Here is a 56,608-nt window from a genome sequence, read left to right on the forward strand (position 1 = left end):
ACCGCCGCCGCATGATTGAGGTCGACCACGGGCGATGGCGCCAGTTGCGCCAGAGCCTCGTAGAGGATGACTATCTTCTTCCAATCGGTGTCTTCGAAAGTTGCTGCTCGCGCATGACATTCGGCAATCGCCGCCTGCAGGCCGTACGGGCCTCGTCCACGCCCGACGGCGTCAGCTCGTTCCAGCGCGGCAAGCCCACGCGAGATCTGTAGGCGATCCCACCTCGTCCGATCCTGGTCAGCCAGCAGGATGGGTTCACCGGTCGAGGTTGTCCGAGCGCCGAATCTCGAGGCTGTCAGCTCCATCAAAGCGACAAGGCCGTGTACCTCGGACTCCCTGGGGACCAATTCGGCGAGTATTCGCGCGAGCCGCAGAGCCTCAGCACTGAGCTCCGCCCGCATCCACTCGTCCCCGGAACTGGCTGCATAGCCTTCGTTGAACACCAGGTACAGCACTCCGAGGACCGCGCTCAATCTGCTCGAAAACTCTTCTCGCCCTGGAACTTCGAAAACCGCTTTCGAGGCGGTCAGCGCCTTCTTCGCGCGGACTATCCGCTGCTGCACCGTCGCCGTCGGCGTGAGGAACGCTTTCGCAATCTCTTCCGTGGTCAAACCGCCCACCACCCGAAGCGTCAACGCCACCTGCGCTTTTCGATTCAACACGGGATGGCAGGCGATGAACATCAGGCGAAGGACATCGTCGTCGATGCGGTCCGGATCCCAGCTGACGTCGTCGAAATGTGAAGCGTCGTTCTCGAGTTCACGCGCAAAGTGGGCGTAGCGCTCGTCCAACCTCTCACGTCGTCGCCACCCGTCGATCGCTCGTCGTGTCGCCACAGATGTCAGCCAGGCAGCGGGGTTTCTCGGAACCCCCGACGCGGGCCACTGCTCGACGGCTTCGAGCAGAGCCTGCGCGGCCAGATCCTCGGCGAGATCAAGATCTCCGACGGTGCGAGTCAACGTGGCGACAATCTTCGCGGATTCGATACGCCAGACCGCGTCGACAGCCTTTCTCGTTTCTTCTCGCACCGCCTCGTCGGTCATGGTCAGCCTGCGACCGGACGATCGGTACCGAGCTCTTCACGCCAGCCTGCCTCTTTCTGGATGTACTCGTTGTCCTGATCGAAGTCCGACATCTCGCTCACGCGGCGTACCTCGAGCTTGCTTCCCGGCCCGAGCGGGCAGCGCTTCGCCCATTCCAAGGCTTCGTCTTTGGTCGACGTCTGAATGATCCAGAATCCCGAGAACAACTCCTTCGTCTCCCCGTACGGGCCGTCGGAGACCAGCGGAGGATCGGACTCGAAATCGACGATGAATCCCTCCTCCATCGCCAGTCCCTCACCGGCCAGCAAGACACCTGCCTTGATCAGGGACTCGTTGTACTGCCCCATCGCCGCGATGATCTCGTCGAAGTCCATGTCCTTGGATGCTTCGATAGCCTCATCGGTGGAACGCATGATCAGCATGTACTTCATGAGAATCTCCTTCGTTCGTGGACCGCTCTGTTCGGTCCCTCTGCTTACACGTCGAACGGCGCACTCACCGATCGACAAACTTCCGAAACAATTTTTCCGAGGACATAACCGCCGGTCGCGATACGCTGCCCACGGTATCGGCGGACGGGCCGTCGGGCCGGTCAGAAGTCGAGAAATCCCGGCACAACTTCGCGAACGAGCCCGGTCGCGTCAGAGCTCCCGTAGAAATACACCGACCCGTAACCGAATAGGTACTCCTCTACGAAATCGGGGTGGGACTCAGCAACCACCGGCCACCCCTCTTCGTTGATCTGGAACAGGAAGCTGTGTCCATCTGCCTCGACGGCATCGGCGTAGGACGGTTCGTTCTGAATGAGCACCGGTTGCGGAGCTATCAACACCAACGGCATCACCTCGTCGTCCGAGGGAATCCTGATCAACGCCGCGCTGCCAAGGCCCGCATGGCTGCCCGCCGATTCCGCACTTCGTGACGACGAGGGGTGCAGGACTGCCCTAACCCCGATGTCCGGGTATTCGAGGTCGTCGTCGCCGATGGAGAAACCTCGACGGATGAAGATCGAAAGCTCTCGCACGCCGAGCCACGGCGCCGTGTGTGCCTCGAGCGTCAGAAGGTACTCGTGCGACCGCAGAATCGCCTGACCAGCGAAAACCTGCGGAGGTCGTCCACCAATCCGTGCCCCACTATTCGAATCGCTCGAACCCACCCCGAGATGTACCCTGTCCACCGGCGTCATCCTAGGGAGATCCGACGGGTGTCGGAGGGAGACTCTCCGATTTCCTACAATCCGCTGGTGACGTAGGCCACAATCAGGCTCGATGATGGGTGCATGACAACATTCCCGACTCTCGACCCCGAACTCGCCGCGGCACTCACCATGCTCCCGAAGGTGGACTTCGCTGACCTCCCCAACGCACGGGCCACCTACGACGCTCTGGTCGGCACCATGTTGGCCGACCTGTCATTCGACGGAGTCACGCTTCGTGAACTGTCGGCACCCGGCCTGGACGGCGATCCGGAGGTCACGATTCGTTTCTTCACCCCGGACAACACTGCCGGCCCTGTCCCCGTTCTGCTCTGGATCCATGGCGGCGGATTCGCAATCGGCACCGCAGAATCCAGCGATCCATTTTGCGTCGAGGTGGCGCGGGAACTCGGATTCGCCGTTGCGAACGTGGAGTACCGCCTCGCCCCCGAAACCCCCTTCCCCGGCCCCGTCGACGACTGCTACGCCGCACTCCTCTACATCCACGCCCATGCCGAGGAGCTGGGGGTCGATCCACGCCGCATCGCAGTGGGAGGGCAGAGCGCAGGCGGTGGACTGGCCGCAGGCACTGTCCTCAAAGCCCGTGACGAGGGCGTTGTGCCCGTGGCCTTCCAATTCCTCGAAATCCCTGAACTCGACGACCGCCTGGCGACGGTCTCGATGACGAACTTCGTCGACACCCCCTTGTGGCACCGCCCTAACGCCATCCTGTCGTGGAAGTACTATCTCGGCGGGTCGTATTCCGGTCCCGAAGATCCTGACGTGTCCATTTACGCTGCGCCGTCCCGGGCTACCGACCTCACCGGTCTGCCGCCGACCTACCTGTCCACCATGGAACTCGACCCGCTCCGCGACGAAGGAATCGAATACGCCCTTCGGCTGCTGCAAGCAGGAGTCAGCGTCGAATTGCATTCCTTCCCCGGAACCTTTCACGGGTCGGCACTGGTCGCGACCGCCGCGGTCAGCGAAAGAGGTGCCGCCGAAGCCCTCACTGCGCTCAGGAGAGGGTTGCGTTCGCTCTCGCCGGTCTCGTAGCGTTGCGAGATGCAAGGACTGATGTACCGGCTTGCCGAGCTCGATGCAGACTCGGCAGGCCTGGTACGTGTCATCGATTACTTCGACGCCCTCGTGCGGCACGGCTCCGACACCGCGTCTTTGCTTCGTGCGAGCGCGCAGTTGGCGGACTGCGTCGTGGGTATCGAGATCGTCGAGCGCGGCAGAAGCAAGAAGAATTTGCGCCGTTGCGATCCGCGCGGCCGATGGTCACCCGATCCTCAGCTCCCACCGAGCATGACCAGAAACATTGCCGTAGACGACGAGGTTCTCGGAACGGTATGGATCGAACGACCCGGGGCCAGCTTGCCACTCGACGAAATGCTCGTCGACCGGATGGCCCTGACCGCAGCGATAATTCTGCAACCGCGACGCCTGCCTACCGAAGCCGAGCACACTCGAAATCTGTTGTTCCCGATGGATGAACTCGCGGTGCTCACCTCCTGCGCCGGTCTCGGTATCGCACCCCAAACCCCAGTTCGTGTAATGGCAACCAAGGCAGTCTCAGACACGGCCGACGGCACTGCACACCTTGTCATTTCGCCAGATTGCACACCTGGCAAAGCCACTGGGATAGACGCTGACGGCGAGCATCTGAATCTCGTGACGGGTTCGTTCGCACCCACACCCGAGCTGTCCGAGGCCGCGCTGTCGTCATACATTCGCGCCGGAATATCTTTGACTGCTCCCGCTTCCGAAGTGAGCACAATACTGAGCACTGCACGATTCGCTCGAGCACAGGCGTCGGCAACAACACCGATCGTGAACGCCGACGATCTCGGCGCCCTCAACCTCTTGGCGCCGGGACCACACATCGATCACTCGCGAATACCGGATCTGGTTCGTGCCGAAGAGATCGGCGATACCAAACAGGGGTTAGAACTACTCGAAACCTTGAGGTCATACCTGCAGTCCGGAACCTTGAGGGCCGCAGCAGATTCCATGCATCTTCACCACAGCAGCGTCGCGCACCGATTGGCGAAACTGTCCCAGCACGTCGGATTCCACGTCGATTCCATCGAGAACCGAGCACGCGCAACGGCCATGATGCTGGTCCTCGATGGCGGATAGGACCCACCGCGCATCACAGGTACTACGCAGTGGTTGACGATCTTTCGCGTTCAGCGAGCGCAACAAACGGCGCAAGCGCCGGATTCGGATTATCCGGCCGGTAGGTCACTGCCACGTCGAGAGTTGGTTGCTCACCGGCGATCTCACATAGATGGACACCCGGGATGCGGAGCATCCGCGCTCTGCCCTGGGGGATCGGCGCAATACCCACCCCGTCCGAGACGGCATGCAGCACCTGCTCGTCGTCGGCCTCGAATCGAACGATGCTGGGCGCCCCGTTTGGCCAAAGTTGTTCGAGCGTACGCAAATACATCCCCGGGGCGTTGGCCTCCGGCCAGAACACAACGGGGACGTCCACCAGATCTCCGAGTTCGAGCGTCGCTCGATCTCCGAACGGATGATCCACGGGCACAGCGACCAGGATAGGTTCGGTGTCGAGGACGATCAGGGGAAGTTCTCGATCGTCTTCATCGAGCGGCGGGCGAACAACCGCGATGTCGACGGCTCCGGTTCGGACGAGGTCGACAGTCTGTGCCGAAGTGCCACGATGAACGACAACTTCGACGCCCGGGTAGAGCCTTCGATAGGTGCTGACCAGATCCGCGACTGCGCCGCCCGCCCACGAACGGGTGTACGCGATGCGCAGTTCTCCGTCCACACCGCGCGCGGCCAACCGAATTCGTTCGACCGCCCGGTCCGCACACCCGATCAAAAAGCGCGCCTCTCGTACCGCCACCTTGCCGGCTTCCGTGAAGGTGAACTGCGGACCCCGACGATCCACCAGCGGAACTCCGAGTTCGCGCTCGAGAACCTTGATCTGCTGACTGAGGGCCGATTGCGCGACGTGGACGTTCGCAGCGGCTCGAGTGAAGCTCCCATGATCCGACAGAGCGATCAGATAACGGGCACGCTGCAGGTTCATACGGCGATTATAAGAAAAACAGATGGTGGTGTCACTACTTGGTCTTGGACACGGCATCACCTGAGGTCGGAGGATCGAGTTCACGTTGATCCACCGTCTGTCTCCCGAAAATTGTCACCCGAACGATCACAAGGTTGCACATGAACCCCCGAACACTCACTGAACCTACAACAGACGCGAGGCTTCTCGACGCCCTCGCGGAGATCGTCGGCCACACGCATGTCCTTACCGATTCCGAACTGATCGAGGGCTACACACGTGACTGGACGGGACGTTGGATCGGCGACGCGATCGCGGTCATCCGCCCCGGCAACACTTCCGAAGTGTCTGCGGTTCTTCGAGTATGCTTCGACGCGGGGGTTCCCGTCACACCGCAAGGCGGCAACACCGGACTGGTCGGTGGTGGGATCGCCTCGGCTGGGTCCGTGGTGCTGAGTACCAGACGTCTGGAGACGATCGAAGCCGTCGACCCCATCGGTCGGACAATCGCGGCCGGCGCCGGCGTGACCGTTGCTCGCGCCGACCTGGCCGCATCTGCACACGGTCTCCGCTTCGGAATCGATTTGGCATCAAAGGAATCCGCAACACTCGGCGGCATCGTCGCAACCAACGCCGGTGGGACGCGCATGGTCCGATACGGAAATACACGCGCACAGATACTCGGTATCGAAGCCGTGCTCGCGGACGGTTCGGTGCTGAGTAGATGGACTCCACTCGTCAAAGACAATGTCGGATACGATATTCCAGGACTTCTCGCCGGCAGCGAGGGAACGCTCGCAGTCATCACCAAGGTCCTGATGAAGCTGGTCACCCCGGCGACCGACACCCAGGTCGTGCTCGCGGGTGTACGCGAAGTCGATCAAGCGCTTCATTTGTGTAATCGCGTGCGTCAGAGCGGATTGACCGTCGAAGCCGCCGAGATCATGACCGACGACGGCATCTCCCTCGTCTGCGCACACACCGATGCCCGTCGCCCGTTCGGCACCCCTTCACCGATGTACACACTCATCGAGGTGTCATCACCGCGCGAAACGGAAGAGTCGCTCCTCGAAGTACTCTCCGACTCTGCCGACCTCATCGAGGACGCGACGGTCGAGCCTGGGCCGGCTCGAAAACTGTGGACTCTGCGGGAAAGCCATACCGAAAGCATCAGCGCGTCGTCGACGACGCCGGTAGTCAAGCTCGACATCTCCGTCCCCTTGTCCGTGATGGGAATGTTCATCGACAACCTCCGAGAAAGCCTGGCACAACGATTCCCCCTCGTGCGGCCAATCCTGTTCGGGCACTTCGCCGACGGAAACATTCATGTGAACCTTCTGGATGCCGAGCCGAGGGTCGCACACGAACTGACCGATACGGTGTTCCGACTCGTCGCCGTCCACCATGGAAGCATCAGCGCCGAGCACGGGATAGGCCGCGCGAAGTCGCCGTGGATATCGCTGGGGCGCACTGAAACCGACATCGCCGCAATGCAGTTGATCAAATCGTCCTGGGATCCCCGTGGAATCCTCAATCCTGGAATACTGTTGCCGGAAAAAGTCGGGTAAGCAAAAGGGGTCTCATGCAGGATCTTTACGTCGTCACTCATCCTCATGCCGAACACACAGCGCAGGACGTAGTCGGCGGTTGGCACAATTCGGTTCTCACCCCCGCTGGTCGGCGCGATGCAGGTTTGATCGCCGAAGCGCTGAAACGACGACGCACAGGAACTTCGCGCCCGGTCCGCATCACCTCGTCCGACCTCAATCGTTGCACCGAGACATCCACGATCATCGCCCGGACACTCGATGCTCCGGCGACAACGGATTCACGATTGCGCGAAATCAGCTTCGGCGAAGCCGAAGGACGCCCGAACTCGTGGCTGGCCCAGCGGCAGGTCCCGGCCCCTGACAACAACCGCCTCGATCACCGTGGCCCCGTTGCCGGTGCCGAGACCCGCCGCGACATCGCATCAAGGGTTCACGAATGCGTTCACGAACTGATGGACGATCTCGATCACGATCACATCGTCGTAACCCACGGCTTTGCACACACATTCGTCGTCTCCGCCTGGCTACAGATTCCCGTCGAAGCCGCAGGATTTGCGACCTTCGCGACCACCCCGGGTGCAATCACACATCTCCGACACGACGACTACTGGCGCAACCGAACCCTCGTGCAACTAGCTGATACGACGCACCTGGACTGTGGCACGATGGCCTGATGCGCCATGTCTCCGACGACGAACGCCGTGCTCGCATAGGAGTACGTCATGCGCTGGAGCCAATGTTTCACGTCGATTCGCCGGAAGCTGCCACGCGGGCGATGACGGTACTGCACGCCACCGAGTCAGCGACGGTCTATCTGTCTTGCTGGGCGAGGGTTCGGTCCGTGGACGCCGCCGACGTCGACCGCGCCCTGTACGACCAACGCAGTCTCGTGAAGCAATTGGCAATGCGCCGCACACTCTTCACCTTTCCCCGCGACTTGCTGCCGGCCGCGTGGTCGAGTGCGTCCGCCCGCGTCGCGAACACCGAGCGGGCACGAATGGCCAAGGATGTCGTCAAGGCCGGACTCGCCGTCGACGGCAACGACTGGCTCGATCGCGCACGGACGGAAGTGCTGAAGTTGCTCACCGATAGGCCTGAAGGGCTTTCAGCGGTAGAGATTCGTCAGGCCGTGCCGATGATCGACGTCAAGGTCGAGGGTTCGGCAGGTGAAATCTGGTCGGCACCCAGGGTTCTCACGCATCTCGGGGCGACCGCAGACATCATGCGCGGCACCAACACCGCCCGCTTCCCCGTCTCACGCCCACTGTGGACTCTCACTCGACACTGGCTCGACGACGCCCCCGTCGATCTCGAATCTGCAGACGGCTATCGAGAAATAGTCCGCCGTTGGCTCTACACCTTCGGACCGGGCACGGAAGACGACATCGTCTGGTGGCTGGGCTCGACGAAGACGGTCGTCCGGGCCGCCCTCGCCGAACTCGACGCCGTTGCAGTCTCACTCGACGGAGGCGACACCGGCTGGTTGCTACCCGATGACGTCGCCACGGTGCCTGATCCAGGTCCTTGGGTGGCACTCCTACCGGTGCTCGACCCGACGATCATGGGGTGGAAGAACCGTGACTTCTACCTCGGCCCGCACCGCAACCAACTCTTCGACACCCGCGGTAATGCCGGCACCACCGCATGGGTCGACGGTCGCGTCGTAGGGTGCTGGATCCAAGACGAAACCGGTGTGGTGCACGTTCGATTGCTCGAGACCGTGTCAGCGTCTGCGCGACGTTCTCTCGATGCCGAGGCGGCGCGCCTCACCGCGTGGCTGGGCGGCGTCAGAATCGGCACGGGGTACGTCTCACGGGCTATGAAGCAGGCGGCTGAAATTGCTGGAGCCACGCCTTGACTATGTGACCAGAACACTGTTCTAGCTGATCTTTCTGCTAACGCCATCCATACGCGGCAAGGCAACCATCGACAAGTGTACGAAACGTACAGTACACTTCGAACTTCACCGATTGACCGATCTAGGAGGATCCATGGAAGGTCAAGCAGTTCGTGAATACGGTGCGTACATCGATGGAGCGTTCCGAGCCATCGGCACATCCACCTTCGAGGCGCGTGACGCCGCTTCCGGCGCTCTACTCGCCACACTGTCCCGATGCGGGGCAGAAGAAATCAATGATGCGGTCGAAGCCGCCAGGCGGGCATTTCCTGCATGGGCGAACCTGACCACTGAAGAACGATCCGCAAAAATCTTGCAGTTTGCCGCGCTCGTGGAGGATCGAACCGAAGAGCTTGCCCAACTCGAGTGCAGGGATACCGGGCGGCATATCAGGGAGATGCGAGAGGACTATCGAGCCGCCGTCTCACACCTGCGATACTTTGCGTCAATCTCGTTGGCCCACCATGGCTTCGGCCGCGAGTTGGCATCGGGATACCTGGTCGCGAAGCGAGTGCCATTGGGCGTATGTGGACAGATCATTCCCTGGAATGATCCCGTGGTGATGACGGCATTCAAGATCGCGCCGGCTCTCGCAGCCGGAAACACCGTCGTACTCAAACCTGATGAAAATGCCTGTGTTTCAGTCATGGAGCTGGCCAGGATCGCCGCCGACGTGTTTCCCGCAGGCGTTTTCAATGTTGTCCCTGGTCTTGGCGAGGAAGCCGGCGCCGCCTTGATAGACCATCCGAAGGTCAGCAAACTCGCTTTCACCGGAAGCACCGAAGTCGGCCGACTCGTGGCACACGCCGCAGCATCCCGGCTGATCTCGACCACTCTCGAACTCGGCGGCAAGAGTCCCAGCATCGTGTTTCCTGATATCGAGGACATCGATGCAGTGGTCGCCGATGCCACCGCGGGTGTCCTCATGTGCAACGGCCAATCCTGCCTGGCCGGAACACGTCTCTTCATCCACGAGGATATCTATGACGCCTTCGTGGAAAAACTCGTCGCAGGATTCCGATCATTGCGAGTCGGGCCGCCACTCGAGGAGGACACCGAACTGAGTGGATTAATCCACAAGGAACATGCCGATCGTGTGATCTCGATAATCAATTCCGGAATCGAAGAAGGCGCACAAGTACTTACCGGCGGCAACCGAACAGTAGTGCCGGGATTCGAAGCCGGAAACTTCGTCGAACCGACAATTCTGGAGGTCACGAACTCGATGCGAATTGCGCAGGACGAAATCTTCGGGCCTGTTTTGTGCGTCCTCAAGTGGAACAATTACGAGCAAGTGATCACAGAAGCCAACGACACTCCATACGGACTCGCTGCTGGGATCTATACCTCGAACCTGAAGAACGCCATGGAAACCGCGGACCGTCTCGATGCGGGCTGCGTCTGGATCAATCAGTACTTCAATCTGGGAGGCGGCGTCCCCTTCGGCGGATTCAAGGAAAGCGGTCTCGGGCGAGAGTTCTGCCTCGAGACGCTCAACGAATACACCCAACTCAAATCCATCACTGTCGCCACGTCGACGCCCACGACAAACCAAGGAAACACACATTGAATATCTCGGGAAATACCATCTTCATTGCCGGCGGAACCTCCGGTATCGGGCTCGCACTTGCAGTGGCATTGCAGAACGAGGGGAACAAGGTAATCATCGGTGGACGGCGATCCACTCTGCTGCAAGAGATCTCGAGCAAGCATCCGAAGATCAGTACCGTCGTCATCGACGTAGACGACCCGAAATCCATTCGAACGGCGTATGAATCCGTAACGGAGGACTTTCCCGATCTGAACGTCCTTGTGACGATGTCGGGAATCATGTACCCGGAGGACCTGAAGAACCCGGACTTCCTCGACGTCGCCGAACGAACGATCACGACGAACCTACTCGGGACTATTCGACTGGTCGGCCAGTTCATTCCGCATCTGTTGACGAAGCCGACCGCCACCATCGTCACTGTGTCATCCGCCGTCGGCTTCGTCCCACTTCCCATCACGCCCACGTACAACGCCACGAAAGCTGCCGTTCATCTCTTCACCGAGAGCATGCGCGTTCAACTCGCCGATACTTCGATCCAGTGCATCGAACTCATCCCACCGGGCGTCCGCACCACACTGATGAACCAGGAGAACTCGGAATCGGCTCTACCCCTTGATGATTACATCGAAGAAACCATTGCTCTACTGAAAGCTGACGACAACGCCACAGAGATTGTGGTCGAAGCGGCCAAGCCACTTCGTCATGCCGAGATCAACGGTGAGTACCAGAACGTGCTGAAAATGCTCAGCTGACAGTGCCGAGTTGACACACATCGCGCAACGCTGGAGAGGGCAGTACCCTCTCCAGCACAAAGGATTTCAGCGAATATCCCCTTTAGACACCGTTCCGGAGTCCACGAACTGCATGATCGATGATCGAGCGCACCGTGTTGTCGTCGATACTCGCGTGCCCCACCAACATCCGGTAGATCAAGGGACCGAAGAAGAGATCGATCGCTTCCTCGATCTCGATGTCGTCGCGGAAGTATCCGGACTCAACGCATCGTCGAATCAGTTCGGCGAAGCCGCGACGACGTTCGTCGAGGAAGAAGGTACGGAAGTATGCAGCCGTCGTCGGGTCGTTGGCACACGCGCCGACAAGTTCGGCAAAGATCGACCCGAGTGGACCTCGGTAGAACCTTCCGATGTCCTCGAGGTAATCGTTCAAATCGTCTTGCGCACTGTCGGTCTCCGGAAACGTCAAGTGCCGGGCCATGAGCACACCGAACGCTTCAGCGGCGATCGCCTGCCGCGACGGCCAGTGCCGATACAGCGTGACTTTGCTGACGCCCGATTGCTCGGAGATCGCATCGATGGTCGCCGCCTTCATTCCCCCGGATTTCAGAAGCGCTTCCGCTGACCGAAGGGCCTTCTCGTGGGCCGCCTCGCTACGTGCACCGCTCGGAGGAGTGAGCAGTCCAGCCTGGGCGCCGGCCGAGTCTCGAAACACGCCGTCATCGGGAGCGCGCTTACCCATGTCCACTCCTTCGTCCTTCAATACCGTGCAGCACAGAACATTTCCCGGAATCGGACAACCCGGAACAGCCCAAGGCAGCAGCTCGTCGCGACAGCTACTAGTCGTATCGTACACATGGCATCCTGAGCAGAATTAGCAAGGCCACTTCAAAGATCTCAATCACATTGCGTCCATGCATGATTCAAACAACCGGCGCAAGCCTCTCGTTTATTACTCAAAAGTAAGATAACGTGTGGTCGTCATCACACCAGCCCGTCAAGTACCGAGAGACATACGAAACCGAAGGGTCGATCGTGGCATCAAAGATTCTCTTTCAGGGAGCGGTGGCGCTGACAGCCATTGCACTCACAGGCATCACAGCACCTACTGTCGCCGCGCAACCGTCGGCGGATTCCTTCTATCAGTACGACGGTTCGGCACCGCTGTCGTCGTATCAGCCTGGGGCCGTGCTCAAAACGAGAACCTTGCCCTATCACGTCGTCAACATTCCTACCCCGTTGCAAGCCGTACAGGTGTTGTACCGGTCGACCGACGCTCTCGGCCGGCCGTCTGCGAATGTCACATCGATTCTTCGACCACCCAATGCCCAGCCGGACAAAGTTGTCTCGTTCCAGTCTGCCTACGATTCGCTGAACCCGGAAGACGGACCGTCACGAGCAATCGCGGGGGACACCCCGATCGGCAGCCTTACCGTCAGCGGGCGCAATGTCGCCTTCGGCGGGACTCTCGCTTCCGGCGAAGCCGTCATGTTCGGTCCTCTACTGGCGCTGGGCTACACCGTCGTCATTCCCGACACCGAGGGCCCGAACGCGGACTTCGCGGCAGGACCCGAATACGGAATGATGACTCTCGACTCCCTCCGTGCCGCTCGCAACACATCCGAGACAGGTATTTCCGACTCAGCCGAGATCGGTCTGATGGGATACTCGGGCGGAGCAATCGCCACCAACTGGGCGTCCATCCTCGCGCCGGACTACGCCCCGGACATCAACGAGGACCTGATCGGCGCCGCCCAGGGTGGTCTGTTGGTCAACCCGGCAAACAACCTCCGGTACGCAAACGGAAGCATCGGTTGGGCAGGCGTTGTCGGGATGGCGGTCGTCGGACTTGCCCGTGCCTACGACATAGATTTCGACCCGTATCTCGGCGATCGCGGACGCGAACTCCTACCTCGGATCGAGGATGCCTCGATCGGGAACGTCATCCTGCAGTACCCGGGGGTGACCTGGCAGGACCTTGCCAAACCAGAGTATGCGAACCCCAACTCGGTGCCCGAGTACGTCGACGTGGCCAACAAGATCAACATGGGCAACGCGCCGATACCCACCATCCCGATGTTCATCGCTCAAGCCGCAAACGGAGCCCTCGAGGGCACCCAGCCAGGTGGACCGGGCGTCGGCCCTGGCGACGGAGTCATGGTTGCCGGGGACGTCCGCTCACTCGCCACTCGCTATTGCGACGCAGGTTTGTCCATCCAGTACGACCAGTACGACACCATCAGTCACGTTCCGGGTGGCGCGCTGTGGCACCCCAGCGCCATCACCTGGCTCAACGACCGTTTCAACGGAAATCAGTTGCCGAACAACTGCTCGAACATCGCACCGGGCAATTCCCTGGCGCCGGAAGAACACGCGGTGGGCTGACGAATCCAACAGTCGCATCAGATACCGATTGCCAGATCGTCGATGTCTGCGAGCGTGCCGCCGTTTTCGAGGATGCTCGTGTAGTTCCGAAGTCGGTTCTGATCTATCTCGGTAGTGCTGACCCCTCGCTTCCAGTACCCGAAGACAACTACATCGTCCTTCGCCAGGCCGACTGTCTTGCGGAAATGCGCTCGAATGGCTCGCATCTCGTCCCGTTCCCCGGCACCCCACACCGCGTAGTCTCCTGGGTTATCGAGTTCGACGGCGTACCCGGCGAGGCCGTCTTCGACATGGTGCAGCTCGAGGCCGGGGATCACGGGTAGTTCCGCGAAAGCCTCGGCGTCACCGGTGGCGACCCAGCCGACGCCGGTCAGTCCCTCGGGCCACTGAAGCAGAATCGAATAGAGGGCAGGTATCGCGGTGTCGTCGGCGAACAGTGCGACGCGGCGCCCGGCGATCTCGGGAACGAGGAAGTGCGGGCGAGGACCGGTGAGTGAGAACGTGTCACCCACACGCAGGTCGGCGGCCCACCTCATCATCGGGCTGGTGTGGCCGTGCAGCACTACGTCGAAGGTCATCGAACTGCTCGGCGCGTTGCAGGTGCGCACCGTGTAGACGCGAGAGACGTCGCCGTACTGCGGACCGAGCTGGATGCGAAATGCGACGTTGGGCCGCAACCAATTCGGGTCGTCCGCCGACGAAGTCAACTGGACGGCGATGCGCAAGATGCTCTCGGTCGGCCGTTCGACGCGTTCGACGACGGCAACCACGTCGTTGAGACCGCGGTCGTGGTCTTCTCCGCGTGGCGCCTTTGCCGACGCAGACGTTTCAGTTTCTTCAGGTCGAGATGCGGTAGTCATTGATATCTCCTGATCGGTGGTTCAGTTGTGGACGGGTAGCTGACTGACAGGTCTTCGATCACGCGGAACAACAAGTGGCCGTCCGGTTTCCGGGTCTTCGAGAACCAGCGCCTCGAGGTCGAAGACTTCGCGCAGTAACTCAGGGGTGAAGACGTCCGAGGCACTGCCCTGCATGACAATTTTTCCGGACCGCATGGCAACTACGTGCGTGGCATATCTGGCCGCGAGGTTCAGGTCGTGCAGGACCGCGACCAATGTTCGACCGGACTGGTGGAGTTGGGAACAGAGGTCGAGAACCTCGATCTGGTGTGCGATGTCGAGAAAGGTGGTCGGTTCGTCGAGCAACAACACCGGGGTGCGCTGCGCAAGCGTCATGGCGATCCATACCCGCTGACGTTGTCCCCCACTCAGCTCGTCCACCAATTGGTCTGCTGCATATCGCATTCCGACTTCATTCAGGGCCTCGGAGACAACATGCTCGTCTTCGGGTGACCACTGGCGCAGCATGCTCTGATACGGATATCGGCCGCGGGATACGAGGTCTGCGACACTGATCGCTCCAGGAGAGAGCGGGGACTGTGGCAACAGGGCGATTCGCCGGGCGACTTCTTTGGTTCGATAGGACCGAATATCGTTACCGTCGAGCACAACACGACCCGATCGAGGTGCGAGCATTCTGCCGAGCGCACGCAACAAAGTCGACTTGCCACACCCGTTCGGTCCGACGACGACGGTGAACCCTCCATCGGGGATCTCGAGACTCAACTCGTCCACGATGGTTCGATCGGCGTACCGTAGTTCGATCTTCTCGGCACGCAGCCGCGATGTTGGGGTGGCAGTAGTCATGAATCTCTTTCGTAGCGAGTTTTTTCAGGCCTGACGAGCGAGCAGCCAGATCAGATAGGCACCACCGAGCAGACTGGTGACGAGACCGACCGGAGTGCGGAGACCGACCTCGACCGCTTGCGCGATCAAGTCGGCGCCCGCCAGCAGAACTGCGCCGAGCAGGAAGGAAGTCGCGACAAGAACACCGCTGCGCCGTGCCAACCGTCGTGCGATCTGGGGAGCGGCGAGCGCCACAAATGCGATGGGGCCGGTGGCCGCGGTCGCCGCGCCGGTGAGCGCGACCGCAAGCAGAATGCCGGCAAATCGGTATCGCTCCACGGAGATCCCGAGCGAGGACGCAGCGTCGTCGCCCATCTCCATCATGGTGACGCGCCGGGACACCACGACGAGAGCAGGAACGAGAACACCGACGGCGATCGCAACACTGACCGCGTGTGGCCAACCGCGCCCGGTCAGCGAGCCGGCCGTCCACTGCTGCACAACGGTGGCGTCGTCGATATCCGCACGCACCACCAGGAACGACATCACGGCGCTCAGCATCGCGCCCACGCCGATACCGACCAAGACAAGTCGAAGACCACCGCTGACGCCGTCTTTGCGTGCCAGCGCGTACACCAGAAGCGCCGTCAGCATGCCGCCGAGAACAGCGGCGCCCGCGGTCTGCAGTACCCCGCCTCCGAAGAAGACGATCTGAACCACGGCTGCAGTCGCAGCGCCGGTGGTGAAACCGATGATGTCCGGCGAGCCGAGAACATTGCGCGAAAGCGTCTGGAAAACCGCGCCGGCCACACCGAGGCTTCCGCCCACGCCGATCGCCGTGATCAGCCGCGGCAGCCTGCGATTCTGGACGGACCGAACCGCCGCTGGGGCGCCTTCGCCGTGCAGGGCACGCAATACTTCACCCAAGGACAGATCCAGGGTTCCATACATCAGCGTGGCAAACGAGAGCGCCGCCAATGCCGCACTGATTGCCACGGCTACGAACAGCACTCGCGGAACTATCCGCCACGAGTACGACCCGATTCGAACCACCCAACCGCGGAACAGCGGTGGAACCGGCTGCGCTGCAATCGCATTCACAGCGACGCCACCCGCCGCGAGCGAACAAGCGCAACAAACAAGGGGCCACCGAGCACCGCCACGGCGATCCCCGTCTGCAGATCTCCCGGCGCTGTGGCAACGCGACCGAGAACGTCGGCCAAGAGCAGAAATGCCGGGGCGACAACGAGCACGCACGGCAGAAGAAATCGCAGATCCGGCCCGACGACGCCGCGCACGATGTGCGGCGCAGCCAGGCCCACGAATCCGAGCGGTCCAGCCGCCGCAGTTGCGGCCCCTGCCAGCAGGATGACTGCGACAGCGGATCCGACCCGTGCGGGTCCGGTGCTGGCACCGAGCCCTTTGGCGACATCCTCGCCGAGCGCGATTGCGTTGAGTGGACGAATCAGCAACAACGACAACACGATACCGACGATGACGAAGGGCAGAACAGTGACGATCACGTCTCCGCCGCGGCCTTGCAACGAACCCACTGCCCAAAATCGGAACTGATTGAATGCGGCCTCGTTGCTTATGAGAACCATGCTGGTGAGAGCCGTGATCGCCGTCGCAACAGCGGCACCGGCAAGCGCCATGCGCGCTGGGGTCGCGGCGCTGCGATGCGCCGACCCCAACATGTACACACCTACCGAGGCAACGGCCGCGCCGGCAAGCGCGAACCACAGATAGCCGCCGACCGAAGTCACCCCCAGATAGGCAATCGCAATGACGACTGCTGCTGATGCTCCGGCGTTCACACCGAGTAGTCCCGGATCGGCTAGAGGGTTGCGGGTGATCGACTGCATCAGCGCGCCGGCCAGTCCGAGCGCGGCCCCGACCACAAGCCCGAGAATTGTTCGAGGCAAACGTGATTCGATCACAATCAGGTGCTCGTTGTTACCGGCGTCGTAGGAAAGAACTGCATCGAGGACAGTGGAGACGGGGATGTTGCGTGAGCCGATGACGAGTCCGCCGACGGATGCCAGCACGATTACAACGATGGAGACGAGGACCAACAACCCCGCACGCGCTGCCGTCCCGGACCGCAGTGGCGCTTCGGTCCGGGACTGCACAGAAACACCCACGCGGTCATCCACCGAACGTGGACACCAGCGACTCGACCGTCTGCTTTGCACTGAAGTAGTCGAGACGGAAGGCTGCCGTTCCCATCGCGTATACCCGATCACCCTTGACCGCAGGTTGATTCGCAAGGAGCGGGTCGGCCGCGAGTTGCTTCTCCACGTCCTTGGGCCCCATCGAGACGGCAAACAGCGTCTGCGCCCCGTCTAGTGCGGCAGAGATGTTTTCGGAGCTGACGATCGCGACGCCGGAGGCACCCCGCTTGTCCGGAGCGACAAACTGCTCGGCGGGCTCGGCATAGGTGAAGCCGAGCGAGGCCAGCAGATTGCCCTGCGGGCTGTCGGCTCGGAACGTCCAGACACCGTCGGCACCCATGTAGACCAGTGCCGTCACCGGCTGCTCGGGAAGTTTGATCTTCGCGGCTTGGGTGGTGACCCAGCTGTCGTATTCGTCGACGGTTTTGGCGGCCTCGCTCTCGAGTCCGGTGACAGTCCCGAGCTGATCAGCGAGCTCCTCCCAGGAGCTGGCGCCGTAGTCGAGAAGAACAGTGGGTGCGATGTCGCTCAGCTGTGAGTAGGCATCGAGTGTCGAGTCGCCGCCGTTGGCGGAGCCGATGATCAGATCGGGCTCGAAGGTCTCGATCGCGTCGAGGTCCAGCTCGAGATTTCGGTAGAGCACCGCGACGCCACGATCAGCCGCCACGCCCGACCACTGGGAGAAAAACCCCTGGTCATCGGTCATTCCCGACGGCGTTGTCGCCGCACTCGCGACCACCGGCGCTCCGATCGCAAGCAGCGTGCCGGTCAACGACGGCGAGGTGGACACGATCCGAGTCGGCTTTGCAGTGATCTCGGTACTGCGGCCGCCGTGATCGACGGTGCGCGGCCAGCCCTCGGTGGCCCCGGAGGTTTCCTGGGTGCCCTCGGTTCCGGTGTCACTACCTGACGAATTCGAGCAGCCGGCAAGAGCGAGGGCGACGACCGCGGCGAGTACTGCCGCCGTCGGGCGTAGAGATCTGCGCATGAGTATGTGGCTTTCTGAAGATACGAGAGTGCGCCGCTGCGAACACAGTCGGCAGAGGTAAAGTTAGCCATACTTAAGTCGCAAGGGTTGTCCAGGAGCGCCAACGTGTTACCACTGTCGGGAAGGTCGGACGCAATCGACTTGGGGCCGATCCGCGCCTGCCGCACCGAGCCAAGCATCGGCCGCTCACCGCTGTTGTTCTGGGTTCTCGCAGGTAGTGGACGCGTCAGGACCGGATCGACCGTCTACGAGGTGCCGGCGGGCGAGTTGTTGTGGATCCCGGCGAGCGTGCGATGTTCGATGGAGACGGACTCGGATTCCGTCGCGTTTCCCATCCTGCTTCCGCCCTCGAACGGCGTCAGCGCCGGGCCGGCTACCGTGACGCGTCTGCGCGTTCCGCCCGGATGGGAAGACAGACTGATCCACGAGTTCGTTCACAACCTGGGCTATCTGCGCGGCGACGCTGCACACCCGTCGTCCTTGTTCGAAATGATTACCCGGGCCGACGACGGGGCCACCTCGCTGCCGCAATTGCCGCAATCACGGGAAGCGTTCGAGATCGCGCACGCCCTGTTGCGAACACCTGGCACCGACGACACCGAGGCACAATTCGCGAAGCGTGCCGGGATCAGCATTCGAACGCTCCAGCGATACTTCGTGGAAGAAACCGGCCTCACCTTCACGCGCTGGCGGCTTCGAGCTCGGATCGCCGCGTCGTTGGAGTACCTGAAGCAGGACCGCGAGATCGGTTGGATTGCAAACGAAGTCGGCTTCGAAACGGGCAGCGGATTCACGCGTGCGTTCCGGTCCCAGATGGGAGAGAGCCCGAGCGACTATCGCCGCCGGGCCCTCTCCGGTCCAACCGATCGCAGCGTGGACACCGACAACGATCAAGCATTGGTCCGTATGCTCGCAGAGCCCAGGCAGCCCGGGGAAACAGCGCCGCCGATACCGGCCAATGCGACGTGGCCGCGCGTCAACGGCGCCCACGTCGCCGTGTGGGTCTACCGAGGCCAAGCCCGGGTGGACGTCGCGGACCGCAGCTGGGAACTGCGCACCGGAGAGGCCATGATTCTTCCTGCAGGCGTCCTCAATACCGTCACGGTTCCGACTGGTTCACTGCTTCTGCCGCTCGGCTTCCGTTCCTCGAACGGGTCGACCGTATCTGCCGACGCCCTCGAGACCGTGCAGTTCTCCCCCGCTGACGAGTTGGCATTGCTGCACACTTTCGTCGCCGCCTACACGCCCTTGCGCCCGCGCGGCCACGACAGCGCCACGGCATTCGACATCATTGCCACCGGCCCTCTTGCACAACCGGTTTCGAACACCTCGCCCGCCGATTCGATTGCCACACGACTGGCAGCGACGATCGCCGCCCGCCCGGCCGACCCTCGCACTCTGGACGAGTGGGCGCAAGAGTTCGGTACTGACGCGGCCAGGCTGCGCCGGGAGTTCCGTATCGAAACCGGCACCACGTATCCGCAGTGGCGATCGCTTTCACGGATGACCCAGGCACGCACCCAACTCCAACTCGGGGTTGCACCCGGCACGGTGTCGAGGAACCTGGGTTACGCGCACCTGCCCGCATTCAGCCGAGCGTTTCGCACTGCGCACGGGATCTCACCGCAGCGCTTCCAAGCCCAGTCCGTCGAACGCGCCCTCTGGTTACGTTCTGTGCCGCGCGCCGCGGAGCCGAGCGCTCGGGTTCTTCACACCCACTGAACGAGTTGCCACACGATTCCGTTGGGGTCGACGAACTGGCAGTAACGCTCACCCCACGGTTCCGTCTCCGGTTCGGTGACGACGGAGGCACCTTCAGCAGCGATGCGGGCGAACTCGGCGTCGACATCGTCGACCACGAATGCAATGAGCAAGCCTTGACCGGCCGGACCTGCGACGAAGTCGGGCTTGAACGTCCCGAGCCCGGTGCGCAGGAAGACCACGTTGACCCCGGCATCCGGATGATTCAGGGAAACGAAGCCGTCATCGGCCATGGCCTCGGTGAAACCGAAATGGGTTTTCGCGAAGTCTGCCGATGCGTCGGTGTCGGCGACGTTCAAGGACAGAGCAGTGCTGGTGATTTTCATCGTGGGCCTCCCATGATCGATAAACCTTATGCAGTGCATACAGTATGCACCGTATAAGGTATACCACCGTTGAGGTATTCCCGATTTCTGGAGACGACTGATGGCACGCGAACTGATCGACCTGCTCTGGCGCGATCACCCCCTCGCGCCGAAGGGTGGCACCCGCGGCCCGCGAGCGAAGGTCACCACCTCACAGGCGGTCGACGTCGCGATCTCCGTCGCGAATACCGACGGCCTCGACGCCGTGACGGTCCGCCGATTGGCCGCCGAACTCGGAATCTCGGGCATGGCGGTGTACACCCACGTCGGATCCCGCGACGATCTGCTGGTGCTCATGGTCGACGCCGTACACGGACGCAGCCCACTCCTGCCGTACGGGAACATGACCTGGCGCCAACGTGTGCGTCGGGTCGCCGAGGAAGAACTTGCCCTCTATACGGAGCATTGGTGGCTCCTGGACATCTCCGATCAGCGCTCCGCGTTGGGTCCGGGAACTATCGCGAAGTACGACCACGAACTTCACGCCTTCGACGGCACGGGACTGAGCGACATCGACCGGGACTCCGCCCTGACATTTGTCGCCGACTTCGCCCGATCCTCGGCGCAAGCGCGGCGCCCTGACCCCCGAGCAACCGACATGGCCGAGGTGTGGTCGACCTGGAACCAGCGTCTGGCTGCTTATCTCGGCGACGACTTCCCGCTGGCGCAGCGAGTCGGAGGGGCGGCCGGCGAGGCCAAGAACTCCCCGTACAGCCCCGAGGCGGCCTGGGAGTTCGGGCTGGACCGGGTACTGGACGCCCTGGACGGCCTCATTCACATCGAATGACATTCCTGCAATTCGTGGGAGACAATGTGTCCGTGCAGCGTTTCGGTTGGTCTCGACGGTCCGACGGCGACCCTTCGGTGTTCGAACCGCGAGAGCTGTTGCACGCCTACGAGAATCGATCGACCCGAGAGGTACGAGATTCCGGCGAGCTTCTCATCGAGATTCCGCTGAGCGACGCGAGCATCGTCGAGATCACCGTTCTTGATGCCTCTGCGGGCTGGATCGACTCCCGCGTGCGAGGACTCTGCAGTTCACTGGACAAGATCGACCGCCGGGCTCAACGCGTACTTCGAGGGGGATTCAGCATCGGCTGGATCGAACTCGAATCGGAGCGCCACGGCGTCATCGACTACTGGGAAAACGGGGTCAACAACGAATACCCCATCTCCATCGTGTGGAACGGAAACTGCTGGGAAGAAGCGGCAAGCACCTAGCCTCGAAATCAGCGGCATATATCCACGAAGACGGGGTAGACGAGTAGATACCAGCGGCACATCGACTCAACTCCAGGCGTGGTGGACAATGTTTCTCAGCGACCAGTCAATTCGTCACCACACCCGTCGTTTCGGAGCAGCTCTGTCGCCTTCACACAAGTGGCCTCCGCCCACCGAAACACAGCGCATCGCACGCTGGAGTGAGCGGTCGGAGATGCTCGGCGCGCTGTCGGTACTCCTGTTCTGGGCTTTCGGCTTCGGCATCCTGCTGGGCGTCGGCGCGATCACAACAGGAATCTTCGCGCTCCGACGTCACCCGAAGAAGTCTGGCGGGCATCTGCTCTCGAATGCCCGCCAGCTGCCATGGGATGCAATAGTCGGCCTCTTCACCGGATTCATCGGTCTGGCACTGAGCGGCTGGTTCTTCGTCGTGGTCCTACCCAACATGTAGCCCTCTGCTAGCCGAGTCCGTTCGCGGAGGTGGCCAGCGCTCGGAGTTCACGTCGGAGGATCTTGCCGGTAGTGGTGAGCGGCAAGCTGTCGATGAACGTGATCTCCCTCGGGTACTGGTAGAAAGCAAGGCGACTTTTCACGTGGGTCTGCAACTCCTGACGGAGCTCCTCCGAGGAGTTCGACCCCTCGGACAGTACGACAAAAGCGTGAACCGCTTCGCCGCGCAACGGATCCGGAACACCGATGACACCTGCCATGGCTACCTCGTCGTGCGAGAGCAGGCACTCTTCGATCTCTCCGGGGCCGATTCGGTACCCCGCGGACGAAATGACGTCATCGGCACGTCCCTGGTACCAGAAGTTCCCGGCGTCATCAGTCCGACCCAGATCACCGGTGTGAATCCAACCGTCGTACACCTTTTCATCGGTCTTCGACGGCTGGTTCCAATATCCGAGGAACTGTCCGGGGTTGCCTGCCTTCACACAGATCTCGCCTACCTCACCAATCTCGACCGGCTCGCCGAGTGGATCGAGGAGGGTGACTTCGAAGCCGGGGAAGGCGCGGCCCATCGAACCGCTGGCGGGACTCCACTTCGACCGCGACGTGCCGATGGTCAGATTCATTTCCGTCTGCCCGTAGAACTCGTTGACAGCTACGCCGAGAGTGCTCGCAACCCAGGCTTGCAGCGCGTCACCGAGTGCCTCACCACCGGTTCCCAATGCCCGCAGCTGAATACCACGCGCAGCATTCTTGTCGACGCCGATGCTTCGCATCTGCTTGAGGGCAGTGGGAGGAATGAAGGCGCCCGTCACCTTGTGACGGCTCAGAATCTCGACCGCACGCGAAGGCGTGAATTTGTCGGGCGTCGCAACTACGGGGCACCCCAACGCAAGTGCGGGGAACAGTACGTCGAACAAACCACCGATCCAGGCCCAGTCTGCCGGCGTCCAGAAGACGTCTCCCAGCTGCGGAGCATTGTCGAACGCCGTCCGCATACCGGGCATGTGCGCCAGGAGAATTCGGTGCCCGTGGAGCGCGCCTTTCGGATTCCCGGTCGTCCCTGAGGTGTAGATGATGATGGCATGTGAATCGGGGCCCGTGGCTACCAGTTCACTACTTTCTGCGGCATCGTCGACGAGGCTGTGGAAATCGAGGATTTGCACGGGCGTCGAATCGGAGAGCCGATCGAGCCTTCCGACCACGATTACGGCTTCGAGACCCGGTATCTCACCGATTCCGTCGGCAACTCTTTCATAGCAGTCCTTCTCGACCACAAGAACTTTCGCGCCGGAGTCACGCATCCGATGTACTAACGCATCCGATCCGAACTTGACCGAAAGTGGAACGGTGACCATTCCGGATCGGAAGGCGCCCAGATGTGTCGCCAGAACCTCGATTCCCTGTGGGACCATCACACCGACGCGATCGCCTGAGACCAGGCCGAGATCCGCGAGCACGGTCGCGAACTTTCGGCTCATCGTGGCGACTTCACCGAATGTGTACCGCGCCCAGTGCCCACCGGTGTCTACGACGAGGGCCAGATCATCGGGATTCTGTACATCGACACATGCGTGCGCAATGTTGAAATGCTCTGGCACAGCCCATTCGAAGTGTTCTGCTTCGAGGTCCTGCCACCATGACATATGCCGCCGAGAACTCACCGAGCACCCACTTCGAGGTCGAGGGAATGGGTCTCGCCTACCAGGAATGAGAATTCGCCGGAGAAGACAAGGTCTCCGTCTTGGTTGACGAGTGAGCCTTTCGACGTCACGATCGCGGTCTCACCGTCCGAGCGAGGGCGCACCGACAGCACTTCCGACACCGCATGCACCGAGTCGCCGAGGTAGGTCGGCCGGTGGAATCTGACCTGATCGAGCCCGTAGAAGCACTGCAGGTAACGGGGGTCCAACTCCACCAGACCGAGCAAGGTGGACAACATGAGGGCACCGTGGGCGATCTGGCGACCGAAGCGCGTCTGCTGCGCGTAGTCGGGGTCGAGGTGAAGGGGATGGCGGTCCCAGGTGAGGTCGGCGAAACTTCGCACATAGTCTTCGGTGACGACCCGCGGGTCCGTCACCGCAATGTCTCCGACAGAGATCTCTTCGAAACTCTTTGTGATCATTGAAGTTTCCTCTATTAGTTGACAACCGTGGAGCGTTGATCGACCGGCGGCAGATACGCCCCGTTGTCATCGATGTACATGTCGCGACTTCCTTCGTCGAGGTCGGTGTCACGGACGAAGTAGACGCTGATCAGCGAAATAACAGACAGGGCAGCGATATACACAGCGACCGCAAGCGATCCACCGGTTGCGCGAACCAACATGGCGGCAACCATCGGCGCGATTGCACCACCCAAGAGCACCCCGATCTGAAAAGCGATGGACGCTGCGCTGTACCGCACCCGTGCGTCGAACAGTTCCGCGATGAACGTCGCCTGCGGCCCGTACGAGATGCTGAGCATGAATGCGCCGACTGCCAATGCGCCGGTGGTGATCCAGAAGTTGCCGGTATCTATCGCGGCGAATGCAACGAAGACCCACACTCCCATGCCGGTGATGCCGACCATCAGGATCCGGCGTCGGCCGAATCTTTCGGACAGTTGACCGAAGATCGGAATGAAGATGACTGCAACGAGCGCGGACACCATGACCGCTCCGAGCATGAGGTTTCCGGACAGCAGATCGAACTGATCGGCGTAGGTCAGGCTGTAGGTGTTGAGGATGTAGAAGTAAGCGCCCGTGCTGATCATCGAACCTGCGGCAAGAATGATTTGACGAGGGTAGTTCTTGAACGCGTCGACCATCGGAATCTTGACCGCAGTGTTCTGCTGCTTCACGCGAGCGAATGCGGGAGTCTCTTCCAATGCGGTGCGAATGTAAAGCCCGACGGCGACCAACGCGATACTCAGCAGGAAGGGAATTCTCCACCCCCACACCAGGAATTGGTCCCCGGTGAGCGCCTTGGTGCCGAACATGACGGCCGTCGCCAGCAGAAGGCCAGCAGGCACACCGACCTGCGGCATACTGCCGTAGAAGCCGCGGCGGTTCTTGGGTGCGTATTCCACAGCAGTCAGAACTGCACCGCCCCACTCACCCCCGACGCCGAAGCCCTGAATCAGTCTCAGCAATACGAGAAGAATCGGGGCCCACACACCGATCTGGGCGGAGGTCGGAAGGACGCCGACCAGGAACGTCGCTGCTCCCATCAAGAGAAGTGCGAGCACCAAGACCTTCTTGCGTCCGATGCGGTCGCCGAAGTGGCCCATCACAACACCGCCGAGTGGCCGCGCCAGGAAGCCGACCGCGAAGGTGGCGAAGGAAAGAATTGTCGCCAGCGCGGGGTCTGCGTCCGAAAAGAACAGCGGCGCAAAGACCAACGCGGCGGAGGCGCCGTAGATCTGAAAGTCGTACCACTCGATCGTGGTGCCGACCAGAACCGATCCGGCCACACGCCGCAGGGCAGGCCTGTCGACAGTTGCGGGAGATGGGGGATTCGCGTCGTTCATGTCATTGCTCCTTGTATGGAGTGCCCTGTTAGCTCTCGCACCGAGAGGGAGGCTCGACAAGGAGACTATGCAGTGATCCAGGGCACAGTCAAGCTTTTTTCAATCGATCGATTGATTAGTTGAGATGCAATTTACCAGTACACAAACAGCTATCAATCGACTGATTGACAGCCGGTCGATTTCGGCGGCGATGCTAGCATGATTGGGCAACCAACCGAAATGAGGATCATGGACCTGGGGCGCGTTCAACGGGCGGCAGTCACGCTGTTCGCGACGAAAGGATTCGCCGCCACCGGCATTCGTGAGCTCGGAGCCGAAGCCGGCATCAACTCGGCAACGCTCTACCACTACGTCGGCAGCAAAGAGTCACTGTTGGCCTCGATCATTCGGTCCTGCCTCGACGAGCTGACGCAGTCGGGAGAGCGGGCAATGCGCCGAAGCGCCGATCCCGTAGTCCAGCTCGCCGGCCTGGTGTCGTCACACGTCGGCATTACCGCCGTCAACCAACTGACTGCCCGCGTCGCCGAGTACGAGATGCGCGGGTTGACCGGAGACAACCGCATCGAGTTGCAGACCCTGCGCGACGAGTACGAGCAACTTTTCGGACAGATCCTCGAACGCGGACAACGCGTGGGCGCCTTCGACATCGAAGATCTGGCATTGAGCCGACTCGCGATACTCGAGATGTGTACCGGGGTCGCGCATTGGTACCGGCCCGGTGGGCGTCTCGAGTTGGAAGATGTCCAGCGATTCTTCGTCAGCACCACGTGCAAGCTTCTGTCGGTTCCGTCCGACGAACTGCACGGTGTGGAGTTCATTCACGACGTCCGAAAGCTGGACAGCGAGCCCGAGACTCAGTCCTCCGAGATCTGGGGAACCACTGCACAGAGCGAATTCGCGCGACAGTCCGAGCTTTAACCGCCCCCCGAAACTCCCGGCTCTGGTACGAACTGAACGTGCAACTACCCGCGGACAGTCCTGTTCACAGCGAGTGGTCGTGGGACACCGGCGGACCGCTGTCGCACGCATCCGGACGAATGCAACAGACTTGCGCGCGTGCCGATCCTCGACGTCGACGGCTATCTCGACAGCATCGAACGATGCCGACACCGTTTTCCTGAATTGCGGATACTCACCGGCGTCGAGTTCGGACAACCGCACCTGCACGAAGCGCAGGCGTCGCACCTCCTTGATCTCGGTGTCATCGACCGGGTATTGGGTTCCTTGCACACGCTCGAGGTCGGCGACGATCGGAGTGAACCGAACACTCTGTTTCGAAAGTGGAGTGCCGACGAAGTCATGTGGGCATACCTCGATGAGATCCCGCGTATGGTGGCTGGCTCTCGGACCTTCGAGGTGTTCACCCATATCGACTACGCGGTGCGTGCATGGCCGATCGAAAGTGCCGGACCTTTCGATCCCCGTCGATTCGAAGAGGGATTCCGAAATGCGATGCGCGCCATCGCCGACAGCGACCGGATCCTCGAGATGAACACCCGTCGGCTGTTGCCCTGGATACCCCAATGGTGGAGCGAAGAGGGAGGTAAAGCGGTGACATTCGGCAGCGATGCACATGTGCCCGAAGCTCTGGCAGCCAATTTTCCGGAAGCGACCGCGATGCTCGCGCACTACGGATTCCGTCCGGGTCAACGTCCCGAAGAGTATTGGACCCGCTGATCCGCCTGATTCCCAGACCGATATTTCCGTGAACTCGGGTTGTCGGAGACGGATCAACCCGCAATAGTCGATGTATGGATCGGTACAAAATCACGATGCCCGACGGCTCTTCGACCGAGGAACCTTTCAATTCCGACAAGGAAGCAATCACTTGCGCAGTGGATGCGAACCGAGGAGTCAGCAAGAACCTCGTAGTCGAAAAATACACGGCCGACGGTCATCTGGTTCCAACCGCGCAGGCGCCTGCGAAACACACAGGTCGTCACAAGAAGAACCGTTCGAAGAGTTGAAAACTCGACTAGTTCACAACTCTCGAACTCGGTGTGAGGCGACCGGATGCGTGACGCAGAAGTAGTTGGATCGCGTGCTCGACAGTTGCACCGAGGACAGCTTCGGGGTCGCCCGAGAAAACCTGCTTCTCCGTTTCGGCGGTCCCATGGTCGACGACTCCGAACCACACAGTTCCGGGTCGAACGTTCTCCTGGGTATCAGGACCGGCTTCACCGGTGACGGCCAGCGCCAGCGACGCACCCATCAGTGTGGCGGTGCTGTGCGCCATGACCCTGGCTGCCTCTTCGCAGACCACTGGCCCGTCCGGAACATGAAGTACGGAATGTTTCACCTCGCGGGTGTACGCGACGATCCCACCACAAAACCACGATCCGGCGTCCGGTGCCTTTCCCAGATGTGCGGCGATGTTCCCGGCAGTCAACGATTCCGCCGTCGCCACCGACAGACCGTGTTCCTCTACTGCCGCAGCCAATTGCCTGCACATATCGTCGAGATCCTTGTCCGACGGAAGCTCGGGTCGTGGATCGCCCTTCATATGTTCCTCCTCCTGCAGTCCGATCGGTGACTTCGACAAGACATTGAAAGTTCTTGAATGCCCATTCCAACCGTGCCTTACAGTTCACTGCCCCCTTGCGAACTGCACCCTTCGAAAGTGCGTCGAGCGCACTCGTCGATCACATCAGCCACACGTGACCGACGCGCGAGTTGACGGCGCTGCACGATCGCCCCGTTTCCGCTACTGAAGACCTTGTCCAAGGACGCCGTGACCTGCTCGAACTCGCCGAATGCAGTCAACGCAGGTTCGACGTGATCCACCAATTGCCGAACCGCTTGGTGTGCAGTCAGCAAGCGCACGGACTCCACGTCCAACGACCTCCCGTCGAGTCCGTCACGCGCCGCCCGCCAGCAAGCCGCGCGGAGTAGCTCGTGATCGACAGCAGGCGCTGCTTCACCTTTCGTGATCGCGGCGGATGCGGTACCGACGAGTGCCTGCACCAGTGTGGCCAGAGTCATCGTCTCCTCCACGGTGGCGGGCACGTCGCTGATCCGAATCTCCACGGTGGGAAGGTGATCCGACATGCGCACATCCCAATAGACCATGTGTGGATCGAGAATGACCCCTGTCTCCAGCATTGCTGCAACAGCATCTTCGTAGTGCGCCACGGACTCGAAGTAGGGCGGCGGACCCGAACTGGGCCATCGGCCGAACAGAACGTAACGCCAACTCGCATAACCGGTATCGCGACCGGCGCTGATCGGAGAGTTCGCCGTCAGTGCCAACAAGGTCGGTAACCATGGGCGCAGATGGTTGATGATCTGGACCGATCGTTCTCGATCTTCCACACCGACATGAATGTGGCAACCACACATCACACCTTCGGTGATCGCTCCGAATTGACCGGCCATTCGCTGGTATCGCGACGTTTGAGTGATCTCGTCTACCGGCGGATCGTAGAACGGCGTCCCGACTGCGATGAGTTGACAACCCACACGGGCAGCGGCGTCGGCGGTGACGGCACGCGACTCACAGAGTTGATCACGAAGATCACGAATATGGTTTCCGATCGACGTAGACGTCTCCACCTGACAGCGCGTGAGTTCGAGTTGCAGCGAGATACCGAGTTCCCGCCCGGCGGCAGCAACCTCGGAGTTGCGCAGAGTGGGATGTCCAGTCTGCGGATCGCAGAGCAAGAACTCCTCTTCGACACCGAGAGTCGGTGTACCTACCGAGAATATGTCGGGAGTCGGCTTCGCGTTCATAGGGCTTCCTCGCACCGGTTTTCATCCACATCCGATACTTCGAGCGTACGACCTTCTACCCCTTTCGGCACTACTCCGACCGTTTCATCCAGTCACCGATCGGGTAGTTGCCCTGTGGACCGACGACGAGCGAAGAATCGCAAGTCTTCATGAGCTCAGGATGGAGTGTGCCGTGACAAACGCGAGCGAAAGTTCACCGGTAGATGACGAACACACAAATCGATCGCACGTAGGGGAGGCAATCAGCGACGGTCGCAACTATCCCGGATACCTGCTGATCGGGCTGGGTCTGGCAACACTCGGATTGACCTTGGTGGCAGCAGGTTACGGATTTCGTGGTTGGGCAGTCATTGCCGGCGTCGTGTGTGTGGTGTCCTTCATCGTCGGAACACTGGCCATCTTGGTGGAACACCGACGGGTCAAACGACTGGAAGGTCAGGAACTCTTCGATCAAGAAGGGCACTGAACCGACCGCTCGAGTCGTATTCTGCTCAAGCAGAATACGACTCGAGCAGAACACAGCTCAGTGAGTGCGGAGCTGCTCGATCAGCTCACTCTTGTTCAGCTTCGAATAGCCGTGCAGATCGAGTTCCTTGGCACGTTTCTTCAGCTCGTCGACTGTCCACTCCTCGTACGGCGAGGATTGTCCGCCGGACTTGGCGACATTCGACCGCCCTCGATTGGCGGCCGCATTGGAGATTCGGGCCGCCTTCTCCTTGGAATCGCCCTTCTCGCGTAGCTCTTCGTAGAGTTCTTGATCCTTGAGTTGAGGTTGTGAGTCCTTGCGAGCCACTGTTTCGTCCCTTCACTCGTCTTCACTCCGACGGTGTGGCCGAACTGGCAATTCGGCCACACCGCAGGTTCGAACGTACGTCGGCACTCAGGATGTAGGCGGCACCTCGAAACGCCCCCACACGCGGTGCGTCTTCAGAAGCTGAGCCAGCGAGGCGAGCGCTCCTTCCGCGTCTGCATCGACGACGACTCCCAATGCAGACTCGTCGATACCGGCCGCAGCCAGCGTACTCATGCTCTCTCCCCAACCACCAATTGCCTTGCTGTGACGATACATTTCGTTCAGCAGAGTCTCCACCCGTGGATCCAACTTGCCCTCGCCGATCCGAGAAACGTCGCCGCTCAGCAGGATTGCATCGAATTCGATCGAACGAGCTGTGAGGTACGTTCGCTGCACCGTCACCGCGTCGTCACCGTCCCCGATGGTTCCGCCGTGCGGGCCGAGGATCAGCGGCACCATGCCGGCGTCGAAGATCTTGTCTCGAACGGCGACAACCGTTTCGAGATCGGAGTTCTCATCGACCAGTAGTGCGATGATCCTTCCGTCTACCGGCCATTCCGCACCAACCTGGGACAGTGCAGGGCTGAGCTCCGGATCACTCAACGGCTCGGTCGGTTCGGGAACCGGAAGGCCAAGCCCCCCTGCGACGATCGACACGAGACCCGCGTCGATATTTGCCAAGATGCCCAGATTCCGGGTCTTGATGTTCTCCTCGTAGCACTTACCCAATTCGAAGGTATACGCCTGCGCGACGTGCTCCTGTTCGACAGGGGAGAGACTGCGATAGAAGAGTCGAGCTTGCGAGAAGTGATCGTCGAACGATGCCGGCGCCTGCCTCACCTTTCGCCCTGAAACTTCTTCGGGCACCTCGATATAGGCCGCGCTCTCCGCCGAGGCCAAGAACGGGCACCCACCGTCCAACGAATTGGGATGGTACGGCGCAACTCCGGTATGTACACCGTCCTGATGAAAGCCGTCGCGAAGCATGTCGTTGACAGGCGCGTGAGGCCGGTTGATCGGGATCTGATCGAAATTGGGGCCACCGAGTCGCGTGATCTGGGTGTCGAGGTACGAGAACAAACGTGCCTGCAGGAGACGATCGTTGGTGATGTCGACACCCGGAACCAAGTGACCCGGATGGAATGCAACCTGCTCGGTCTCGGCGAAGAAGTTCGTCGGATTGGCGTCGAGTGTCATCGTTCCGATGACCTGAACCGGCGCGAGTTCTTCGGGCACGATCTTGGTGGGATCCAATAGATCTATGCCTTCGAACATTTCGTCTTCGGTATCAGGGAACACCTGCACGCCCAGATCCCAGGACGGATATGCGCCCGCCTCGATGGCGTCGGCAAGATCGCGTCGATGGAAATCCGGATCCACACCGCCGGCGATCTGCGCTTCCTCCCACACGAGTGAATGCACTCCGGCGGCCGGCTTCCAGTGGAATTTCACCAGATTCGTCTCGCCGTCGGCATTCACGAGCCTGAACGTGTGAATACCGAAGCCCTCCATCATGCGATAGGAGCGCGGGATGCCGCGATCGGACATGTTCCACAATGTGTGCGCCGTGGCCTCGGTGTGCAGCGACACGAAATCCCAGAATGTGTCGTGCGCGCTCTGCGCCTGCGGGATCTCGCGGTCCGGGTGGGGCTTCGCGGCATGGATGATGTCCGGGAATTTGATGCCGTCCTGGATGAAGAACACCGGGATGTTGTTGCCCACCAGGTCGAAGACACCTTCGTCGGTGTAGAACTTGGTGGCGAAACCGCGTGTGTCGCGTACGGTGTCCGCCGAACCTCGTGAACCCAGCACCGTCGAGAACCGCACGAACACCGGGGTTCGAGCACCGGAAGCGAACACCGATGCTTTACAGATGTTTTCGGCCGCGCCATTCGCCAGGAACGTTCCGTGTGCAGCCGCCCCGCGGGCGTGGACGACGCGCTCCGGAATTCGCTCGTGATCGAAGTGTGTGATCTTCTCACGCAGGTGGTGGTCTTGAAGAAGAGTCGGGCCGCGCTCGCCGGCAGTGAGTGAGTGGTCGGTCTCGTAGAGACGTGTACCGGTTGCGGTGGTGAGGTACTCCCCCCGCTGGCCGCGACCATTTCCCTTCACCTTCTCCTCGGCACCCGCGACGGTACGCACCTCCGGCTGCCGCTGGTCATCCTTGGGCGGCAACGGCTGTCGAGGCTTGACCGGCTCTTTCAGGTCCGGCGCTTTCGGGGCCGGTGCACCTGGGACGGACTGAGATGAAGGCATCGAACAGCTCCTCTTGATCGTCATGCTGGGCGCAAGAATCTTGTTACGCCTTATGTAAGTAGAGATTTCAAACTGAACGCGGAGCCACGACTCACCCCCGGCTGGGATCACTCCCAGGCCGAGGGTGACGAGTGCGTCAGGGCTATTGCTCGGACTTCTGTCGCGCTTCGTCCGCGGCCGCTTCTGCGCGAGCCTTCTCGGCTTCTGCCTCTTTCTTCGCGACTTCTCGCTGGCTTTCGGCCTTGTCCTGCTGGGCGCGGCCCTCTCGGGTCAAACTGTCGTTTCCGGAAACCGCACCCACGGCTTCCTTGGCCTTACCCTTGACGTCCTCTACGACGCCTTTGATTCCCTCGCTGGGACCGCTCTTGTCATCTGGCACGTTGACCCTCCAATACGTTTCGGATTGTTGCTCAGGGATCCCACACAGGTAGGAATCCCCCACAGAAGGCCCTACCCCGTCGAAATTCGCATAAACATCCGTGCACCGACACGCCGCAACGCGTACAAGAAGCGGCCACCGAGAGGAGAGCCGTTCACTCTCGTGTGTTATTCAGTGCTCATGAGCCAGCTACAGACCGATCCCCCCGTGGGCGGAAACGCTGTCCACGATTCGCGCGCTTGCGCCCAACCTGGCTCCGATCGAGCGATGCGTCTCGAACATCTCAAATAGCAAACAGCATTCTCAGAAACTGTTTACCGGGCACAGGAATTGGCGGGACTCGTTCCAGAAGGGGAAGAGGTCGGTGGTGGTGGCCGTGGGGTGGTCGATCTCGGCGAGAGTGTAGAAATCGAGAATCGTCCGTCCGGCGGTTGCGCTGACCTCGCATGCCTGCAAGCTCAGTTTCGCCTCCGCCACGAAGCCGATACTGCGGGCGAAAGGTCCGAGGGTCCCGGCATTGACAAAACCCTCGAGGTTTTGTCCCCACTGGTTGTAGTCCGACTGCAAAGCAAAGCTGCATGTTTCACCGAACAACTCGGTGCAGGTTGTCGGCTTCCCACCGATCGTGTGAACCGTATCGGCGAGCTCGTGCGAAGTACCTTCGCGCGGTGATCCGGAAAGGAGAAGCAAGACGGCGACGGCCAAGGCAACCACCAGAAGGATGCTCGCGGCCGTTGCCAGTATCGCCTTCACAATCCCTCGATCCACGTAAGTTCATGAGGGGAACCGATTTTGGAACGCCGGACACTGGATTTGTACCCGTGACACTCGGGGTCCAAACATCGACCAGGCTGGGAGCCGTGCATCAGGCTGGGGGGTCGCGAGAGGATCTGTGGGAAAAGCCGGGGGAGGATCGACACTCCCTTCCACTACCAATGTATATCGCACCGGGGGCCTTGCGGCAAGGCCCGGGTAGTGCCGCAAAATGGCTCTTCCGATCCCGCACGACCCACTACGGGATCGGAACAGCCAGCGGAAGTGAGGGCACGTGCCAACCCAGGGATACGAAGAAGAACTGCGGTCCGAGCGGAACTATGTGGAGGGGCTCTACGCTCGCCTCGATGCGGAGCGCGCCCGAGTCAAGGGCAGGTACAACACCGCTCTGCGCGGAAACGGCGAAGCACTCATGGAACGCGACGCCGAGGTGCGCGCGCTCGCCAAAGAGGTGAAGAGGCTGGACGTAGCCGACAACGGCCTGTGCTTCGGCCGGTTGGACTCGCTGTCGGGTGAGACTTCGTACATCGGCCGAATCGGCCTTCTCGATGCGGACAACGACTACGAACCGGTGCTGCTCGATTGGCGGGCGCCGGCATCTCGCCCGTTCTACGTTGCCACCGCTGCAAACCCGGAGAACATGCGTCGACGCCGTCAGTTCCACACACGCAGTCGCCACGTGGTCGAATTCACCGACGAGGTACTCGGGCGCCCTGACGGCGCAGAACACGACACCCACAGCGATTCCGCCTTGCTCGCTGCGGTTAACGCACCGCGAGGTGAGGGCATGCGCGACATCGTGGCCACGATCCAGGCCGAGCAGGACGACATCGTCCGACTCGAACACCCCGGGGTGCTGGTGATCGAAGGTGGCCCCGGTACCGGGAAAACCGTCGTCGCCTTGCACCGCGTCGCCTACCTGCTCTACACGCAGCGAGAGCGAATGGAACGTCACGGCGTTCTCGTGGTCGGGCCGAACCCGGCGTTCCTGAACCACATCGGCCGCGTACTGCCCTCGCTGGGAGAGTCCGACGTGGTGTTCATGACCACCGGTGATCTCGTTCCCGGTCTACGCGTCACCTCCGAGGACACTCCGGAGGCCGCTGGGCTCAAAGGCTCGCTGAAGATCCTGGACGTTCTCGGCGCAGCGATTGCCGATCACCAAAGATTGCCCGAGAACCCACTGTTGATCGAATTGGCGGACGTCACAGTGCGAATCGACGCCGAAACTGCGGAATGGGCCCGAGAAGAAGCTCGTTCGAGCGGACTCCCCCACAACGACGCTCGCACTGTGTTCACCGAAATCGTCACCTGGGCACTGACCGAGCGGGCGATAGCGCGGATCGGCAAGGGATGGTTGACACGCAGTGACCGTGAAGCCTGGGAACAAGTGCGCGCAGATCTGACCGCAGAGTTGGCGGCGAATGACGCATTTGCCGCCGCACTCGACGCACTCTGGCCGATCCTGACACCGAAAGAGCTACTGACACAGCTGTTTACTTCGCCGGAACGCCTACGCAAGGCAGGCGCAGACGAGACACTGTTGCGCCGAGAGGGCGATGCCTGGACGGTGTCCGATGTTCCGCTTCTCGACGAATTGGTGGACATGCTCGGCCGGGACAAGCCCGTCGACCAGAGTGCCGAACGTGAACGCCGCGACGAGGCTGCGTATGCAGCGGGCGTGCTGGACATGATGATCAGTCGTGAAGACTTGATGGACGACGAGGATCATCTCCTCGCCCAAGACATGCTGTACGCCGAGGACCTGGCGGATCGTTTCGTCGAACGCGATACCCGGGAGCTCGCCGAACGCGCTGCTGCTGACCGAGACTGGACGTACAGGCATATCGTGGTCGACGAGGCACAAGAGCTGTCCGAGATGGACTGGCGAGTCCTGATGCGCCGCTGCCCGGACCGGTCTTTCACGGTGGTAGGTGATCTCGCGCAACGACGTTCACCCGCAGGTGCTCGCTCGTGGGCGACGATGATGGAGCCGTACGTCCCCGGCCGCTGGATCTACCGATCCCTGTCGGTGAACTATCGCACCCCCGCCGAGATCATGAGCGTCGCCGCCGCCTTGCTCGCCGAGTTCGCGCCAGACGTCCAGCCACCCGAGTCCGTCCGCGCCTGCGGGGTCCAACCGTGGTCCAGACAAATATCCGCCGACGAACTAGCCTCCGCCATCGACGAATTCAATCAGGACGAGGCCGGACGCGAGGGTACGAGCGTCGTCATCGGACCTGCGGGTGTGCCCGGCGCTGTGCCGGTTTCGGAAACGAAGGGCCTGGAGTTCGATGCCGTGCTCGTCGTGGAACCGGAGCGAATCATCGCCGACGGCCCACGCGGTGCGTCTGAACTCTATGTCGCCCTCACCCGCGCGACCCAACGTCTCGGCGTCCTACACGAGGGGCCATTGCCGCACGCATTGACCGGGCTCGTCCGGGTCGGGACGGCCAGATCACCGCAATCGTTCGCGGCGAGCGATCGTGCTGTGTAGGCCTTCGGCAGCAGCGCGCACGTAGGACACCTGGCTCTCGGGGACGAAGCGACTGGTGGGACCGGTGACACTGATGGCCGCGACGGGTTTGTCATTGGTTCCGAATACCGGCGCCGCAACGCATGCGAGACCCGGCGCTGATTCCTCGCGCTCGAACGCAATACCGGTCTCGACCACTCGGTTCAGTTGGGTGTTGAGAATGCCGGGCGCAACAATTGTGTGCGGGGTTCGGCGCGTCATCGGCTCCGACAGCACCTCGCGGCGAAATTCGTTGTCGGAGAATGCAAGGAGCGCCTTTCCGATTGCGGTGCAATACAGCGGTATCCGGCCGCCGGTCCGGGACGGGGAGTTGGCTTGTCGATGGCCGCCGATCTTCGCGACATAGACGACGTCGTGGCCGTCACGGACCCCCAGGTGGACTGTCTCGTGGGTCCGCTCGTACAGGTCCTGGAGGAACGGCATCGCCATCTCCAGAAGGCTCCGTTCGAGAGAGGCGAGCATGCCGAGTTCGAAGAGGCCGCCGCTGAGCCGGTAGCCACCGTCGATACGGTCGAGTAGCCGGTTCGCGACCAGTTCGTTGGCCAGGCGGTGCACCGTCGCCTTGTGCAGTCCAGTCCGTTGGACCAAGACGGCGAGAGGCAACACGTGGTCGTCGGCTCGGAAGGCGCGCAGGATCGTCACCGCCTTGCCGAGCACGGTGTCGAGGTTTGCGCTGCCAGTCACCTCTCCAGCGTATCGCTGAGTGAGACAGTTCCCTGGCGCAATCTCGGTGCCGCGGCGAAAGTAGTGGCCATGAGCCAGCCCACGAATACCAGTACAGCTAGCGAGACCGACATCGCAGCTGCTGCGGACCGCCTTGCAGCCGCCATCGCGAGCGGCACTCCCTGCGCGCCAGTACGCGATCTGATCGGCGCCGACGACCTCGTCGCCGCCTACGCCGTCCAGCGCCGCGTCGACGAAATCCGTCGGCAGGCGGGGGCCGTGGTCGTAGGCCGCAAGATCGGCCTGACCTCGGTGGCAGTCCAGCAGCAGCTCGGTGTCGACCAGCCCGACCTCGGCGTGCTGTACGCCGACATGGAGTTCCCCGCGGGCGGCGCCATCCCCATGAGCCGTTTGATCCAGCCCAAGGTCGAAGCGGAAGTTGCCTTCGTGCTCGGTGCCGACCTCGTGGACGGACCGCTGGACAGTGCGCAGGTGCGCGGTGCGATCGACTACGCCGTCGCCGCGATCGAGATCTGCGACAGCCGCATCGAGTCGTGGGACATCAAGTTCGGTGACACCGTCGCCGACAATGCGTCCTCGGGCGTGTACGTCCTGGGAACCGAACGACGCACCCTCGACGAGGTGGAACCCGCCGGCGTCGTCATGTCGATGTCCGTCGACGGCACCGAGGTGTCCACCGGCGTCGGAACCGCCTGCCTGGGCGATCCGATCGAAGCCGTCGTCTGGCTCGCCCGCACTGCACGTGAGTTGGGGCAGCCGCTGACCGCAGGGCAGGTGATCCTGTCCGGCGCTCTCGGCCCCATGGCACCGGTCACCGCAGGCAACGTAGTCACCGTGACCGTCTCCGGGCTCGGTTCCGTCACCACCAGTTTTTCCAGCGAAGAGGACAACGCATGAGCAAGGTCAAGGTCGCGATCATCGGATCGGGCAACATCGGCACCGATCTGATGATCAAGGTGCTGCGCAACTCCGACTACCTGGAGATGGGCGCGATGGTCGGTATCGACCCCGCGTCCGACGGCCTCGCTCGCGCCGCGCGTCTGAACGTGCCGATCACGGCAGAAGGCGTCGAAGGCCTTGTCGGTCTGCCGAACTTCGACGAGATCGAGATCGTCTTCGACGCCACCTCGGCAAAGGCTCACGTGGCCAACAACGCGCGGCTGGCTCCCCTCGGCAAGCGCATGATCGACCTGACGCCTGCCGCGATCGGACCGTACGTCGTACCGGCCGTCAACGCGGACGAGCACTTGGACGCACCCAACGTCAACATGGTGACGTGTGGCGGCCAGGCCACCATCCCGATGGTTGCCGCTGTTTCTCGGGTCGTCCCGGTGGCGTATGCGGAGATCGTCGCGTCCATCGCCTCCAAGTCGGCCGGCCCCGGAACGCGCGCCAACATCGACGAGTTCACCGAGACCACGTCCGAGGCGATCGTGGCAGTCGGCGGCGCTCGTCGTGGCAAGGCCATCATCATCCTCAACCCCGCTGAGCCGCCGCTCATCATGCGCGACACGGTCTTCTGCCTCGTCGACGCACCGGACCCGGCTGTTCACGACGAGATCCGTCAGTCGATCGAGAAGATGGTCGGCGACGTCTCCGCGTATGTCCCCGGCTATCGACTCAAGCAGGAAGTCCAGATCACCGAGATCCCGGCCGACCAGCCCGTCGAGACGTTGCTCGTCGACGGCAATCGCCCCACCCACCAGGTGTCGGTGTTCCTCGAGGTCGAGGGCGCGGCACACTACCTGCCTGCGTACGCCGGCAATCTCGACATCATGACGTCCGCCGGAATGCAGATCGCGGAGCGCATCGCCCAGCAGAAGGAAGCAACCAAGTGAGCAACCGCAAGATCTTCGTCCAGGACGTCACCCTTCGTGACGGCATGCACGCTGTCCGCCACCGCATTTCGCCCACCGACGTCAAGCGGATCGTCACAGCTCTCGACGCTGCCGGCGTCGACGCGATCGAAGTAGCACACGGTGACGGCCTCGCCGGCGGCTCGCTCAACTACGGCCCCGGCTCGAACACCGACTGGGAATGGATCGAAGCAGCGGCCGAGGTACTCGAGCACGCTCGTCTCACCACGCTGCTACTTCCGGGTGTCGGCACGATCAGTGAACTCAAGCATGCTTACGACCTCGGTGTGCGCTCGGTTCGCGTTGCCACGCACTGCACCGAGGCCGACGTCTCCGCGCAGCACATCGAAACCGCCCGCGAGATCGGCATGGACGTCTCGGGCTTCCTGATGATGAGCCACATGGCGCCTGCCGAGGAACTGGCCAAGCAGGCCAAGTTGATGGAATCGTATGGCGCGCACTGCGTCTACGTCACCGACTCGGGTGGACGTCTGGTGATGAACGACGTCGCGGATCGTGTTCGTGCATACCGCGACATCCTCGACGAGGGCACCGAAATCGGTATCCACGCCCATGAGAATCTCTCGCTCTCGGTTGCCAATTCCGTTGTTGCAGTGCAGAACGGCGTCACCCGCGTCGATGCTTCGCTTGCCGGTCACGGCGCCGGTGCCGGCAACTGCCCCCTCGAGGCCTTCATCGCCGTCGCCAACATCGAAGAGTGGGAGCACGGCTGCGACCTGTTCGCCCTGCAGGATGCCGCCGACGACATCGTCCGACCGCTGCAGGACCGGCCGGTCCGCGTCGATCGCGAAACCCTCACTCTCGGCTACGCCGGCGTGTACTCGAGCTTCCTGCGCCACGCCGAAGCTGCGTCGGAGCGCTACGGAATCGACGTTCGCACACTGCTGCTCGAAGCTGGACGCCGCCGTCTGGTGGGTGGCCAGGAGGACATGATCGTCGACATCGCGCTCACCCTCGCAGCGCAGGCGACAAAGGAAGCAGTCTGACGCGCTGCCGAGTTCGCTGACACCCGAGTCCCGCTCCCGTCTCCGGACGGGGGCGGGACTTCTCAGTTCCGCTGAGAACATTTCGCCTCGCTGTCATACGCGCGATCAGCCTGAACCCGCCGGCAGAGTACTCGAACAGTTGATCGGGCCCTTCCCACCGCGCCTCCGACTGCCGGAACTGAACCTTTTCCGCTGCAGTCGAATTCAGAGAGACTCGTCATCCGAGTAAGATCCGTCTACCGCGAGGAATTCGGTACGGATTCAGTTTCCGAGCACGGGGAGGTCCGCTCAACGTTCATCGCGCCCCACTGCTCGTTGGGACGCGGACGGTAGGCTTCGTCGGCATTCCGGTCCACATACCCAAGTGCGCGGTGTGTGGTGGACAAGTACTTCCAGGGTTGAGGATGGACGCTACCGGCAAGTGCTCCGCCTTCTGTGAGTTAGTTCAGACAGGGGCGTACCCGGCGATTCGGATGATCGCGTCGACTGTCGCGGTTCTCGTGCCACCGGGCCAGAAGGCTTTGAATTCCTCCGATTTGGTCAACATGCAGCGACGTTGGGTACATGCGGTGAATGCGGCGCGGCTCGCAGTGGGCCGTTATGTCACCAAATACGACGCCCGATTGCGGCACTCGACTTGCAGCTGCCGCAATCTGTCGACCAGACAGAGCTTGCTCAGGCGATCAACCGCCTAATCGATTACTCCGCGCCCAACGCCCAGGTCACGTTCCAACCTGCGCAGAGGAGAGCATTGCAGCGATCCACACGCCGGCCTCCGCTGACAGATCGGTAACCGATCCTTCTTCAGGTTCGTCCAGTGCATCGGACGCGAGCTGTCGGATTGCGTATACCGCGCCCACATATGCACTGAGGGGTGCGCGCGGGTTACCGGGAGAGCGCTCGCGCTCTGACTTCAATGCCTGCGCCATGCCCACCAGCGCCGCTCGGCGTTGTACACGTGCGCGTCGCCCAACAGTGTCCATCTCCACCTGGAATGCCCTCGCCACCACAGGATCTGCATTCAAAGCACTCAAGTAACCGTCGACCACCACTGCGATGGTTCGATGATCCCAGGCGAAGGATGCGGTCGGCAGGACATCACGAATGCGGTTGAGCAATACTTCGATGAACCGACCGTAGGCAGCGAACACGCACGCATCTTTGTCGGGGAAACATTCGTAGAAGGCCGCGGGTGAGACCTTCGCGCGCTTGGCTATCCGACGGACTGCCACGCCCTGATATCCGGACTCCGCCATCAACTCAGTTGTCGCGATCATGAGCCGCTCACGCTGAGCGGAAAGGACCTTGTCCCTACTCAACTCGTGCCTGCCTCGAGGCAGGTCCGCCGGAGCACTGAAGAAGACACCCTCCGTGATTCTCGAAGTCAAGACCACACCTTCCCCTGCCGCAGACACGAACCGATCCAGTGAGAGTAGCCAATGAAGGATGAGGGAAAACGATGAGGGATGACCGGATGCCAGGCACACCATGCGTACTGACGTGCTCGTTCACGTCAGCGCAACGATTGGTGAAACAGCCAGTTCAGATCTTTGAGGGGAAGGTTCCTAGGTTGACGACATCACCCTGATCGAGTTGATGATGTCAGGCTTAGTGCCGGAATTTTGTCACGCGCATCTGTGAACTCATGCTGAGTGTGGCGATGGAGTCCGGCCACACAGTTACGTCGATCACGCTGGGTTACCTAGCCGCCAGGAGTTCGGAACACATTATGGCGCAACAAATTCAGGATAGAATTGACGCATCCTGAGTGCTGCCTACGTTTGTGTTGCACCGCCACGTGCGTGACGTATGCGCCATTAGCTGGTGGCCTCGGATATTCTCGACGATCCCGAAGGGGGCATTCTGCGTTGGGTCCGATGCAGCACCCTTGATCGAGGTTTACTCCTCGTGAAGTCGAACGAACTTTGATATCGGATTCCCACCTCGCCGCCTGTTCGGCGTCGACTCCACTGCCATCCGATAGTGACACAGGCCACCCCGACACTGTATAAAAGAATCGCACGTAACTTTTATAGCTCGAAAGCCGGAGACCCCATGATCCTTGACCGTGCGATACCGACTCTCGCGACCGCCGCCACACTCGCCGACACGTGCCTCGCCACGTCAGGCGCAGTGCTGTCGTCCAGTTCGTCGGGTTCGTTCGCCCGTGTCGTGGCCTACCCCGAGTCCGCGTCTACGTACAGGACACGGGGTCATCGTGACAGCTCGAGCTCGCAGGACTCCCAGCGCTGGAGATGCAGGGGACCAGCCTTGACCGTCACGCGGACTCAGTAGCGATCGTCAACCCGAGATAGTAAGGACCCCAAGATGAACGACGAAACACATAGCAAAGCACTCAGTCGCCGCCGCATGATGCAGATGGCTGGGGCGGCAGCCGCCGGTATCGGACTACCATTGGCCACGCATAATTCGGCTGCGGCCGATCTGATTCCCAAAGCATCAACTCCAGGCACCTCGCCCGGCGACGTGTTCTCTGAGAACGCCCTGATGAGTGACGTAGAGACGATGACGTCCTTTGGCTGGCGTCGTCCGGGATCTCCCGCAGTTCGCGACGCGGCGCGATGGGTGCGCGAGTCATTCGAGCAATCCGGGCTCCAGACCCACACCGAGGAATGGGATTTCGATGTGTACTACCCGAGCGTGTGGCACGCGAAGGTAACCAATGCGGCGTCCCCTGCCCCGGCGTTGCCGTGGGAAACGAACTCGTACCCGATCTGGTACACCAGTGCAGGACAGGTCGAGGCCGAGGTTGTCCACGTCGGTGCCGGAACTGCGCGCGACTTCGACCGTGTCGACGTCAGAGGCAAGATCGCAATGGTCGAATCCGTATATCTGATCAATGTGATGAACACCGATGGAATGCTCGATGCATACGAGTCAGCCGTCGCCCACGGCGCCGTCGGCTACATCAGAACTGCCGATGCTCCGAACAATCTGACGCGGCTGACGCACGGAAAAGGTATCGACAAGAACACCTTTCGACAGAGAAAGGAAGCGTCGATCCCAGGGCTTGTCCTGGGATCGGATGACTTCAACGCAATCCGTACCGCTCTCGGTGGCGGACCGGTGACCATGTCGCTCGAGATTCGGACCGAGAATCCCCCCTTCGGTGGAACCCGCTCCGTTACCGGGGGATCGTTGGGCCCTGGAACTCACGAGCTGCGCGCAGTCATGGAAGACGTCGTGGGTGTACTTCCCGGGGTCAGTGACGAAATTGTTCTCATTGGCGCGCATTACGACAGCACCTACGGCGGCGCAATGGATAACGGCACCGGTGTTGCGGGCATGTTGGCGCTGATGCGTCATTACGCAGCGAAAGCCAGGAGCGAGCGTCCGAGAACATTGGTGTTTCTCGCGGCAGGAGGTCACGACTGCGGGGACTTCGACCTCACGCACTTTATGCAAACCCATCTAGAGGACATGCTGCCGCGCGTGATCACGTTCGCATGGCTTGACCACCTCGCCGCCGCGGGCACCATTCGTGTGACCCAGTCCTCGGTCGATATCCCCACCGGGCTGGACGAGATCAGGGGCGTACTCGGCTCTTTCAATCCTGTGTTGCTGAACCTCGTACTTCAGGAGTGCGTTCAGAATGGAGTCGTCCCGCCCATTCCGCTCCCGATCAAGTCATCTCTGGCGCGAGTCCCCGATTTCGTCCCGAGCTTTGACATAACGACAGCGCATTCGCGGTATCACACGATCGAAGACACGATCGACCGGATCCCTCCGGCCTCACTTCGGCAAATGACCCTCGTCCTGAGAGACGTTGTAGACGCGCTGCACACTGTCGATAGTGATCTGATCCGAAACGCTCAACCCGTCGGCGGTGACGGCAACTCGACACCTGTTCGAGGCGCAGTGCGTGGATGTTGCTGAGACGAATCAAGAACCTCGACGGGCTATGACACTGAGCCGACACCGCGCCGTGGATGCAGATCAATCACCCTGTTCGGCAATCTCATCGGCTCAGCTGGACGAAGCCCGTCGCGGCCAGAGCGATTGCGGGCGAGGGTCTCCGGCAATGTCGCGCCCCGTGCCCTGACCGAACTGGAGATCCTCGAAATCATCGGTCGGTTCGTTACCGCGTCGGCGGTGGCCGAAACCGCCGAGTTCGACGGAGTAAAGATCCATGCCGCGCCCGGCTACCTCGTCGTCACCCAGTTCCTGTCGCAGCCGGCCTCGCTGATCGAAGCAACCGTCCCATCTGCCGAGGAATGCCACGTGGTCGTCGTCACACTCTACCGCTGCGGCGAGTAGTCGGTCGGTGCTTCGTTTCCAGGATTGGCGTCCATAGCCTTGAGTCCCAGCGGCAACGTCGACGCGTGCGACCAGAGAGGCTGGTCACTCTCGATGTGAAACCAATTACCCTCCGCTTCAGACAGATTCAACTTCGGCGAGACCTATCGTCTTCACCGGGAACTCTATTCCTTGTTACAGCGTCACCGGCCGGTCGAACCGTCGATCAGTTCGCGGAGGATGTCAGCGTGGCCGGCATGGCGTCCGGTCTCTTCGATCATGTGCACGAGCGCCCAGCGGACACTGGGAGCGGGTCGTTTCGCCCCCGGTCGCGGGATGGGCGCGGCAAGATCTGTGCATCCGTCGAGAACTGCGTTGGCACGCTCGACCGTCTCGCGATAGCGACTGACGACACCGTCCACGCTGTCTTCCGATGACGGCTGAAACGTCGCTTTCCAATCCGTCACGCTTTCTGCGAGAAACATCGATCGTTCGACAAAGATCAAGTGATTGACCAGCCCGAGCAAGGTTGTCCCCGACGGAACAATTGTGGTGCGCACCTGAGGTTCCGGAGCACCCTCGACCTTGGCAGCGATCGAATCACGCAAGTAGTCGAGAAACGCGCGTAGCGTATCGACCTCGCTGTTTCCGGCCCGGGGCGGTGGGGCATCACGGCGGCTGCGACGCGACGCTGCCATGGTGGTTCTCCTTCCTCGGTGAAGAACGACATAGAGGCTTCGTTCCTGGGTGGGCAGAAGCGATCCTTCCGAATTCACGCCGATCCCGCATCAAATTTTGCCGTTGCGGCAAAGGCAGGCTTCATCGCCGGTATCACCGCGCCGAATGCAGGTCGTGCACAAGTTGGGGCCTCCGCAACTTGCCGACCTCGAAAGGCCACCGCCGCAGCGGGTAGGCGAGACGAGCCACGAAGTAGTTGGCGTACTCGGCGACGCCGAAAGCCCACACCGCCACCACGCCCACAGCTCCGCCGGAGTGATCTGGTAGCCAGATGACAACGCCGAGAAGAGCTATCGCCAACAAGAGAACATCGAGGACCCGAAACACGCGGTAGAGCGCTGCGAGGCGGGCCGGCATCGGTGCCTGCTCGACCCAGCCTCGGGCAAGCAGCCAGTAGACACCTGCTTGTACGAGTATCACAAGCAGTGGGGCCAGCGCCGACCACAACGCAGCGGAGTCTTTCGGACCTTCGAGCCGAGGCATCACGACGCCGACAGCCACAGCGGCAAATACGGCCGCGGCCGCCAGTTCGCCAAGACCGAGGCTCAGGTACCTGCGTCGCAAACTCATTCGCCGTTGATCCACCACGCAAGAAACCCTATCCGCCGATCACTCCGCAGCGGGTGCGCAGCAGCTGCAGGGCTTTGCCTAAGATCGATCGAAAGGCAGTCACGTGTAAAGAGGTTGTGGTGTGTGATGGTGCGATTGGCCATGGTTACGTTCGATGCAACGGATGCCCGATCACTTGCCACCTGGTGGTCGGAGCGATTCGGCGAGGCGAGTACCGATGGTGACGAAGATTTCCTGACGGTGACGGCCCCGGATCTCCCACTCACTCTCGGTTTCCAACGGATCGATCAGGCTCGCAGCCAAAGGAATACGGTTCACCTCGACTTCGACCTCGAACCGCAGGATCCTCCGCGGGACGAGGTCGTCGCGACGTTTGTCGCGGCAGGAGCAGCCCACATCGAGCGCCATGAGTCGGGCGGATCAATTTGGGACGTGTTGGCGGATCCGGCGGGAAACCTTTTCTGCGTAGGTGATCCGCATTTGGGTCTGTCCGACAACCAGTCCGAGATCGAGTCCACTGCTCATTCGGCAAAGCTTGAAAGTGCGTCACCCGCACAGCCGTACATGCATTCGTTCGCATACAGTCGGGTGTGTCCCAGCGGCAACCCAGACTGGAATGTCCGCTGTGTCAAATCTGCCGATAGGGGGCTGGACGGGTGGGATCGTCTGATTTGCTGGGTCTGACGGCCTCGCTGTCGTCGTCGACGCTTGTCCTCGCGTTCGTTGCCGGGATTCTTCCGCGAGTCGTCGGTGATGAACCGAATCCCGTTGTCGGCATACGCACGAAGGCGACGATCTCGAGCCCCGAGGCGTGGCAATTGGCCCATCGGATTGCGTGGCCCCTTCTACGCCGGACGGTGTGGACAGCCGTAGTGGGACTGTGCATGCAGGTCGCCATCGGTGTCGTGACAGGTTTCGGATCTGTGGTGTCGGCTGTCGCCTCAACAGTCGTGTTTCTAGCGGTGCTCCTTGTCCTGCTCTGTGCAGCGTTGAAGGGCAACGCCGCGGCAAAATCGTTGCGGCGCTGACCACCCGGGCCCGCATTTGTCAGAGGTGCCCTAGTTCTCCGATTTCAGTTCCCGATACGCGGTCGTTCGCGCCGGCGTGGTCCACGGTCCCGCATCTCGAGGATCGCGGCTGCCGTGGACGCGACCGTCTTGTCGTTGTCGCGTGTCAGCCGGGCGAGCGCTTCCCGGGCCGCCGCGCCGGGAATCTCAGCGAGTGCCTGCGTGATTCGCAACCTCGTCGGGGCGTCGTCAGTGCCGTCGAGTCTTGCCTGCACGGCATCGACGACCTCACCGCTTGTCGGTGAGTGCTCCGCGAGAAGACCGAGCACCTCTCCGGCCTCGACGTCGCGTCGCCCGTCGGCGACCATCTCGAGGAGAGCGGGCATCGAGACGGCCTCTCCGCGAGATCCGAGGGTGAGAGCGGCATCAGCGCGGACTATCGCGTCCGAATCATCGAGAGCTCGCTTCAGCGCCCGAGTTGCTTCCTCGGTGTGGATCCCGGAGATGGCCGACGTCGCGCGGCGTCGAACCTCGACGTCCTCCGATTCGAGGCCCTTCGTGAGACCTGCAAGGCCCGCACCTTCGGTCCTCGCCAACGCCCACTGCAACGCTCCGGCCACGTTGGCATCCTTCTCCGACAGGATGGCCTCGACGAGTGCGTCGACGGGCAACGCCGCATTCAGCTCCTGCGACAGGATCGCTTGCTGACGATGGGCAGCGAACTCGGATTCGAGTGCACGCAACAGTGAGACCATGCGCAGGACGTCGTCCCACTCCGAAGGGGCGCTGGCATCGACCCTTTCGAGTTTGGTCAGCAATTCCTCCTCCGCCGCGATCCGTTGCCGAGTGTGTTGCATGAGTTCACCCACCAAATCGGCCGGCGCGAAGTCGGGTTCGTCCAGTGCACGCTTGGCCTCGTTCAACGAGAGCCCCAACGTCCTCAAGCTCTCGACGTGGAAGAGTCGACGGATGTCGTCGGCGGAGTACTCCCGGTAACCGCCGGACGTGCGGCCCGTCGGCTTCACCAGTCCCAAGGTGTCGTAGTGACGCAGCATCCGTGTGCTGACACCACAACGCCGCGAGACCTCGCCGATCAACATCCGTCTCCCCTTCCTACGCGTCCGGGCCGATTGCCGCGACGCGCTTCGCCAACTCGTGAGAGAGTGCGAACCCACCGTCGGGGTCGTGCCAGAGTTGCTTTGTAGCATCAGCATGCGCCCGGACACGCGGATTCGGGCTCATACCGGCCGCGTCGAGCACCGGGAGTACAGCCTCGCCGAGTCCGGTCAAAGCACGGCTCAGACTGAGCTGCATCTGCAGTTCACCCCGCCCGAGTTCGGTCGCCAGATCCGCTGCGAGTGCACCCTCGACTCCTGCCGGCACGAGTGCCACTGCGGCGCGCCACGCACTGCGCGCGACCTCGTCGTCCTGGTCGTGCACCAGCGCAGAGACCTCGGGCCACGCCATCGGATCGCCGATCTTGGACAAGGTGTGGAGCGCCTGACTGCGGGCTTGCGAACCATCGGCCCCGAGCTCACGGATCAGCCTCGGCACCGTAATTTCGGCCGGCAAGCGGCACAATGCCCAGGTCAGCATGTCGCGGACGAAGAAGTCCGGCTCGACGGCGCACCGATCGATCAGGGCATCCGTCAGCTCAGGGTCCGGGCGCGTGCCGACAGCGAGCGCGGCACGCAGCCGAACCGAGGGATCAGCCGCGGCCAATGCGTCGACGAGGTGAGCATTCTGCCCACCATGGTTGGTTGTGTTCACGACAACCACCTCCTTCGTCGACCATTGGAGTCCTTGTCACTGTGTCAAGGTCAAGCGTCGCTGTCTCCGACACGGGAAATATCGCCTCGGATCACACGCCGGTTGTCGATCCTGGCCGAAAGATCATCAGCACGACGACAACGACCCAGAGCAGATTGAAGATCCCCGTCGCTGTGCCCAGTCGACGGGTGAGGCGCGTTGCGACATCCACAACGGACCCGGTTCCTTCGATCGCCGCCATTGTCAGCCGTTGGGCGGGAAGCACGACCGCGGTGAGTATCACGGCGGCAACGACGGTGAATGCGATCGAGGTGAGGATCCACAGGTCACCGAGCACTCCGAGATTGACGGCGGTGGCGACACCGAGCATCGGAACGACAACGCCGATCGTGGCATACACCCGAACGATGCGATGCAGCATGCCCGTCGTCGCAACACTGGCGCTGTCCGGATCGGCGAGCGCGGCGCGACTCGCCACCGGGAACATACTCGCCGCCACAGCGACGGGGCCGATGGCAAGAATGGCCGCAATCACGTGGAGGGACAGCAGGATTCCGGTCATGGGATTTCTCGCGTTTCGGTACGCACAAGCGTATTCACGCAGCGTCCGGGGCGAAGGTGATTACAGGCTCGGCGCCATTGGCCGACCACACCGTTCCACGACGCTCGTAGTCGAAGAGCGCTTCGACCTCGAGACTTATCCGGGGCCCGAGGCATCGTTCCAACAGGTACAGGCCAAGGTCGAGACCGGATGTCACACCGCCGGCGGTGATCAGGTCACCGTCGTCGACGATTCGCGCCTGGATCGGAATGACGCCGCCGGCCGCCAGTGCGTCCACGGCAAGATGGTGTGTCACGGCGCGGCGCCCTTCGAGAAGCCCCGCCATCGCCAGCGCCAAAGATCCTCCACAGACGGTCGCAACAAGAACACCAGGATCGTCGAGTGCACGCCGCATCATGACAGGCAGTTCGGTTTCCGTTGTGGCCGCGAGTCTTTCCGGCAAACTGGTGCCCGGCTGGTCCGCATCGGGTTCGAAGAGACCCGATGCTCCGGGAACGATAATCAGATCCGCGTGTTCGACATCGAGGGTTGCAGTGGCGGTCATAGCGAGTTCACCACTTCCGCTCAGGACGGTCCCAGGCCCCTCCGCACTGACGAGTTCGACACTCAACGCCCCACCGCTGGCGAGACCCCCGGCGTAGAGCACCTCGTACGGACCCACGACATCCATGGGATCGAATCCGTCGAACAACACGATCTGCGCGTGCACTGCAACCTCCGATTTTGTGCGACGCGCTCCTGTGCGCGTCGCTGTTCCTACGACAGTAGGAGGAAGTTGACCTCAGCGGCGACGGCTGAAAGCCAACCTTCGACGGCTTTCAGCCAACCTCACATATTCTACGAAATACCAGTTGAGAGGATATTTCACGACACGAGATCACAGAATCTCGCGCCACATACGCTACGTTTCAGACATGCATGACGTTGCAGTTCTCGCGTTGCCCGGAGTGGTGCCGATGGACCTGGCAGCACCCCTCGAAGTCTTCGGACGATGCAGGCTTCCCTCAGGCGCACCGGCCTACCGGACCGCCGTGTGCGCGCTCACCGAGGAGGTGGAGACCGGAACGTTCACGATGCGCGTACCGCACGGACTGTCACGTCTCGCCCAGGCCAGCACGATCATCATCCCGGGCACCGCCGATCTCGATGTGCCGATCGACCCCGAGATCATCGAAGCCCTCAGAACTGCCGCGGATCGCGGCACGCGCATCGCCTCACTGTGCGTCGGCGCATTCACCCTCGCCGATACAGGCCTGCTCGACGGACTTCGCGCGACGACGCACTGGGCGGCTGCGTCGGAGTTGGCCCGCCGGCACCCGGCTATCGACGTCGACGCCGCCGTTCTCTACGTAGACAACGGGCACGTCCTGACTTCCGCCGGCGCCGCGGCCGCACTCGACCTGTGCCTGTACATGGTCCGTCAGGACTACGGGTCCGCGGTCGCCGCCGACACGGCGCGGCTGAGTGTGATGCCGCTCGAACGTGCCGGAGGGCAAGCACAATTCATCGTCCACGAGCCTCCCGTACCCAGCGGGACAACCCTTCGACCACTACTGAACTGGATGGAAGAGAACCTCGGGGAGCAACTCGACATCACGACAATCGCGGCCAAGGCAACGATGAGCACTCGCACGCTCAACCGCCGATTCCAGGAACAAATCGGTACGACGCCGTTGCAGTGGCTCCATCACGCGCGGCTCCGCCAAGCGCAATTTCTGCTCGAGACTACCGACCACTCGATCGAACGTGTTGCGGGACAAGTCGGATTCAATGCCGTCACCACGTTCCGCGAACGCTTCCGAGACCTGGTCGGCACCAGCCCACAGCGGTACCGGACACAGTTTCGAACTTCCCGCTAGCGGGCCGGTCAGCCCTTGACGTTGCCGGCAGCGGTGTTCAGAACTGTGGCGACGTCGTCGAGGATGTACGGGATGGTCAGGACCGTCAGTCCGCCGAACGCGAAGTTCTTGTCGACGCTGAAGTCCTTGGTGGATGCCGTACGCCCATCGACGATCACCGGCTGAGCTGCCACCAGTGGCTCGGCGAGGAACGCGTTCAGAGAGTCCTTGTCGTAGGCCACCACGAACAGCACGTCAGACGCAATCAGCGGCGCCTGCTCGGTGCTCAGCTCGAAGTACACGGCCTCGGGATCCTTGGCGGGATCGGCCTGCTGGATCGTCGGCTCGTTCTTCAGACCCAGCTGCTCGAGGAACTCGACACGCACGTCGGCGTTCTTACTCACCGCGAAGGTGCTCGGACTGTTCGGGAGTCCGATGGTGACGGTCTTACCTTGCAACGCAGGGTTCTTCGCAGCCGTCGCGCTGATCGCGGCGTTGGTCTTGTCGATGAGCGTGCCGGCCTCGGCCTGTTTACCCAGCGCCTGACCAGCGATGGTCACCTGGTCCTGCCACGACGCGGTCCACGGCTCGTCCTGGAAGGAAACCACCGGCGCGATCTTCGACAGTGCGTCGAATTCCTGCTGAGTGAGCCCGGAGTACGGGGCGAAGATGAGATCTGGTTCAGCCTTGGCGAACTGCTCGACAGGTGCTTCGCCCGTTCCGTCACCCGACAACAAGATCGGCTGCTCGCCACCGAGCTTGTCGAGTGCCTCGGCGTCCCACTTCAGAATGCCCTGCGCGTCGGCCCCGTACTGAGGTCCGGAGAAAGTGGGCATCGCGACCGGGACGACACCGAGCGCCAGGAGGGCGTCCTGATTGGACCATCCCCAGGTTGCGACCCGCCTGGGCTCCTCCTTGATCTCGGCCGTGCCGAGGGCCGACGTGATCGTCACCGGGAACGCGGCGTCGACTGCGGATGAAGTCCGGGTGCTGTCTTTGTCGTCGGTGCTGTCTTTGTCGCTGTTGCTGCTGCAGGCCGCCATTCCGGCCGCCAGCCCGCACGCCGCCACGACGGCTACCATCCGGCGGACACGGCTGCCACCACTTCGTCGCTCTGACAGCCCTCGTCCCAAAATTCTCGCCACGCCAGGACCTCCCGGTCGATCGACCTGCTCAGACACCCCGAGCGGGTGACGGCGCCTAACGTAGCACGAAGGTAACCCTATCCTCAGTTGTCGTGCGCTCTACTTTGCCCTCTGTCGTCGCACCATCTCCGCGATCCAGATGGGCGCAAACGGCGAGGTGCAGTTCGGTGGAGTCGGGTAATCCTCGAGCACCCGCAGTCGCTCACCGATCTCGATTGCCCGGGCGCGGTACTCGGCATGTTCGATCCCGATCTGAGCCAGGCAGTGATTCATCGCCCATTGCAGGCGGTCAGGAGCATCCTTCATCTCCGCCTCGATGACGTCGAGTAGCCCTGAAAGGTCAAGTCCCTCGGGCTTCTTCGCGACGCGTTCGGTGGTCAGAGCCCACCCGGCGCTAGCGACCACAGGATCAGGGTCAGCGGTCCAGGCCACCCGCAACTCCTCGGCATGCGGGTTCTTCTTCACCACGTAATTGACGAGCCAGTCCTGCACCTTCGGAGTGCGGGCCTCTCGCAACATGACATCCAACTCGTCACGCTCGAACGCCTTCGGGCGGCAGATCAAAAGGGCCAACAATCGCGCCGCGGTATCGCCCGTCGCCCAAAGCTGTTGTGCGAGTTCCTGCTGAGTCTTCAATCGCTTCGCAACAGCGCGCAGTTTTGTGAGGTTCACACCGTGATCGTCACCGTGCTTCTCGTTCACCGCACGCGCCTTCGGATCTTCGAGAGCAGCCAACTCGTCCATCACCGCGGCAACCGTCGTTTCGGTCACTTCGTCCTCCAGTCACTACTTCTGCGATTCCCCTACAAGCAAAGCACGGGAAGGCGGGCGACCTACGTTTGAAACCTCGGCCAATGGGTACATGACTGCTCCTGAGGTGGCGGCACGTCACCATGAAGACAGGATGAACCTTGCACATGCGACGCGCCGCGAGGGCCGAGAACGTGGACGAAACCGCACGCCGCGACGAAGGCGGCGGTACGAACACTCTGACCCGGGCGATAACCGGCCCACTCCTTTTCGTGTTCATCCTCGGAGATGTTCTGGGCGCCGGTATCTACGCGTTGGTGGGCGTCATCGCCGGTGAAGTTGGTGGAGCCGTCTGGGTACCACTGCTCGTAGCGCTCGTCATGGCATTGCTGACAGCAACGTCGTATGCCGAACTGGTCACCAAATATCCGCGAGCGGGCGGCGCAGCCGTCTTCGCCCAACGGGCGTATCGGAAACCACTGATCTCGTTCCTTGTCGGCTTCTCGATGCTGGCGGCCGGCGTAACCAGTGCGGCGGGACTCGCCCTCGCATTCTCGGGCGACTATCTCAAAGCCTTCATCGACGTCCCAACCGTTCCAGCGGCGCTCGTCTTCCTGCTCCTGGTGGGACTTCTCAATGCCAGAGGCATCAAGGAGTCGATGCGCGCCAACGTCGTCATGACAGTCGTGGAGGTCACCGGGCTCGTCCTCGTTGTCGTCCTCGCTTGCATAGTTCTCGGGCGCGGCGACGGAACCCTGAGCCGCGTCGTGGAGTTCGACGACAGCCGATCGCCTGCACTCGCGGTGCTGGCTGCGGCACTCCTCGCGTACTACTCTTTTGTCGGCTTCGAAACGTCCGCGAACGTCGCCGAAGAAGTGAAGAACGTGAGCAAGGTCTACCCACGCGCACTGTTCGGAGCATTACTGACAGCCGGCGCCGCCTATGTCCTTGTCGGCCTGGCTGTCTCGGTGGTCCTGCCCGCCGACGAACTTGCCGCATCCTCCGGGCCACTGCTGGAAGTTGTGTCAGCTGCCGACGTCGGCGTTCCGCCTCGCCTGTTCAGCCTGATCGCGTTGGTCGCCGTCGCCAACGGCGCACTGCTGACAATGATCATGGCGAGCAGGCTGACATACGGGATGGCATCGGAAGGCTTGCTCCCGAGCGTCTTCGCTCGGGTACTGCCGCAGCGACGGACCCCCTGGGTGGCGATTATCGCGACCACAGCAGTTGCCATGGCTCTCTGCGTCACCGGATCGCTGTCAGCCCTGGCGGAGACGGTGGTACTCCTGCTGCTTTTCGTATTCATCAGCACCAACATCGCCGTCCTGGTTCTGCGCCGTGACGCAGTGCAACACAAACACTTCCGAACGCCGATCATCTTCCCGATCCTCGCTCTCGGTACGTGCGTTGCGTTGCTCACCCAGCAGAGCGCTGCGACGTGGTTACGTGCATCATTACTCTTGGCCGTCGGAGTAGTGCTGTACGCCCTCTCCCACCGCCGATCCACGAAGTGAGGTGCGATGTACAGGAGCCGGTGTGATGACCGACAGTTCTGACGCGTCAGATGTAATTCAGCGTCGAGAGCGAAAGATCAACAGGCGAACCCTGACGTACGGCGTGTCAGTCGTTCTGGCTACCGCGGTTTTGGTTATCGCGATCGTGTGGTTGGGCTCCCGGCGGGGCGAATGCTTCGGTACCGACACCTTGCTGTGCTCACAGAAGGATCGCCGACTGGCGGTCTTCGTCCCGAGCCTGATGTTGCTGCTCGGGACCGTGGGCGCGTTCTTGCGAGCCTCCCTGCGATTGCACCGCCTGCGGCGCCTCTACATCCGGCCGTACATGGCGTGGGCCTTGGCGGGCCTCACCCTGACGTATCTGACCGGAGCTTACTTCTTGATCGGGGTCTAGATTCTCTGAATACGTCTGTTCAGCAACCAGATTGAGTCGACAGCCGCAAATCAGAATCGCGGATCGTCGATCGCAGTGAGGACTACTTCCCGCACTGACGTCGAAGACGACAAACTCGAGATCGAGCGCACCGTATCCACAACGTCATGTACCGGGACCAGAGATCCCTCTCCCCTGGCGGCAGCGACGTCTCGGGGCACGTCGAGTCCGTCTTCTGTATTGAGATATCCGAGATGAAGGACAGTCACGGCGAGTCTGTCCTTCCGGTAGCCCTCTCTCAACGCGTCGGCAATGCCGTTGATCGCGAACTTCGATGCACCGAACGCAACCTCCGGCCTACCGCTTCGCGGGAGTCCCGAGGTGGACCCGGTCAAGATGATCCGAGGTCGAGGACGGCCGATCATTCTCGGGATCAGGCGCTTGAGCAGGAGAATTGTGGCCGTGATGTTGGCGTTGATCATTTCGAGCATTTCCATGTCCGATTGTTCTGCGAATGCATAGTCAGTGGTGAAGGCGTCCCCTTCCCAAATCCCGACGTTGCAAATCAGGGTGTCTACACCTCCGACAAGCTCCTGATCGATCGAGTTCGCCGCCGTAACAGGGTCGGTCAGGTCTACTTCGATCCACTCGGAGACGTCGAACCCGTCAGGGCGCCGCCGAGAGATGCCGAGAACTTCGTGGCCGTCGCTCCTCAGTCCCTCGATCAAAGCACGACCGAGACCTCGGCTCGCACCGACAACAACCGCCCTCGCCACAATTACACCCTTCGTCGCTCGCTCATTCCATCCTAACGATCCGGTGGTCGCCGATAGTCAGGTCGTCACGTTCGAGTGATCGCGAAAAGTGTCGAAGAGTGTACGTGGCTCCCTCCCGAGCACCTCGTGCACACCGTTGGAAATGTAATCGTCACGACCTTTGGATATCGCAACGAACAGGTTTGTCAGCGACTGCACGAAAGATTCAGGAATTCCCATACGGGTTGCGTCGGATTTCCATTCGAGAACGGAGATCGATTCGAATCTCCCTGCATCCGTGCCAGTTACATCAGCGAGGACCCGGAGGGCTTCCTCGAACGAGTAGGACTTCGGACCCGTCAGCGGCAAAGGACCGCTCGGCGAAGGGTCGTCCATCGAAAGGATGGAGGAGGCCACTTCTGCGATGTCTCGGTAATCGATGAACGGCTCCGAACCGGTTCCCGCCGGGAGCCTCAATGTGCCGGTGGCCTGAAGTTGTCCCGCGAACATACCCGTCGTGAAATTCTGCGCGAACCAACTCGGTTGAAGGAAAGTGCTCTTCACCGCCGACTGGGCAAACGCGAATTCGGCCCCGACAGCTATGCCGTCACCGCTGACGGATGGGTTTCGAGCGGTCAGAACAACTGCGTGCTCCACGCCGCAATTCTCCAAAAGGTTCACGAAGGCACCAAAATCCACCACTCTTTCGGGCAGCACCACGTACGCGCGCGAGACGCCTTCGACTGCTTGCCGCCACGTGTCCTGCCTGAACCAGTCGAAGGGCGTGGACCCAGACGAACGGGAGGCTCGCCGTACCGCGTGTCCTTCGCTCTCCAGTGAATCCGCCACTATCCGACCAGTTTGGCCAGTACTTCCGAGTACCAAAATCTCTCTACTTTTTGCCATGGTTGAACGCTAGTTTCGTCGTCGGTCAGCGCACCATGCTCGCGGGTTCAGGATCCATGTGATTGCGTTTCGCCCCTCCAACTCTCCATTTGCCTAGTATCAGGAGATGCTCAGTCCCGTAGACAGCGCACTCTCGGCATTTCGTATCGTGAGCTTCGATATCGCGAACACCGGCATCGCCAACACCGGCATCGAGGACTTCGATGCGTCTGCAGAGTCGTCGACATTCGAGGTGGGATTCTCCCGAAAGTTCCTTATTTTCAGCAATACTGAACTATCACTCGAGATAACATCTACCGCTTCACGCGGAGAAGTTACAGCGCTCCACGCTGGTGAGGTCGGCATCCTGTGCCTGCCCGCTGACCGTGACTTTCGCCTGTCCGAACCACATCGCGATTCGGATCGAACGAAAAGGTCCAGTCGCCCACCCGTCCTCGTATTCTCCTTCGAGTCGGCAGGAAATCTGTATTCGATTCTGGAGCATCATCTTCCGAATCTTTTGACGTCGAGAACCTCAGAGGTGAGCTCGGTATCCCATGTCCTGCAGTCGCTTGCCCGGGAACACGACAACTGGGCCGATGGGAAAGGATTCCCATCCACGGCGGTCAGACTCCTCGAATCGATTGTCTGCCTGATGCTCGCGGAGTGGTCTGCCGGTTGGAATGTGGGGAACCTGTCGCACGATCCCCGTCAATCGATCAGTGCCGTATTGCGCGAGGTCTACTCGAATCCCGGGAAGAAATGGACCCTGCCGGCGATGAGCGCCATTGCCGGCATGTCGCGATCCATGTTCGTCTCTGAATTCAAAAGTTCCGTCGGTGAACCCCCGATGCAACATCTACGCCGGTGGAGG

Annotated in this window: 59 protein-coding genes (2 of these 59 cut by a window edge); 26 read left to right on the plus strand and 33 right to left on the minus strand. The window is 61.6% G+C overall.

All coding sequences use genetic code 11. The features are described from left to right. From G9U53_RS06245 to G9U53_RS06255, 3 genes are all read right to left on the minus strand, one after another. Positions 1-1,043: the 5' portion of an RNA polymerase sigma factor gene (locus tag G9U53_RS06245; protein ID WP_165638469.1), read on the minus strand. 232 nt of this gene lie to the left of the window's left edge; only the first 1,043 of its 1,275 coding nucleotides appear in the window; its start codon is at positions 1,041-1,043; its stop codon lies off the left edge, out of view. Between the two features lie 2 nt (positions 1,044-1,045). After that, positions 1,046-1,474, minus strand: coding sequence for a YciI family protein (locus G9U53_RS06250; protein WP_007735729.1), 429 nt, complete (start codon positions 1,472-1,474; stop codon positions 1,046-1,048). Between the two features lie 161 nt (positions 1,475-1,635). Beyond that, positions 1,636-2,229 (minus strand): hypothetical protein, encoded by a 594-nt coding sequence (locus G9U53_RS06255; RefSeq protein ID WP_161120498.1) that lies wholly within the window; start codon positions 2,227-2,229, stop codon positions 1,636-1,638. A gap of 93 nt (positions 2,230-2,322) precedes the next feature. Here G9U53_RS06255 and G9U53_RS06260 point away from each other — a divergent pair, with 93 nt between their 5' ends. Beyond that, a complete protein-coding gene (locus G9U53_RS06260; protein ID WP_030537407.1) occupies positions 2,323-3,294 on the plus strand; it encodes an alpha/beta hydrolase in 972 nt (323 codons plus the stop codon). A 9-nt stretch (positions 3,295-3,303) separates the two neighbouring features. After that, positions 3,304-4,383, plus strand: a complete 1,080-nt coding sequence (locus G9U53_RS06265; RefSeq protein ID WP_242692433.1) for a helix-turn-helix domain-containing protein — start codon at positions 3,304-3,306, stop codon at positions 4,381-4,383. A 22-nt stretch (positions 4,384-4,405) separates the two neighbouring features. Here the strand turns inward: G9U53_RS06265 and G9U53_RS06270 are convergent, their stop codons facing one another. Continuing rightward, positions 4,406-5,305 (minus strand): LysR family transcriptional regulator, encoded by a 900-nt coding sequence (locus tag G9U53_RS06270; RefSeq protein WP_003943243.1) that lies wholly within the window; start codon positions 5,303-5,305, stop codon positions 4,406-4,408. A 140-nt stretch (positions 5,306-5,445) separates the two neighbouring features. On the opposite strand from G9U53_RS06270, the gene G9U53_RS06275 reads away from it, so the two are divergent. The 5 genes from G9U53_RS06275 (at position 5,446) to G9U53_RS06295 (ending at position 11,035) form a co-directional block, all read left to right on the plus strand. Further along, positions 5,446-6,852, plus strand: a complete 1,407-nt coding sequence (locus G9U53_RS06275) for an FAD-binding oxidoreductase (RefSeq protein WP_165638470.1) — start codon at positions 5,446-5,448, stop codon at positions 6,850-6,852. A gap of 14 nt (positions 6,853-6,866) precedes the next feature. Further along, positions 6,867-7,508 (plus strand): histidine phosphatase family protein, encoded by a 642-nt coding sequence (locus G9U53_RS06280; protein ID WP_007735718.1) that lies wholly within the window; start codon positions 6,867-6,869, stop codon positions 7,506-7,508. Further along, a complete protein-coding gene (locus G9U53_RS06285; RefSeq protein WP_165638471.1) occupies positions 7,508-8,692 on the plus strand; it encodes a winged helix DNA-binding domain-containing protein in 1,185 nt (394 codons plus the stop codon). The genes G9U53_RS06280 and G9U53_RS06285 overlap by 1 nt, the downstream gene beginning before the upstream one ends. 133 nt (positions 8,693-8,825) lie before the next feature. Continuing rightward, positions 8,826-10,301, plus strand: coding sequence for an aldehyde dehydrogenase family protein (locus tag G9U53_RS06290; protein ID WP_165638472.1), 1,476 nt, complete (start codon positions 8,826-8,828; stop codon positions 10,299-10,301). Beyond that, on the plus strand, positions 10,298-11,035 hold the full coding sequence (locus G9U53_RS06295) for an SDR family NAD(P)-dependent oxidoreductase (RefSeq protein ID WP_054188305.1): 738 nt from the start codon (positions 10,298-10,300) through the stop codon (positions 11,033-11,035). The genes G9U53_RS06290 and G9U53_RS06295 overlap by 4 nt, the downstream gene beginning before the upstream one ends. 82 nt (positions 11,036-11,117) lie before the next feature. On the opposite strand, the gene G9U53_RS06300 is transcribed toward G9U53_RS06295, so the two are convergent. Then, positions 11,118-11,759, minus strand: a complete 642-nt coding sequence (locus G9U53_RS06300; RefSeq protein WP_058038428.1) for a TetR/AcrR family transcriptional regulator — start codon at positions 11,757-11,759, stop codon at positions 11,118-11,120. A 293-nt stretch (positions 11,760-12,052) separates the two neighbouring features. Here G9U53_RS06300 and G9U53_RS06305 point away from each other — a divergent pair, with 293 nt between their 5' ends. Further along, positions 12,053-13,402: a lipase family protein gene (locus tag G9U53_RS06305; protein WP_165638473.1), complete on the plus strand. Its 1,350-nt coding sequence runs from the start codon at positions 12,053-12,055 to the stop codon at positions 13,400-13,402. Between the two features lie 17 nt (positions 13,403-13,419). Here the strand turns inward: G9U53_RS06305 and G9U53_RS06310 are convergent, their stop codons facing one another. Genes G9U53_RS06310 through fepB form a run of 5 tightly spaced genes read right to left on the minus strand, consistent with a single transcriptional unit; the run spans position 13,420 to position 18,249 of the window. Continuing rightward, positions 13,420-14,262: a siderophore-interacting protein gene (locus G9U53_RS06310; RefSeq protein WP_058038429.1), complete on the minus strand. Its 843-nt coding sequence runs from the start codon at positions 14,260-14,262 to the stop codon at positions 13,420-13,422. Positions 14,263-14,283: 21 nt separating this feature from the next. Beyond that, positions 14,284-15,108, minus strand: a complete 825-nt coding sequence (locus tag G9U53_RS06315) for an ABC transporter ATP-binding protein (protein WP_007735712.1) — start codon at positions 15,106-15,108, stop codon at positions 14,284-14,286. 24 nt (positions 15,109-15,132) lie between these two features. Further along, the gene (locus tag G9U53_RS06320; RefSeq protein WP_082661421.1) at positions 15,133-16,188 is read right to left on the minus strand and encodes an iron chelate uptake ABC transporter family permease subunit; all 1,056 of its coding nucleotides are present in this window, start codon (positions 16,186-16,188) and stop codon (positions 15,133-15,135) included. Beyond that, the gene (locus G9U53_RS06325; protein ID WP_225320184.1) at positions 16,185-17,231 is read right to left on the minus strand and encodes an iron chelate uptake ABC transporter family permease subunit; all 1,047 of its coding nucleotides are present in this window, start codon (positions 17,229-17,231) and stop codon (positions 16,185-16,187) included. The genes G9U53_RS06320 and G9U53_RS06325 overlap by 4 nt, the downstream gene beginning before the upstream one ends. Positions 17,232-17,235: 4 nt before the next feature. Further along, positions 17,236-18,249, minus strand: coding sequence for a Fe2+-enterobactin ABC transporter substrate-binding protein (fepB, locus tag G9U53_RS06330; RefSeq protein ID WP_058038432.1), 1,014 nt, complete (start codon positions 18,247-18,249; stop codon positions 17,236-17,238). Between the two features lie 105 nt (positions 18,250-18,354). Between fepB and G9U53_RS06335 the strand changes: the two genes are divergently transcribed. Continuing rightward, positions 18,355-19,971 (plus strand): AraC family transcriptional regulator, encoded by a 1,617-nt coding sequence (locus tag G9U53_RS06335; RefSeq protein ID WP_165638474.1) that lies wholly within the window; start codon positions 18,355-18,357, stop codon positions 19,969-19,971. Here the strand turns inward: G9U53_RS06335 and G9U53_RS06340 are convergent. Beyond that, positions 19,959-20,336, minus strand: a complete 378-nt coding sequence (locus G9U53_RS06340; RefSeq protein ID WP_003943112.1) for a VOC family protein — start codon at positions 20,334-20,336, stop codon at positions 19,959-19,961. The two genes, G9U53_RS06335 and G9U53_RS06340, sit on opposite strands and share 13 nt — an antisense overlap. A gap of 100 nt (positions 20,337-20,436) precedes the next feature. On the opposite strand from G9U53_RS06340, the gene G9U53_RS06345 reads away from it, so the two are divergent. The 3 genes from G9U53_RS06345 (at position 20,437) to G9U53_RS06355 (ending at position 22,047) form a co-directional block, all read left to right on the plus strand. After that, on the plus strand, positions 20,437-21,162 hold the full coding sequence (locus G9U53_RS06345; RefSeq protein WP_165638475.1) for a TetR/AcrR family transcriptional regulator: 726 nt from the start codon (positions 20,437-20,439) through the stop codon (positions 21,160-21,162). Continuing rightward, complete coding sequence (locus G9U53_RS06350; RefSeq protein WP_165638476.1) at positions 21,159-21,596, plus strand: hypothetical protein; 438 nt, start codon at positions 21,159-21,161, stop codon at positions 21,594-21,596. The genes G9U53_RS06345 and G9U53_RS06350 overlap by 4 nt, the downstream gene beginning before the upstream one ends. Positions 21,597-21,684: 88 nt before the next feature. Continuing rightward, positions 21,685-22,047 carry a hypothetical protein gene (locus tag G9U53_RS06355; protein WP_225320185.1) on the plus strand — a complete coding sequence of 121 codons (363 nt, stop codon included), beginning with the start codon at positions 21,685-21,687 and terminating at the stop codon, positions 22,045-22,047. 7 nt (positions 22,048-22,054) lie between these two features. Here G9U53_RS06355 and G9U53_RS06360 read toward each other — a convergent pair whose 3' ends face one another. Genes G9U53_RS06360 through G9U53_RS06370 form a run of 3 tightly spaced genes read right to left on the minus strand, consistent with a single transcriptional unit; the run spans position 22,055 to position 25,556 of the window. Continuing rightward, on the minus strand, positions 22,055-23,710 hold the full coding sequence (locus G9U53_RS06360; RefSeq protein ID WP_230359254.1) for an AMP-binding protein: 1,656 nt from the start codon (positions 23,708-23,710) through the stop codon (positions 22,055-22,057). Beyond that, the gene (locus G9U53_RS06365; protein ID WP_003943225.1) at positions 23,707-24,171 is read right to left on the minus strand and encodes a MaoC/PaaZ C-terminal domain-containing protein; all 465 of its coding nucleotides are present in this window, start codon (positions 24,169-24,171) and stop codon (positions 23,707-23,709) included. Before G9U53_RS06365 ends, G9U53_RS06360 begins: the two co-directional genes overlap by 4 nt. 14 nt (positions 24,172-24,185) lie before the next feature. Further along, complete coding sequence (locus tag G9U53_RS06370; protein ID WP_136471026.1) at positions 24,186-25,556, minus strand: MFS transporter; 1,371 nt, start codon at positions 25,554-25,556, stop codon at positions 24,186-24,188. Between the two features lie 219 nt (positions 25,557-25,775). Between G9U53_RS06370 and G9U53_RS06375 the strand changes: the two genes are divergently transcribed. Continuing rightward, a complete protein-coding gene (locus G9U53_RS06375) occupies positions 25,776-26,474 on the plus strand; it encodes a TetR/AcrR family transcriptional regulator (RefSeq protein ID WP_225320187.1) in 699 nt (232 codons plus the stop codon). A 138-nt stretch (positions 26,475-26,612) separates the two neighbouring features. Further along, complete coding sequence (locus G9U53_RS06380; RefSeq protein WP_242692434.1) at positions 26,613-27,233, plus strand: hypothetical protein; 621 nt, start codon at positions 26,613-26,615, stop codon at positions 27,231-27,233. Between the two features lie 298 nt (positions 27,234-27,531). On the opposite strand, the gene G9U53_RS06390 is transcribed toward G9U53_RS06380, so the two are convergent. After that, positions 27,532-28,059: a CinA family protein gene (locus G9U53_RS06390; protein ID WP_165638477.1), complete on the minus strand. Its 528-nt coding sequence runs from the start codon at positions 28,057-28,059 to the stop codon at positions 27,532-27,534. Positions 28,060-28,136: 77 nt separating this feature from the next. Continuing rightward, positions 28,137-29,285, minus strand: coding sequence for a glutamate--cysteine ligase (locus G9U53_RS06395; protein ID WP_165638478.1), 1,149 nt, complete (start codon positions 29,283-29,285; stop codon positions 28,137-28,139). A 160-nt stretch (positions 29,286-29,445) separates the two neighbouring features. Here G9U53_RS06395 and G9U53_RS06400 point away from each other — a divergent pair, with 160 nt between their 5' ends. Then, a complete protein-coding gene (locus G9U53_RS06400; RefSeq protein ID WP_165638479.1) occupies positions 29,446-29,751 on the plus strand; it encodes a hypothetical protein in 306 nt (101 codons plus the stop codon). Between the two features lie 57 nt (positions 29,752-29,808). Here G9U53_RS06400 and G9U53_RS06405 read toward each other — a convergent pair whose 3' ends face one another. The 4 genes from G9U53_RS06405 to G9U53_RS06420 form a co-directional block, all read right to left on the minus strand. After that, entirely contained in the window at positions 29,809-30,078 is a 270-nt protein-coding gene (locus G9U53_RS06405; protein ID WP_058038440.1) for a Rho termination factor N-terminal domain-containing protein, read from the minus strand. Positions 30,079-30,165: 87 nt separating this feature from the next. Beyond that, positions 30,166-32,334 (minus strand): catalase, encoded by a 2,169-nt coding sequence (locus G9U53_RS06410; RefSeq protein ID WP_058038441.1) that lies wholly within the window; start codon positions 32,332-32,334, stop codon positions 30,166-30,168. A gap of 142 nt (positions 32,335-32,476) precedes the next feature. After that, entirely contained in the window at positions 32,477-32,713 is a 237-nt protein-coding gene (locus G9U53_RS06415; protein WP_003943084.1) for a CsbD family protein, read from the minus strand. Between the two features lie 303 nt (positions 32,714-33,016). Further along, positions 33,017-33,481 carry a hypothetical protein gene (locus G9U53_RS06420; RefSeq protein WP_225320190.1) on the minus strand — a complete coding sequence of 155 codons (465 nt, stop codon included), beginning with the start codon at positions 33,479-33,481 and terminating at the stop codon, positions 33,017-33,019. Positions 33,482-33,761: 280 nt separating this feature from the next. Between G9U53_RS06420 and helR the strand changes: the two genes are divergently transcribed. After that, on the plus strand, positions 33,762-35,984 hold the full coding sequence (helR, locus tag G9U53_RS06425; RefSeq protein WP_347570805.1) for an RNA polymerase recycling motor ATPase HelR: 2,223 nt from the start codon (positions 33,762-33,764) through the stop codon (positions 35,982-35,984). Here helR and G9U53_RS06430 read toward each other — a convergent pair. Then, positions 35,946-36,707 (minus strand): IclR family transcriptional regulator, encoded by a 762-nt coding sequence (locus G9U53_RS06430; RefSeq protein ID WP_054781114.1) that lies wholly within the window; start codon positions 36,705-36,707, stop codon positions 35,946-35,948. The two genes, helR and G9U53_RS06430, sit on opposite strands and share 39 nt — an antisense overlap. Before the next feature lie 69 nt (positions 36,708-36,776). On the opposite strand from G9U53_RS06430, the gene G9U53_RS06435 reads away from it, so the two are divergent. Genes G9U53_RS06435 through dmpG form a run of 3 tightly spaced genes read left to right on the plus strand, consistent with a single transcriptional unit; the run spans position 36,777 to position 39,570 of the window. Further along, positions 36,777-37,604 (plus strand): fumarylacetoacetate hydrolase family protein, encoded by an 828-nt coding sequence (locus tag G9U53_RS06435; RefSeq protein WP_007735684.1) that lies wholly within the window; start codon positions 36,777-36,779, stop codon positions 37,602-37,604. Then, positions 37,601-38,545 carry an acetaldehyde dehydrogenase (acetylating) gene (locus G9U53_RS06440; protein ID WP_003943168.1) on the plus strand — a complete coding sequence of 315 codons (945 nt, stop codon included), beginning with the start codon at positions 37,601-37,603 and terminating at the stop codon, positions 38,543-38,545. Before G9U53_RS06435 ends, G9U53_RS06440 begins: the two co-directional genes overlap by 4 nt. Next, complete coding sequence (dmpG, locus tag G9U53_RS06445) at positions 38,542-39,570, plus strand: 4-hydroxy-2-oxovalerate aldolase (protein WP_020909650.1); 1,029 nt, start codon at positions 38,542-38,544, stop codon at positions 39,568-39,570. Before G9U53_RS06440 ends, dmpG begins: the two co-directional genes overlap by 4 nt. A 722-nt stretch (positions 39,571-40,292) precedes the next feature. On the opposite strand, the gene G9U53_RS06450 is transcribed toward dmpG, so the two are convergent. Beyond that, a complete protein-coding gene (locus G9U53_RS06450; protein ID WP_083058717.1) occupies positions 40,293-40,958 on the minus strand; it encodes a TetR/AcrR family transcriptional regulator in 666 nt (221 codons plus the stop codon). A gap of 940 nt (positions 40,959-41,898) precedes the next feature. Between G9U53_RS06450 and G9U53_RS06455 the strand changes: the two genes are divergently transcribed. Together G9U53_RS06455 and G9U53_RS06460 are read left to right on the plus strand one after the other, a co-directional pair. Beyond that, entirely contained in the window at positions 41,899-43,467 is a 1,569-nt protein-coding gene (locus G9U53_RS06455; protein WP_064689083.1) for a M28 family peptidase, read from the plus strand. Between the two features lie 123 nt (positions 43,468-43,590). Further along, positions 43,591-43,848: a hypothetical protein gene (locus G9U53_RS06460; RefSeq protein WP_058038444.1), complete on the plus strand. Its 258-nt coding sequence runs from the start codon at positions 43,591-43,593 to the stop codon at positions 43,846-43,848. A gap of 182 nt (positions 43,849-44,030) precedes the next feature. On the opposite strand, the gene G9U53_RS06465 is transcribed toward G9U53_RS06460, so the two are convergent. The 3 genes from G9U53_RS06465 to G9U53_RS33450 form a co-directional block, all read right to left on the minus strand. Next, a complete protein-coding gene (locus G9U53_RS06465) occupies positions 44,031-44,525 on the minus strand; it encodes a DinB family protein (protein ID WP_083058714.1) in 495 nt (164 codons plus the stop codon). Between the two features lie 133 nt (positions 44,526-44,658). Further along, positions 44,659-45,135 carry a hypothetical protein gene (locus tag G9U53_RS06470; RefSeq protein WP_083058658.1) on the minus strand — a complete coding sequence of 159 codons (477 nt, stop codon included), beginning with the start codon at positions 45,133-45,135 and terminating at the stop codon, positions 44,659-44,661. Between the two features lie 171 nt (positions 45,136-45,306). Continuing rightward, a complete protein-coding gene (locus tag G9U53_RS33450) occupies positions 45,307-45,453 on the minus strand; it encodes a hypothetical protein (RefSeq protein ID WP_242692435.1) in 147 nt (48 codons plus the stop codon). Between the two features lie 338 nt (positions 45,454-45,791). On the opposite strand from G9U53_RS33450, the gene G9U53_RS06480 reads away from it, so the two are divergent. Further along, complete coding sequence (locus tag G9U53_RS06480) at positions 45,792-46,163, plus strand: SdpI family protein (RefSeq protein ID WP_083058656.1); 372 nt, start codon at positions 45,792-45,794, stop codon at positions 46,161-46,163. A gap of 44 nt (positions 46,164-46,207) precedes the next feature. Here G9U53_RS06480 and G9U53_RS06485 read toward each other — a convergent pair whose 3' ends face one another. From G9U53_RS06485 to G9U53_RS06500, 4 genes are all read right to left on the minus strand, one after another. Beyond that, positions 46,208-47,242: a HEAT repeat domain-containing protein gene (locus G9U53_RS06485; RefSeq protein ID WP_064689079.1), complete on the minus strand. Its 1,035-nt coding sequence runs from the start codon at positions 47,240-47,242 to the stop codon at positions 46,208-46,210. A 13-nt stretch (positions 47,243-47,255) separates the two neighbouring features. Further along, a complete protein-coding gene (locus G9U53_RS06490; protein ID WP_172403496.1) occupies positions 47,256-47,921 on the minus strand; it encodes a HEAT repeat domain-containing protein in 666 nt (221 codons plus the stop codon). 82 nt (positions 47,922-48,003) lie between these two features. Continuing rightward, positions 48,004-48,474: a DUF2269 family protein gene (locus G9U53_RS06495; RefSeq protein ID WP_064113544.1), complete on the minus strand. Its 471-nt coding sequence runs from the start codon at positions 48,472-48,474 to the stop codon at positions 48,004-48,006. 34 nt (positions 48,475-48,508) lie between these two features. Then, entirely contained in the window at positions 48,509-49,183 is a 675-nt protein-coding gene (locus tag G9U53_RS06500) for a DJ-1/PfpI family protein (protein ID WP_058038449.1), read from the minus strand. A gap of 205 nt (positions 49,184-49,388) precedes the next feature. Between G9U53_RS06500 and G9U53_RS06505 the strand changes: the two genes are divergently transcribed. Further along, positions 49,389-50,333, plus strand: a complete 945-nt coding sequence (locus G9U53_RS06505; protein WP_003942841.1) for a helix-turn-helix domain-containing protein — start codon at positions 49,389-49,391, stop codon at positions 50,331-50,333. 8 nt (positions 50,334-50,341) lie between these two features. On the opposite strand, the gene G9U53_RS06510 is transcribed toward G9U53_RS06505, so the two are convergent. Both G9U53_RS06510 and G9U53_RS06515 read right to left on the minus strand, forming a co-directional pair. Then, complete coding sequence (locus G9U53_RS06510) at positions 50,342-51,457, minus strand: ABC transporter substrate-binding protein (protein WP_347570806.1); 1,116 nt, start codon at positions 51,455-51,457, stop codon at positions 50,342-50,344. A 99-nt stretch (positions 51,458-51,556) separates the two neighbouring features. Then, on the minus strand, positions 51,557-52,228 hold the full coding sequence (locus G9U53_RS06515) for a DNA alkylation repair protein (protein ID WP_347570807.1): 672 nt from the start codon (positions 52,226-52,228) through the stop codon (positions 51,557-51,559). A 146-nt stretch (positions 52,229-52,374) separates the two neighbouring features. Here G9U53_RS06515 and G9U53_RS06520 point away from each other — a divergent pair, with 146 nt between their 5' ends. Both G9U53_RS06520 and G9U53_RS06525 read left to right on the plus strand, forming a co-directional pair. After that, positions 52,375-53,721: an APC family permease gene (locus G9U53_RS06520; RefSeq protein ID WP_007735660.1), complete on the plus strand. Its 1,347-nt coding sequence runs from the start codon at positions 52,375-52,377 to the stop codon at positions 53,719-53,721. Between the two features lie 25 nt (positions 53,722-53,746). After that, the gene (locus G9U53_RS06525) at positions 53,747-54,115 is read left to right on the plus strand and encodes a hypothetical protein (protein WP_007735659.1); all 369 of its coding nucleotides are present in this window, start codon (positions 53,747-53,749) and stop codon (positions 54,113-54,115) included. A gap of 50 nt (positions 54,116-54,165) precedes the next feature. On the opposite strand, the gene G9U53_RS06530 is transcribed toward G9U53_RS06525, so the two are convergent. Together G9U53_RS06530 and G9U53_RS06535 are read right to left on the minus strand one after the other, a co-directional pair. Beyond that, positions 54,166-54,870: an SDR family oxidoreductase gene (locus tag G9U53_RS06530; RefSeq protein WP_003943023.1), complete on the minus strand. Its 705-nt coding sequence runs from the start codon at positions 54,868-54,870 to the stop codon at positions 54,166-54,168. 57 nt (positions 54,871-54,927) lie between these two features. Next, on the minus strand, positions 54,928-55,506 hold the full coding sequence (locus tag G9U53_RS06535; protein WP_232508953.1) for a dTDP-4-dehydrorhamnose reductase: 579 nt from the start codon (positions 55,504-55,506) through the stop codon (positions 54,928-54,930). A gap of 355 nt (positions 55,507-55,861) precedes the next feature. Here G9U53_RS06535 and G9U53_RS06540 point away from each other — a divergent pair, with 355 nt between their 5' ends. Next, on the plus strand, positions 55,862-56,608 hold the 5' portion of the coding sequence (locus G9U53_RS06540; RefSeq protein WP_165638482.1) for a helix-turn-helix transcriptional regulator. It continues 162 nt past the right edge of the window; the window shows 747 of its 909 coding nt (coding positions 1-747); it begins with the start codon at positions 55,862-55,864; its stop codon lies beyond the right edge, outside the window.

This window comes from Rhodococcus sp. D-46 (genome assembly GCF_011290655.1).
Lineage (GTDB): Bacteria > Actinomycetota > Actinomycetes > Mycobacteriales > Mycobacteriaceae > Rhodococcus_F > Rhodococcus_F qingshengii.

Excerpts from the sequence above, each read along its gene's own strand:
- G9U53_RS06355 (WP_225320185.1), top strand. The coding sequence starts at position 21,685 with ATGTTTCTCAGCGACCAGTCAATTCGTCACCACACCCGTCGTTTCGGA.
- G9U53_RS06395 (WP_165638478.1), bottom strand. The coding sequence starts at position 29,285 with ATGAACGCGAAGCCGACTCCCGACATATTCTCGGTAGGTACACCGACT.
- G9U53_RS06345 (WP_165638475.1), top strand. The coding sequence starts at position 20,437 with ATGGCACGCGAACTGATCGACCTGCTCTGGCGCGATCACCCCCTCGCG.
- G9U53_RS06310 (WP_058038429.1), bottom strand. The coding sequence starts at position 14,262 with ATGACTACCGCATCTCGACCTGAAGAAACTGAAACGTCTGCGTCGGCA.
- G9U53_RS06525 (WP_007735659.1), top strand. The coding sequence starts at position 53,747 with ATGACCGACAGTTCTGACGCGTCAGATGTAATTCAGCGTCGAGAGCGA.
- G9U53_RS06495 (WP_064113544.1), bottom strand. The coding sequence starts at position 48,474 with ATGACCGGAATCCTGCTGTCCCTCCACGTGATTGCGGCCATTCTTGCC.
- fepB (WP_058038432.1), bottom strand. The coding sequence starts at position 18,249 with ATGCGCAGATCTCTACGCCCGACGGCGGCAGTACTCGCCGCGGTCGTC.
- G9U53_RS06485 (WP_064689079.1), bottom strand. The coding sequence starts at position 47,242 with ATGTTGATCGGCGAGGTCTCGCGGCGTTGTGGTGTCAGCACACGGATG.
- G9U53_RS06365 (WP_003943225.1), bottom strand. The coding sequence starts at position 24,171 with ATGATCACAAAGAGTTTCGAAGAGATCTCTGTCGGAGACATTGCGGTG.
- G9U53_RS06520 (WP_007735660.1), top strand. The coding sequence starts at position 52,375 with ATGCGACGCGCCGCGAGGGCCGAGAACGTGGACGAAACCGCACGCCGC.
- G9U53_RS06435 (WP_007735684.1), top strand. The coding sequence starts at position 36,777 with ATGAGCCAGCCCACGAATACCAGTACAGCTAGCGAGACCGACATCGCA.
- G9U53_RS06350 (WP_165638476.1), top strand. The coding sequence starts at position 21,159 with ATGACATTCCTGCAATTCGTGGGAGACAATGTGTCCGTGCAGCGTTTC.
- G9U53_RS06470 (WP_083058658.1), bottom strand. The coding sequence starts at position 45,135 with ATGAGTTTGCGACGCAGGTACCTGAGCCTCGGTCTTGGCGAACTGGCG.
- G9U53_RS06280 (WP_007735718.1), top strand. The coding sequence starts at position 6,867 with ATGCAGGATCTTTACGTCGTCACTCATCCTCATGCCGAACACACAGCG.
- G9U53_RS06375 (WP_225320187.1), top strand. The coding sequence starts at position 25,776 with ATGAGGATCATGGACCTGGGGCGCGTTCAACGGGCGGCAGTCACGCTG.
- G9U53_RS06300 (WP_058038428.1), bottom strand. The coding sequence starts at position 11,759 with ATGGGTAAGCGCGCTCCCGATGACGGCGTGTTTCGAGACTCGGCCGGC.
- G9U53_RS06455 (WP_064689083.1), top strand. The coding sequence starts at position 41,899 with ATGAACGACGAAACACATAGCAAAGCACTCAGTCGCCGCCGCATGATG.
- G9U53_RS06275 (WP_165638470.1), top strand. The coding sequence starts at position 5,446 with ATGAACCCCCGAACACTCACTGAACCTACAACAGACGCGAGGCTTCTC.
- G9U53_RS06290 (WP_165638472.1), top strand. The coding sequence starts at position 8,826 with ATGGAAGGTCAAGCAGTTCGTGAATACGGTGCGTACATCGATGGAGCG.
- G9U53_RS06505 (WP_003942841.1), top strand. The coding sequence starts at position 49,389 with ATGCATGACGTTGCAGTTCTCGCGTTGCCCGGAGTGGTGCCGATGGAC.
- G9U53_RS06370 (WP_136471026.1), bottom strand. The coding sequence starts at position 25,556 with ATGAACGACGCGAATCCCCCATCTCCCGCAACTGTCGACAGGCCTGCC.
- G9U53_RS06340 (WP_003943112.1), bottom strand. The coding sequence starts at position 20,336 with ATGAAAATCACCAGCACTGCTCTGTCCTTGAACGTCGCCGACACCGAC.
- G9U53_RS06255 (WP_161120498.1), bottom strand. The coding sequence starts at position 2,229 with ATGACGCCGGTGGACAGGGTACATCTCGGGGTGGGTTCGAGCGATTCG.
- G9U53_RS06250 (WP_007735729.1), bottom strand. The coding sequence starts at position 1,474 with ATGAAGTACATGCTGATCATGCGTTCCACCGATGAGGCTATCGAAGCA.
- G9U53_RS06410 (WP_058038441.1), bottom strand. The coding sequence starts at position 32,334 with ATGCCTTCATCTCAGTCCGTCCCAGGTGCACCGGCCCCGAAAGCGCCG.
- G9U53_RS06315 (WP_007735712.1), bottom strand. The coding sequence starts at position 15,108 with ATGACTACTGCCACCCCAACATCGCGGCTGCGTGCCGAGAAGATCGAA.
- G9U53_RS06440 (WP_003943168.1), top strand. The coding sequence starts at position 37,601 with ATGAGCAAGGTCAAGGTCGCGATCATCGGATCGGGCAACATCGGCACC.
- G9U53_RS06265 (WP_242692433.1), top strand. The coding sequence starts at position 3,304 with ATGCAAGGACTGATGTACCGGCTTGCCGAGCTCGATGCAGACTCGGCA.
- G9U53_RS06285 (WP_165638471.1), top strand. The coding sequence starts at position 7,508 with ATGCGCCATGTCTCCGACGACGAACGCCGTGCTCGCATAGGAGTACGT.
- G9U53_RS06465 (WP_083058714.1), bottom strand. The coding sequence starts at position 44,525 with ATGGCAGCGTCGCGTCGCAGCCGCCGTGATGCCCCACCGCCCCGGGCC.
- G9U53_RS06400 (WP_165638479.1), top strand. The coding sequence starts at position 29,446 with ATGGAGTGTGCCGTGACAAACGCGAGCGAAAGTTCACCGGTAGATGAC.
- G9U53_RS06270 (WP_003943243.1), bottom strand. The coding sequence starts at position 5,305 with ATGAACCTGCAGCGTGCCCGTTATCTGATCGCTCTGTCGGATCATGGG.
- G9U53_RS06390 (WP_165638477.1), bottom strand. The coding sequence starts at position 28,059 with ATGAAGGGCGATCCACGACCCGAGCTTCCGTCGGACAAGGATCTCGAC.
- G9U53_RS06260 (WP_030537407.1), top strand. The coding sequence starts at position 2,323 with ATGACAACATTCCCGACTCTCGACCCCGAACTCGCCGCGGCACTCACC.